This is a genomic window from Arthrobacter sp. UYCu712, from assembly GCF_040547005.1.
GTDB lineage: Bacteria > Actinomycetota > Actinomycetes > Actinomycetales > Micrococcaceae > Arthrobacter.
In genome coordinates this window covers 115344-173014 of sequence record NZ_JBEPOZ010000004.1, presented here as the reverse complement: position 1 = coordinate 173014, position 57671 = coordinate 115344, and the positions used below count along the sequence as shown (strand labels likewise).

Annotated in this window: 48 protein-coding genes (2 of these 48 cut by a window edge); 19 read left to right on the top strand and 29 right to left on the bottom strand. The window is 67.5% G+C overall.

What is annotated here, in order from left to right; all coding sequences use genetic code 11:
• The 13 genes from gap to ABIB51_RS06035 form a co-directional block, all read right to left on the bottom strand.
• Positions 1-666, bottom strand: the 5' portion of a protein-coding gene (gene gap / locus ABIB51_RS06095) for a type I glyceraldehyde-3-phosphate dehydrogenase (RefSeq protein WP_354186472.1). Its footprint begins 345 nt before the window's first position; 666 of the gene's 1011 nt are visible here — the first part of the coding sequence; the start codon lies at positions 664-666; its stop codon lies off the left edge, out of view.
• A gap of 266 nt (positions 667-932) precedes the next feature.
• Positions 933-1556: a superoxide dismutase gene (locus tag ABIB51_RS06090; RefSeq protein ID WP_354186470.1), complete on the bottom strand. Its 624-nt coding sequence runs from the start codon at positions 1554-1556 to the stop codon at positions 933-935.
• A 165-nt stretch (positions 1557-1721) separates the two neighbouring features.
• Positions 1722-2702: a DNA-binding protein WhiA gene (gene whiA, locus ABIB51_RS06085; RefSeq protein ID WP_354186468.1), complete on the bottom strand. Its 981-nt coding sequence runs from the start codon at positions 2700-2702 to the stop codon at positions 1722-1724.
• A gap of 10 nt (positions 2703-2712) precedes the next feature.
• Positions 2713-3732: a gluconeogenesis factor YvcK family protein gene (locus tag ABIB51_RS06080; RefSeq protein WP_354186466.1), complete on the bottom strand. Its 1020-nt coding sequence runs from the start codon at positions 3730-3732 to the stop codon at positions 2713-2715.
• Positions 3732-4655 carry an RNase adapter RapZ gene (rapZ, locus tag ABIB51_RS06075; RefSeq protein ID WP_354186464.1) on the bottom strand — a complete coding sequence of 308 codons (924 nt, stop codon included), beginning with the start codon at positions 4653-4655 and terminating at the stop codon, positions 3732-3734. The genes ABIB51_RS06080 and rapZ overlap by 1 nt, the downstream gene beginning before the upstream one ends.
• Before the next feature lie 114 nt (positions 4656-4769).
• Positions 4770-6779: an excinuclease ABC subunit UvrC gene (gene uvrC, locus ABIB51_RS06070; RefSeq protein WP_354186462.1), complete on the bottom strand. Its 2010-nt coding sequence runs from the start codon at positions 6777-6779 to the stop codon at positions 4770-4772.
• Between the two features lie 39 nt (positions 6780-6818).
• On the bottom strand, positions 6819-7487 hold the full coding sequence (locus ABIB51_RS06065) for a lysophospholipid acyltransferase family protein (protein WP_354186460.1): 669 nt from the start codon (positions 7485-7487) through the stop codon (positions 6819-6821).
• The gene (locus tag ABIB51_RS06060) at positions 7474-8268 is read right to left on the bottom strand and encodes an HAD hydrolase-like protein (protein WP_354186458.1); all 795 of its coding nucleotides are present in this window, start codon (positions 8266-8268) and stop codon (positions 7474-7476) included. The genes ABIB51_RS06065 and ABIB51_RS06060 overlap by 14 nt, the downstream gene beginning before the upstream one ends.
• Before the next feature lie 77 nt (positions 8269-8345).
• Positions 8346-11246: an excinuclease ABC subunit UvrA gene (uvrA, locus tag ABIB51_RS06055; RefSeq protein ID WP_354186693.1), complete on the bottom strand. Its 2901-nt coding sequence runs from the start codon at positions 11244-11246 to the stop codon at positions 8346-8348.
• 158 nt (positions 11247-11404) lie between these two features.
• Positions 11405-11797 (bottom strand): GntR family transcriptional regulator, encoded by a 393-nt coding sequence (locus ABIB51_RS06050; RefSeq protein WP_354186456.1) that lies wholly within the window; start codon positions 11795-11797, stop codon positions 11405-11407.
• Positions 11794-13599 (bottom strand): ABC transporter ATP-binding protein, encoded by a 1806-nt coding sequence (locus ABIB51_RS06045; RefSeq protein ID WP_502916081.1) that lies wholly within the window; start codon positions 13597-13599, stop codon positions 11794-11796. Before ABIB51_RS06045 ends, ABIB51_RS06050 begins: the two co-directional genes overlap by 4 nt.
• An 89-nt stretch (positions 13600-13688) precedes the next feature.
• Positions 13689-15410 carry an ABC transporter ATP-binding protein gene (locus tag ABIB51_RS06040; RefSeq protein ID WP_354186452.1) on the bottom strand — a complete coding sequence of 574 codons (1722 nt, stop codon included), beginning with the start codon at positions 15408-15410 and terminating at the stop codon, positions 13689-13691.
• Between the two features lie 173 nt (positions 15411-15583).
• On the bottom strand, positions 15584-16363 hold the full coding sequence (locus tag ABIB51_RS06035) for a trans-aconitate 2-methyltransferase (RefSeq protein WP_354186450.1): 780 nt from the start codon (positions 16361-16363) through the stop codon (positions 15584-15586).
• A 110-nt stretch (positions 16364-16473) separates the two neighbouring features.
• Here ABIB51_RS06035 and ABIB51_RS06030 point away from each other — a divergent pair, with 110 nt between their 5' ends.
• The 3 genes from ABIB51_RS06030 to ABIB51_RS06020 all read left to right on the top strand — a co-directional run bounded on the left by ABIB51_RS06030 (position 16474) and on the right by ABIB51_RS06020 (position 20924).
• A complete protein-coding gene (locus tag ABIB51_RS06030; RefSeq protein WP_354186448.1) occupies positions 16474-19020 on the top strand; it encodes a DEAD/DEAH box helicase in 2547 nt (848 codons plus the stop codon).
• Between the two features lie 19 nt (positions 19021-19039).
• A complete protein-coding gene (locus ABIB51_RS06025; protein WP_354186446.1) occupies positions 19040-19540 on the top strand; it encodes a GNAT family N-acetyltransferase in 501 nt (166 codons plus the stop codon).
• A 61-nt stretch (positions 19541-19601) separates the two neighbouring features.
• On the top strand, positions 19602-20924 hold the full coding sequence (locus ABIB51_RS06020) for an alpha/beta fold hydrolase (RefSeq protein WP_354186691.1): 1323 nt from the start codon (positions 19602-19604) through the stop codon (positions 20922-20924).
• Positions 20925-21027: 103 nt separating this feature from the next.
• Here ABIB51_RS06020 and ABIB51_RS06015 read toward each other — a convergent pair whose 3' ends face one another.
• The 3 genes from ABIB51_RS06015 to coaE all read right to left on the bottom strand — a co-directional run bounded on the left by ABIB51_RS06015 (position 21028) and on the right by coaE (position 25623).
• Positions 21028-22056 carry a TerC family protein gene (locus ABIB51_RS06015; RefSeq protein ID WP_354186444.1) on the bottom strand — a complete coding sequence of 343 codons (1029 nt, stop codon included), beginning with the start codon at positions 22054-22056 and terminating at the stop codon, positions 21028-21030.
• 179 nt (positions 22057-22235) lie between these two features.
• Positions 22236-24317 carry an excinuclease ABC subunit UvrB gene (gene uvrB / locus ABIB51_RS06010; RefSeq protein ID WP_354186442.1) on the bottom strand — a complete coding sequence of 694 codons (2082 nt, stop codon included), beginning with the start codon at positions 24315-24317 and terminating at the stop codon, positions 22236-22238.
• A gap of 40 nt (positions 24318-24357) precedes the next feature.
• Entirely contained in the window at positions 24358-25623 is a 1266-nt protein-coding gene (gene coaE, locus ABIB51_RS06005) for a dephospho-CoA kinase (protein ID WP_354186440.1), read from the bottom strand.
• A 22-nt stretch (positions 25624-25645) separates the two neighbouring features.
• On the opposite strand from coaE, the gene ABIB51_RS06000 reads away from it, so the two are divergent.
• On the top strand, positions 25646-26344 hold the full coding sequence (locus ABIB51_RS06000; RefSeq protein ID WP_354186438.1) for an IMPACT family protein: 699 nt from the start codon (positions 25646-25648) through the stop codon (positions 26342-26344).
• Positions 26328-26858 carry a GNAT family N-acetyltransferase gene (locus tag ABIB51_RS05995; RefSeq protein ID WP_354186436.1) on the top strand — a complete coding sequence of 177 codons (531 nt, stop codon included), beginning with the start codon at positions 26328-26330 and terminating at the stop codon, positions 26856-26858. The genes ABIB51_RS06000 and ABIB51_RS05995 overlap by 17 nt, the downstream gene beginning before the upstream one ends.
• Positions 26859-27192: 334 nt before the next feature.
• On the opposite strand, the gene ABIB51_RS05990 is transcribed toward ABIB51_RS05995, so the two are convergent.
• The 4 genes from ABIB51_RS05990 to polA form a co-directional block, all read right to left on the bottom strand.
• Complete coding sequence (locus ABIB51_RS05990) at positions 27193-27624, bottom strand: VOC family protein (RefSeq protein ID WP_354186434.1); 432 nt, start codon at positions 27622-27624, stop codon at positions 27193-27195.
• Positions 27625-27950: 326 nt separating this feature from the next.
• Complete coding sequence (gene rpsA, locus ABIB51_RS05985) at positions 27951-29432, bottom strand: 30S ribosomal protein S1 (RefSeq protein ID WP_354186432.1); 1482 nt, start codon at positions 29430-29432, stop codon at positions 27951-27953.
• Between the two features lie 230 nt (positions 29433-29662).
• The gene (locus tag ABIB51_RS05980) at positions 29663-30952 is read right to left on the bottom strand and encodes a GNAT family N-acetyltransferase (RefSeq protein ID WP_354186430.1); all 1290 of its coding nucleotides are present in this window, start codon (positions 30950-30952) and stop codon (positions 29663-29665) included.
• Positions 30953-31017: 65 nt separating this feature from the next.
• On the bottom strand, positions 31018-33678 hold the full coding sequence (polA, locus tag ABIB51_RS05975; protein ID WP_354186689.1) for a DNA polymerase I: 2661 nt from the start codon (positions 33676-33678) through the stop codon (positions 31018-31020).
• A 190-nt stretch (positions 33679-33868) separates the two neighbouring features.
• Here polA and ABIB51_RS05970 point away from each other — a divergent pair, with 190 nt between their 5' ends.
• Positions 33869-34333, top strand: a complete 465-nt coding sequence (locus ABIB51_RS05970; protein WP_354186428.1) for a hotdog fold thioesterase — start codon at positions 33869-33871, stop codon at positions 34331-34333.
• Between the two features lie 49 nt (positions 34334-34382).
• Here the strand turns inward: ABIB51_RS05970 and ABIB51_RS05965 are convergent, their stop codons facing one another.
• The 5 genes from ABIB51_RS05965 to ABIB51_RS05945 form a co-directional block, all read right to left on the bottom strand.
• Positions 34383-34946, bottom strand: coding sequence for a dihydrofolate reductase family protein (locus ABIB51_RS05965; RefSeq protein ID WP_354186426.1), 564 nt, complete (start codon positions 34944-34946; stop codon positions 34383-34385).
• Between the two features lie 87 nt (positions 34947-35033).
• Positions 35034-35255, bottom strand: coding sequence for a hypothetical protein (locus tag ABIB51_RS05960; RefSeq protein WP_354186424.1), 222 nt, complete (start codon positions 35253-35255; stop codon positions 35034-35036).
• Complete coding sequence (locus tag ABIB51_RS05955) at positions 35255-36466, bottom strand: inorganic phosphate transporter (protein ID WP_354186422.1); 1212 nt, start codon at positions 36464-36466, stop codon at positions 35255-35257. The genes ABIB51_RS05960 and ABIB51_RS05955 overlap by 1 nt, the downstream gene beginning before the upstream one ends.
• 200 nt (positions 36467-36666) lie before the next feature.
• On the bottom strand, positions 36667-37335 hold the full coding sequence (locus ABIB51_RS05950; RefSeq protein WP_354186420.1) for a hypothetical protein: 669 nt from the start codon (positions 37333-37335) through the stop codon (positions 36667-36669).
• 105 nt (positions 37336-37440) lie between these two features.
• Positions 37441-38313: a universal stress protein gene (locus tag ABIB51_RS05945; RefSeq protein ID WP_354186418.1), complete on the bottom strand. Its 873-nt coding sequence runs from the start codon at positions 38311-38313 to the stop codon at positions 37441-37443.
• Positions 38314-38625: 312 nt separating this feature from the next.
• Between ABIB51_RS05945 and ABIB51_RS05940 the strand changes: the two genes are divergently transcribed.
• A complete protein-coding gene (locus ABIB51_RS05940) occupies positions 38626-40362 on the top strand; it encodes a long-chain-fatty-acid--CoA ligase (RefSeq protein WP_354186416.1) in 1737 nt (578 codons plus the stop codon).
• A gap of 62 nt (positions 40363-40424) precedes the next feature.
• Here ABIB51_RS05940 and ABIB51_RS05935 read toward each other — a convergent pair whose 3' ends face one another.
• Positions 40425-40997, bottom strand: a complete 573-nt coding sequence (locus tag ABIB51_RS05935) for a glycosyltransferase family 2 protein (protein WP_354186414.1) — start codon at positions 40995-40997, stop codon at positions 40425-40427.
• 420 nt (positions 40998-41417) lie between these two features.
• Positions 41418-42410, bottom strand: coding sequence for a polysaccharide biosynthesis protein (locus tag ABIB51_RS05930; protein WP_354186412.1), 993 nt, complete (start codon positions 42408-42410; stop codon positions 41418-41420).
• 434 nt (positions 42411-42844) lie between these two features.
• Between ABIB51_RS05930 and ABIB51_RS05925 the strand changes: the two genes are divergently transcribed.
• Positions 42845-45202 carry an FdhF/YdeP family oxidoreductase gene (locus ABIB51_RS05925; protein WP_354186687.1) on the top strand — a complete coding sequence of 786 codons (2358 nt, stop codon included), beginning with the start codon at positions 42845-42847 and terminating at the stop codon, positions 45200-45202.
• Positions 45203-45344: 142 nt separating this feature from the next.
• Here ABIB51_RS05925 and ABIB51_RS05920 read toward each other — a convergent pair whose 3' ends face one another.
• Together ABIB51_RS05920 and ABIB51_RS05915 are read right to left on the bottom strand one after the other, a co-directional pair.
• Positions 45345-45662, bottom strand: coding sequence for a DUF6457 domain-containing protein (locus tag ABIB51_RS05920; RefSeq protein WP_354186410.1), 318 nt, complete (start codon positions 45660-45662; stop codon positions 45345-45347).
• A gap of 140 nt (positions 45663-45802) precedes the next feature.
• The gene (locus ABIB51_RS05915; protein ID WP_354186408.1) at positions 45803-46783 is read right to left on the bottom strand and encodes a LysR family transcriptional regulator; all 981 of its coding nucleotides are present in this window, start codon (positions 46781-46783) and stop codon (positions 45803-45805) included.
• A 119-nt stretch (positions 46784-46902) separates the two neighbouring features.
• Here ABIB51_RS05915 and ABIB51_RS05910 point away from each other — a divergent pair, with 119 nt between their 5' ends.
• The 11 genes in view from ABIB51_RS05910 to ABIB51_RS05860 are tightly spaced (at most 60 nt apart) and all read left to right on the top strand, a layout consistent with a single transcriptional unit that may run on beyond the window.
• A complete protein-coding gene (locus ABIB51_RS05910) occupies positions 46903-47781 on the top strand; it encodes an FAD binding domain-containing protein (protein ID WP_354186406.1) in 879 nt (292 codons plus the stop codon).
• 5 nt (positions 47782-47786) lie between these two features.
• The gene (locus ABIB51_RS05905) at positions 47787-48350 is read left to right on the top strand and encodes a (2Fe-2S)-binding protein (RefSeq protein WP_354186404.1); all 564 of its coding nucleotides are present in this window, start codon (positions 47787-47789) and stop codon (positions 48348-48350) included.
• Positions 48347-50740 carry an aerobic carbon-monoxide dehydrogenase large subunit gene (locus ABIB51_RS05900; protein ID WP_354186402.1) on the top strand — a complete coding sequence of 798 codons (2394 nt, stop codon included), beginning with the start codon at positions 48347-48349 and terminating at the stop codon, positions 50738-50740. The genes ABIB51_RS05905 and ABIB51_RS05900 overlap by 4 nt, the downstream gene beginning before the upstream one ends.
• A gap of 1 nt (position 50741) precedes the next feature.
• Complete coding sequence (locus ABIB51_RS05895; protein ID WP_354186400.1) at positions 50742-51668, top strand: XdhC family protein; 927 nt, start codon at positions 50742-50744, stop codon at positions 51666-51668.
• The gene (locus tag ABIB51_RS05890) at positions 51652-52299 is read left to right on the top strand and encodes a nucleotidyltransferase family protein (protein ID WP_354186398.1); all 648 of its coding nucleotides are present in this window, start codon (positions 51652-51654) and stop codon (positions 52297-52299) included. The genes ABIB51_RS05895 and ABIB51_RS05890 overlap by 17 nt, the downstream gene beginning before the upstream one ends.
• On the top strand, positions 52296-53219 hold the full coding sequence (locus ABIB51_RS05885; protein WP_354186396.1) for an AAA family ATPase: 924 nt from the start codon (positions 52296-52298) through the stop codon (positions 53217-53219). The genes ABIB51_RS05890 and ABIB51_RS05885 overlap by 4 nt, the downstream gene beginning before the upstream one ends.
• Positions 53212-54465, top strand: coding sequence for a vWA domain-containing protein (locus ABIB51_RS05880; protein ID WP_354186394.1), 1254 nt, complete (start codon positions 53212-53214; stop codon positions 54463-54465). The genes ABIB51_RS05885 and ABIB51_RS05880 overlap by 8 nt, the downstream gene beginning before the upstream one ends.
• Positions 54465-55295 carry an SRPBCC family protein gene (locus ABIB51_RS05875; RefSeq protein WP_354186392.1) on the top strand — a complete coding sequence of 277 codons (831 nt, stop codon included), beginning with the start codon at positions 54465-54467 and terminating at the stop codon, positions 55293-55295. Before ABIB51_RS05880 ends, ABIB51_RS05875 begins: the two co-directional genes overlap by 1 nt.
• A complete protein-coding gene (locus ABIB51_RS05870) occupies positions 55288-56415 on the top strand; it encodes an XdhC family protein (protein ID WP_354186390.1) in 1128 nt (375 codons plus the stop codon). Before ABIB51_RS05875 ends, ABIB51_RS05870 begins: the two co-directional genes overlap by 8 nt.
• 34 nt (positions 56416-56449) lie before the next feature.
• On the top strand, positions 56450-57118 hold the full coding sequence (locus ABIB51_RS05865) for a DUF5134 domain-containing protein (protein ID WP_354186388.1): 669 nt from the start codon (positions 56450-56452) through the stop codon (positions 57116-57118).
• A 60-nt stretch (positions 57119-57178) separates the two neighbouring features.
• On the top strand, positions 57179-57671 hold the 5' portion of the coding sequence (locus tag ABIB51_RS05860) for an L-threonylcarbamoyladenylate synthase (protein ID WP_354186386.1). Its footprint extends 128 nt past the window's final position; only the first 493 of its 621 coding nucleotides appear in the window; the start codon lies at positions 57179-57181; its stop codon lies off the right edge, out of view.

The window sequence follows — 57671 nt, the reverse complement described above, 5'->3', positions numbered from 1 at the left end:
CGGCAGGACCAGGCCGATCGCCTTGGCGGCACCCGTGGAGGTGGGGACCATGTTGATGGCGGCGGCGCGGGCCCGGCGGAGGTCCTTGTGCGGGCCGTCCTGCAGGTTCTGGTCGGCGGTGTAGGCGTGGATGGTGGTCATCAGGCCACGCTCGATGCCGAACGAGTCGTTGAGGACCTTGGCCAGCGGGCCGAGGCAGTTGGTGGTGCACGACGCGTTGGAGATGATGTGGTGCGTGGCGGGGTCGTAAAGGCCTTCGTTGACACCGATCACGATCGTGATGTCCTCGTCCGAGGCGGGAGCGGAAATCAGGACCTTCTTGGCGCCGGCGTCGATGTGCTTCTGCGCATCCGATGCCTTCGTGAAGAAGCCGGTCGACTCGATGACGATGTCGACGCCGAGCTCGCCCCAGGGCAGCTTCGCCGGATCGCGCTCGGCGAGGACCTTGATGATGTTGCCGTCGACGACGATGTTGCCGTCCTTGACCTCGACGGTCTCCTTGAGGCGCCCGCCGACAGAGTCGTACTTCAGCAGGTGGGCGAGGGCTTCCGGGCTGGTGAGGTCGTTGACGGCAACGATCTCCAGGTCTGCCCCCTGGGCCAGGGCGGCGCGGAAGTAGTTGCGGCCGATGCGGCCAAAGCCGTTGATACCAATACGGGTCGTCACGTTTTCAGTCTCCTTGGTGCTTTTGCAAGCACGACTAGTTGAGTCGGGCGTTCAAGCCAACTAACAGATCCCGCACGCCATTGGGCAGAGATGATTACCAGATCGGAGGGCGACCAGCCACATTGCTGAAGGCTAACCGCCTTCCGTGACCTATCTTACGTTTAACTGAGCCTGCCCCCGCAAGTGCGGGGGCAGACAGTCCACGATTCGGGCCGGACGGCGCGAAATGTGAGCTTTGTTACAAACAGATGTGCACTACATCACCGTTAGAGGGTAATGAGGCCCGTTGCGTTCTTGCGGGCTGCGTCGAAGCGCTTGGCGACGTCGGCCCAGTTGACGATGTTCCAGAACGCCTTGACGTAGTCGGCCTTCACGTTGACGTAGTCGAGGTAAAAGGCGTGCTCCCACATGTCCAGCATCAGCAGCGGGGTGGTGCCCAGCGCGACGTTGCCCTGCTGATCGTAAAGCTGCTCGATCACGAGGTTGCCGCCGATGGGCTCGTAGGCGAGGAAGCCCCAACCGGAGCCCTGCAGGCCCAGAGCCGCGGCGCTGAACTGGGCACGGAAGGCGTCAAAGGAGCCGAACGCGTCGTCGATGGCCGCCGCGAGCTCACCCTCGGGCTTGTCGCCGCCGTCCGGTGAGAGGTTGTTCCAGAACACGGAGTGGTTGATGTGGCCGCCGGTGTGGAAGGCGAGATCCTTGGACAGCCGGTTGATGTTGGCGAAGTCGCCCTTCTCGCGGGCCTCCGCGAGCTGGGCCAGGGCGTTGTTGGCGCCGGCCACGTAAGCGGCATGGTGCTTGCTGTGGTGCAGCTCCATGATCCTCGCGGAAATGTGGGGCTCCAGCGCGGCGTAGTCGTAGCTGAGTTCGGGCAGAACGTACTCGGTCACAAAATCCTCCAATGTCGTGGACGTGTTGTCCGGTTCGGTAACTCTCGGATTGTGCATCCGGATGACCTGGCACCCGGAAGTGTGTGCTGAATCCGGGATCCGGTGGGCATAACCTCCCATGTCGCTGAGGTATTTCCACCGTCTGGATCCGATTCTAGGGCCCGGCTATTCGTCCAGCATTTCCGGCGTCACATTTGCCTCCGTGCCGGGGATGCCGAGATCCTGGGCCCGCTTGTCCGCCATGGCCAGGAGCCTGCGGATCCTGCCGGCGATGGCGTCCTTCGTCATGACCGGGTCCGCGAGCCGGCCGAGTTCGTCCAGGCTGGCCTGCTTGTGGGCCACCCGCAGTTCGCCGGCGTACTTGAGATGCTCCGGGACGTCGTCGCCTAGGATCTCCAGGGCACGGTCCACGCGGGCGCCCGCCGCGACGGCAGCCTGGGCGGAGCGGCGCAGGTTGGCGTCATCGAAGTTGGCCAGCCGGTTGGCGGTGGCCCGGACTTCCTTCCGCATCCGGCGTTCCTCCCAGACCATGAGGGCGTCGTGTGCGCCCATCCGGGTGAGGAGGGCCGCGATCGTGTCGCCGTCGCGGATCACCACGCGGTCGACTCCCCTGACCTCGCGGGCCTTGGCCTGGATGCCGAGGCGGCGGGCCGCGCCGACGAGGGCCAGCGCCGATTCCGGCCCGGGGCAGGTGACCTCCATGGCGGAGGAGCGCCCGGGTTCGGTGAGGGAACCGTGGGCCAGGAAGGCGCCGCGCCAGACTGCCTCGGCGTCGGAGGCGGAACCGTTGACCACCACGGACGGGAGGCCGCGGACGGGCCGTCCACGGGCGTCCAAGAGGCCGGTCTGGCGGGCGAGGGCCTCGCCGTCGCGGACGACCCGCACCACGTAGCGGCTGCCGCGGCGCAGTCCCCCGCCGGAGACGACAATGATCTCGCTCTGGTGGCCGTAGACCTCGGCGATGGCGGCACGCAGCCGCCGTGCGGTCGAGGCAAGGTCAACCTCGGCCTCGATCACGATCCGGCCGGAGATGATGTGCAGTCCGCCGGCGAAGCGGAGCATGGCCGACACTTCAGCCTTGCGGACCGAGGACTTCTTGATGTCCAGCCGCGAGAGTTCTTCCTTGACTGATGCTGTCAGTGCCATGGCACGTTTCCTAACTGTTCCCGAAAATGTCGTTGTAAGCCGTTGCCAGACGCAGCGGGTCGTGGATCGGCCGGGGGCTCGACGCCCCCACTTTACCCAACACCACCTCGGCTCCGAGCATCCCGGCCGCCTGTTCGAACCCGCGGAGGTCCGGGATCGACTCCGGGTCGGCCAGGACGACGTCGATGGTGAACTCCGGCGCGTACTCCCGCAGCACACGCAGGTGGTCGGCGGCGGTCATCCCCAGGGTTTCCTTGGTGTCCGTGGCCAGGTTCATGGTCAGGCAGCGGCGGGCCGCGGTGTTGCAAAGCGCCTCCCGCATTTCCGGCAGCAGCAGGTGCGGCAGCACGGAGGTGTACCAGGATCCCGGGCCCAGGACCACCCAGTCGGCCAGTTCGATGGCGGTGAGGGCCTCGACGCAGGCCGGGGCGTCGCCGGGCAGCAGCCGGACACGTTCCAGGGAGCCGGCAACGGCGCATTTCGCCTGCCCGCTGAGGGTCTGCAGCACCGACGTGCCGTCCGGGGCGGTGACCCGGACCTGGCCCTCGATGGTGAGCGGAACGCTGGACATCGGCAGGACCTCGCCGCGGGCGCCCAGCAGGGCCCCGGCCCACTTGAGGCCGGCGACTGTATCGCCGAGGAGCTCCCAAAGAGTCACGATCAGCAGGTTGCCCATCGCGTGCTCGTCGAGGGACCCGCCGGGGCCTTTGCCGGGTGCGAAGCGGTGCTGCATCACATCGCGCCAGGTACGGCCCCAGTCGGTGTCGTCGCACAGCGCGGAGAGCGCCATCCGCAGGTCTCCGGGCGGGAGGACGCCGTACTCCTCGCGCAGCCGCCCCGAGGAGCCGCCGTCGTCCGCCACAGTGACGATGGCGGTCAATTCGGAGGTGAGCAGGCGCAGGGCCGACAGCGAGGCGGAGAGGCCATGCCCGCCGCCGAGGGCCACCACGGTGGGGCCCTTGTCCTGCTGGCTGGCGAAGGCGGCGCTGGCCGGAGGGATGAGCGGCAGGGGCCCCGTGAGCAGCGCCATTATTCCCGGCCCAGGTCCCGGTGTGTGGTGGTCACAGTGACGCGCGGATACTGCGCGAGCCGGCGGGAAAGCTCGACGGCGACGGCCACCGAGCGGTGCTTGCCGCCGGTGCAGCCGATGGCGATGGTGGCGTAATGCTTGTTCTCGCGCCGGTAGCCGTCCAGGACCGGTTCGAGGGCCAGAACGTAGCGCTCCACGAAGTTGCTGACGCCCTCGGCCCCGAGCACGTAATCGCTCACGTCCTTGTCCAGGCCGGTGTGCGGCCGCAGCGCCGGGACCCAGTGCGGGTTGGGGATGAAGCGGGCGTCCGCCACGAAGTTGGCATCCACCGGCAGGCCGTACTTGAAGCCGAAGCTCATGACGTTCAGGCGCAGGGCCACCGGTCCGGTGTCGCTGAACAGTTCCGTGATCGCCGTGGCCAGTCCATGCACGTTCAGCGCCGAGGTGTCGAGGACGATGTCGGCGGAGGTCCGGAGCTCGTGCAGCAGCTCGCGCTCGGCGGCGATGCCGTCGAGGATCCTGCCGCCGGCCTGCAGCGGGTGCGGCCGTCGGCCCTGTTCGAAGCGGCGGACCAGGACGCCGTCGTTCGCGTCGAGGAAGAGCACCCGGAAGGTGACGCCGCTGGCTTCGAGGGACCGGAGAGCGGCGCGGATGTCGGCAAACAGTTCCTTGCTGCGGACATCCATGACGACGGCGAGTTTGGAGATGGAGCGGGGCGCATGGGACACCAGCTCGGCCAGGGTCCCGAGCATCTGCGGCGGAAGGTTCTCCACGACGTACCAGCCATGGTCCTCGAGCGCGTCCGAAGCCGTGCTCCGGCCGGCTCCAGACATGCCGGTCACCACGAGCAGTTCCGCCTCAACGGGTTTGACTGGCGTCATGCCGTCCGTCTCGTTGCCGGATCCTGCCGTCGACTCTGCCATCTGTGAAGCCCCGTTCTGCTGTGCTGTTGTGCCGTGTAGCGGCCGCGGTGAGTTTTAGGCCACCGAACGGGCCGCTTCCCAAGTCCTTACCCTAGCTAAGTTTGCCGGAGCTAGCTAAGTTTCCAGGATTTCGCCGGTTGTCATGTTGATGGCGGGGACGGCAGGCACGCCGGCCCCGTCCTCCGGGTTGAAGTGCCGCACGATCGCCTCGGCCAGGGAAGGCCCGATCCCCTTGGCGACGGTGAGTTCATCCGCCGTCGCCGCCCTGATGCTCTTGACCGAACCGAACTGCGCCAGGAGGGCCTTGCGTTTGGAATCACCCAGTCCGGGGACGCCGTCGAGGGCCGACACCGTCATGGCCTTGCCGCGCTTCTGCCGGTGGAAGGAAATCGCGAAGCGGTGCGCCTCGTCGCGGACGCGCTGCAGGAGGTACAGCCCCGCCGAGGCCCGCGGCAGGATCACCGGGAAGTCGCTGTCCGGCAGCCAGACCTCTTCAAGCCGCTTGGCGAGACCGACGACGTACACGTCCTCGATGCCGAGTTCGGCGAGGGCCCGGGCCGCGGCGTTGACCTGGGGCTTGCCGCCGTCGACCACCACGAGGTTCGGCGGGTAGGCGAATTTGCTCCGTGGCGCCGGCGTCGTCGTGTCGGCCAGCGATACCGCCACAGCAGCCTCAAGGGCAGCCTGGTGGCCCGGCTTGCGGGCCGCCTCGGCCTGCTCGGCCTTCTCCTGCAGGTAGTGCCGGAAACGGCGGGTCAGCACGTCATGCATCGCGGCGGTGTCGTCATTCGCGGCAGCGCCGGTCACGGAGAACTTCCGGTATTCGGACTTCTTCGGCAGCCCGTCCTCGACCACCACCATGGAACCGACCACGTTGGTGCCCTGGACATGCGAGATGTCGAAGCATTCGATCCTCATCAGCGCGACGGGCAGTTCGAGTGCCTCCTGCAGCTCCTGGAGCGCCTGCGACCGCACGGTCAGGTCACCGGCCCGGCGGGACTTGTGCAGCTTCAGCGCATGCTCGGCGTTGTCCCGGACGGTGGACATCAGTGCGGCCTTGTCGCCGCGCTGCGGGACCCGGATGTCAACCCGCGCGCCGCGCAGTCCGCCCAGCCATTCGGCGAGTTCGGCGGCGTTGCTGGGTTCGGCCGGGACCAGGACCTCGCGGGGCAGCCGGCCCTGGCTTTCGGCTTCCTCGCCGTAGACCTGCTGGAGCAGGTGCTCGACCAGGTCAGGGGTAGTGGAGTCCTCGACTTTTTCCACGACCCAGCCGCGCTGGCCGCGGATCCGGCCGCCGCGCACGTGGAAGACCTGCACGGCTGCCTCGAGCTCGTCCTCGTGCAGGGCGAAGACGTCGGCGTCGGTGCCTTCGGCCAGGACCACCGCGTTGCGCTCGAAGACCTTCTTGAGCGCGACGATGTCGTCCCGGATGCGGGCCGCCCGCTCGTAGTCGAGTTCGGCGACGGCGGCGGCCATTTCCTTTTCCAGCCTCGTGACGAAGGGCTTCGCTTCGCCGCCCATAAAGTTGCAGAAGTCCTCGGCGAGGGCCCGGTGGTCCTCCTCCGAGATGCGCCCGACGCACGGGGCCGAGCACTTGTCGATGTAGCCCAGCAGACAGGGCCGGCCGCTGGCCTGGGCCCGCTTCAGGACGCCGGCGCTGCAGCTGCGGACCGGGAAGACCCGCAGGAGGGTGTCCATGGTGTCCCGGATGGCGCCGGCGGTGTACGGGCCGAAGTAGCGGGTGCCCTTCTTGCGTTCGCCGCGCAGCACCTGGACGCGCGGGAATTTTTCCGCCACCGTGACGGCAAGGTACGGGTAGCTCTTGTCGTCCCGGAACATGACGTTGAAGCGAGGTTTGAATTCCTTGATCCAGGTGTATTCCAGCTGGAGGGATTCGAGCTCGCTCCCGACGACGGTCCACTCGACGCTGCTGGCCGTGTGGACCATGGCGTAGGTCTTGGGCAGCAGTCCGGCCGGGTTGGCGAAATAGGAATTCAGCCGTGACCGGAGGTTCTTGGCCTTGCCGACGTATATGACCCGGCCGTGCGGGTCGCGGAAGCGGTACACGCCCGGATTGGTCGGAATCTCACCCGTCTGGGGTCGGTAACTCGCTGGATCTGCCACGGTTCAAGTCTACTGAGGAGCCAGGGGTGCCGAGGACGGCTACTCGGCGACCTTGCTCTGGTTGTAGCCCGTCGCGCGTTCCTGGCCGCTGAGTTCCGCAATCGCGTCCATGATCCGGTCGGTGACCTGGCGGCGTGCCGGCAGGGAGTGGTCCGGCCCGGTCTTTTCGAAGTGCAGCGGCGCGCCGACCTTCATCGTGAAATGCTGCGGCTTGACGGACTTGCTGTCCGCCGGCTGCAGGTGCTCGGTGCCGATCAGGCCCACCGGGATCACCGGGGCGCCCGTGGTGAGGGCGAGCCAGCCGACGCCGGTGCGGCCGCGGTAGAGGAGCCTGTCACGGGACCGGGTCCCTTCGGGGTAAATCCCGATGCCCTTGCCCTCGCCGAGGATCTCCAGGAGCGTCTTGAGCGCCTGCACGCTGGCGGCCTGCTCGCCCCGCTCGACCGGGATCGAGCCGACGGCTTCGAAGAAAGACTTCATGACCTTGCCCTTGACGCCGCCGGTGGTGAAATACTCAGCCTTCGCGAAGAACGCGACGGGGCGCGGCATAAGCGCCTGGACAATCACGCTGTCCAGAAAGGACAGGTGGTTTGGCGCCACGATGAACGGACCCTCAGAGGGCACGTTTTCAAGGCCGATGACGGTGGGCCGGCAGGTGGTGGTGACCAGTCCCCGCGTGGTCCAGCGGATTGCATCAAACATTGCCATCGGTGTGCACCTCGTCCAGGGCTTCAGTCGTAGGGGCGGCGGTGGCGGATATCGCACCCGGACCCGTGGCCCGGGCAGCGTCCCGCCGGATGATCGTCTGATGCAGGGCCGTGGCGGTCTGCACGATCTCGACGGCGCCCGCCTCGTGGAGTTCGCCGTCGGGCGCAAAGCCCCAGCCTACGCCGATGCACTCCAGGCCGTTGGCCGCCGCCCCGGCGACGTCCTGGGCGCGGTCCCCCACCATGACGGCGCGCCGCGCGCCGAGGCCGGGGTCAGTGTCCAGATCGGCCAGGGCCGCGGCGACGATCCCGGCTTTCCCTGACGGTGCGCCGGTCCCGACAGCTGCTCCGGCGGCGGCGGTTTCATCGGCGGCGGAACCGCGGATGGTGTGGAACAGTCCCGCGATGCCGTGGTGTTCCAGCACGGTCCGTGCCAGCCCTTCCGGCTTCTGCGTCGCGACGGCGATGGGACGCCCGGCAGCCACGAAGGAATCCAGTAGCTCGCGGACCCCCGGGTAGAGCCGGCTTTGGGCGATGCCGGTGGCGAGGTAGTGCGCCCGGTAGATCCGGATGGCCTCGGCCAGCTGCGCGGCCGGGACCCCGGCGATCTCCGTGAGGGAATGGCTCAGCTTGGGACCGATCATCGCGTCCATCCGGGCCTTGCCGGGAACGGTGAGTCCGAGGTCGGTGAGGGCCGCTGCGATTCCGTCCGTTATTCCCCCGGCCGGATCGACAAGAGTGCCGTCCAGGTCAAAGATCACGGGCACTTTTGTATGAGTCACCGGCTTAGTTTCTCACGAGAGCCGGAATGCCAGAAACTCCCATACCCGTCAGGGAATACTTCTATCCCCTGACGGGCTCAGGCCAGGATGTCGGCCAGGAAGGCAGCGGTGTGGCTCTCCGTGGACTTGGCGACCTGTTCCGGGGTTCCGGAGGCGACGATGCGCCCGCCGCCGGACCCGCCGTCCGGGCCCAGGTCGACGATCCAGTCGGCGCTCTTGATGACATCGAGGTTGTGCTCGATCGTGATGACCGTGTTGCCCTTGTCCACGAGGCCCTGGAGCACCAAGAGCAGCTTCCGGATGTCCTCGAAGTGCAGGCCCGTGGTGGGCTCGTCCAGCACGTAGACGCTGCGCCCGTTGGAGCGCTTCTGCAGTTCCGCCGCGAGCTTCACCCGCTGGGCCTCGCCGCCGGAGAGCGTGGTGGCGGGCTGGCCCAGCCGGACGTAGCCGAGTCCGACGTCGACGAGCGTGCTGAGGTGCCGGGCGATCGGTGAGAAGGCCGCGAAGAACTCGGCACCTTCCTCGATGGGCATGTTCAGGACATCGGCGATCGTTTTGCCTTTGTAGTGGACTTCCAGGGTTTCGCGGTTGTACCGGGCGCCGTGGCACACCTCGCAGGGCACGTAGACGTCAGGCAGGAAGTTCATTTCGATCTTCAGGGTGCCGTCACCGGAGCACGCCTCGCAGCGGCCGCCTTTGACGTTGAAGGAGAACCGGCCCGGCAGGTAGCCGCGGACCTTGGCCTCGGTGGTCTCAGCGAAGAGTTTGCGGATGTTGTCAAAGACACCCGTGTAGGTGGCCGGGTTGGACCGCGGAGTGCGCCCGATGGGGCTCTGGTCGACGTGGACCACCTTGTCGAGGTGCTCGAGGCCCTGGATCGACTTGTGCCGACCGGCCACCTGTTTGGCGCCGTTGAGCTTGTTCGCCAGGACCTTGTAGAGGATCTCGTTAACCAGGGTGGACTTGCCGGAGCCGCTGACGCCGGTCACTGCGGTGAACAGTCCCAGCGGGAAGGTGGCATCGACATTCAGGAGATTGTGCTCCTTGGCTCCGACGACCTTGAGCTCACGCTTCTTGTCGTATTTGCGCCGTTTCTTGGGAATATCGATCCGCTTCCGGCCGGAGAGGTAATCACCGGTGAGCGATTCCTTGTTCTCGAGCAGCTCCTTGTAGGACCCGGAGTGCACCACCATGCCGCCGTGTTCGCCGGCCCCGGGTCCGATGTCCACCACCCAGTCGGCTACCTGGATGGTGTCCTCGTCGTGTTCCACCACGATCAGGGTGTTGCCGAGGTCCCGCAGCCGGGTGAGCGTCTCGATCAGGCGGCGGTTGTCCCGCTGGTGCAGGCCGATGGACGGCTCGTCCAGGACGTAGAGCACACCCACGAGGCCGGAGCCGATCTGGGTGGCGAGCCGGATGCGCTGGGCCTCGCCGCCGGACAGTGTGCCGGAGGGACGCTCCAGGTTAAGGTACTCCAGGCCGACGTCGAGCAGGAAGGTCAGGCGGGCCTGGATCTCGATGAGGACCTGGTGGGCGATCTGGGCTTCCCGGCCGGTGAGCACGAGCTTGTCCAGGAAGCGGGCGCAGTCGCGCATCGGCATCGCGGCGACCTCGGCGATCGACTTGCCGTTGATCAGGACCGAGAGCGACGCAGGGTTCAGGCGTGCGCCGTTGCAGGCCGGGCACGGGATCTGCCGCATGTACTCCTCGTAGCGGTCCCGGGCCGAGTCCGAGTCTGTTTCAAGGTGTTTGCGGTGGACGTACTGGATGACGCCCTCGAAGCCGGTGCTGTACTTGCGTTCCCGGCCGAAGCGGTTGCGGTACTGCACCACTACTTTGTGGTCCTTGCCGTGCAGCACGGTCTGGCGGGTGTCCTCGGAGAGCTTTTCCCACGGGGTCGTCATCGAGAAACCGAGTTCTTTGGCGAGTCCGTCGAGCAACCGGTTCCAGTACTCCGTCGTCGCCGTGCCGAGCGACCACGGCGCGATGGCCCCTTCCGAGAGTGAGAGTTCCCCGTTCGGAATGATGAGTTCCTCATCAACCTCCAGCTTCGTGCCGATGCCGCTGCAGGCGGAGCAGGCACCGAAGGGGTTGTTGAACGAGAAGGAGCGCGGTTCGATCTCGTCGATCGCGAGGGGGTGCTCGTTGGGGCAGGCGAGGTGCTCGGAGAACGCCCTGACCCGCTCCGCGTCGTCCGCGTCGAGGTCGACGAACTCGGCGAGGATCCGGCCCTCGGCCAGCCCGAGGGCGGTTTCGACCGAGTCGGTGAGGCGCTGGTTGATGCCTTCCTTGACCACGAGCCGGTCCACGACCACTTCAATCGTGTGTTTGAACTGCTTGCCGAGCTTGGGCGGATCACTCAGCTGGATGAGCTTGTCATCGACCCGGGCGCGTGAGTAGCCCTTGGCGGTCAGTTCCTTGAACAGTTCGACGAATTCGCCCTTGCGGCCACGGACCACGGGCGCCAGGACCTGGAAGCGTGTGCCTTCCGGCAGTTCCAGAAGCTGGTCGACGATCTGCTGCGGGGTCTGCTTCGTGACCGGCTCCCCGCAGACGGGACAGTGCGGGCGGCCCACCCGGGCCCACAGCAGGCGCATGTAGTCGTAGATCTCGGTGATGGTGCCGACGGTGGAGCGGGGGTTCTTGCTGGTGGACTTCTGGTCGATCGACACCGCCGGCGAGAGGCCTTCGATGAAGTCGACGTCGGGCTTGTCCACCTGGCCCAGGAACTGCCGGGCGTAGGCGGAAAGCGATTCGACGTAGCGCCGCTGGCCCTCGGCGAAGATCGTGTCGAAGGCGAGGGAGGACTTACCCGAGCCGGACAGCCCCGTGAACACGATCATGGAGTCGCGCGGCAGGTCCAGGTCAACGTTGCGCAGGTTGTGCTCGCGGGCGCCCTTGACGACGAGGCGGGACATGTCCGGCCGCTTCACCGCAGGGCGGGTATCGATCGCGTGGCCCGGTTTTGCGGCGCCCATCGGAACGTTGTCCATCGGAACGGAGGTCTGGTCATCAACGGCTGGATCTTCAGCTACGGCTTTAGGCACGCTACCAATGCTAATCGAAAACTTCTTCGAATATCTATTCCCGACTGTGTCACCTGCCGGGGAATCCGGTCCCGTGTGTTAGCGGGACATCAGTCACGGTCGTACGCGGCCGCAAGCAGGTGCACGGCCTCGGCAAAGCTGGCGCCCTGGGCCTTGGCTGCCGCCGCGAAGTCCGCCGCGGCGGCGGACAGCGAGTTCCAGGCTTCGTCCCGGGCGCACACAACCGTCCCGTTCCGGCCGCGGGTCGCGACGACCCCGGCGGCCTCGAGTTCCTTGTAGGCGCGCGCCACCGTGTGCGGGGCAACGCCGAGTTCGGCGGCGAGGCTGCGGACTGCCGGGAGCCGGGTGCCCGCGGCCAGCGTGCCGTCGTCGGCCCGTTCGATGATGTTGAGCCGGAGCTGTTCAAACAACGGGACCGAGCTGGCCTGGTTGGGCTTCCAGGCGCCGGGGAACCGGTCCGCCAGCTTCTCCGTGGGGCTCACAGTTCCGGCTCCTTGAGGCCGAGTACTTGTTCGCTGCCCGCGAACTGGGCGTTGTACAAATCCCAGTACAGCCCGCTCCTGCCCAACAGCTCCTGATGGGTCCCGTGTTCAACAATCCGTCCGTGGTCCATGACGAGAATTAGATCAGCGTCCCGGACGGTGGACAAGCGGTGGGCAATCACGAAGCTGGTGCGGCCCTGCCGGAGGCGCTGCATCGCCTGGCGGATCTGCACCTCGGTGCGGCTGTCCACCGAGCTCGTCGCCTCGTCCAGGACCAGGATGCTGCGGCCCGCCAGTTGCGCCCTCGCGATCGAGATGAGCTGCCGCTGTCCCCGGCTGAGCGAGCCGCCGCCGTCGCCGAGCATGGTGCCGTAGCCGTCCGGCAGCGAACGGACGAACTGGTCGACGTGGCTGGCCTGCGCCGCGGCAGCGATCTCCGCATCGCCGGCGCCGGGCCGGCCGTACTCGATGTTCTCCCGGATGCTGCCCGTGAAAAGCCAGACGTCCTGAAGGACGGTGCCGAGGCCGGACCGCAGCTCGTCCCGGGGCATCTGCGCGATGTCGGCGCCGTCGACGGTGATCCGTCCGGAGTCCAGTTCATAGAACCGCATCAGCAGGTTCACCACGGTTGTTTTGCCGGCGCCGGTGTGGCCCACAATCGCCACGGTCTGCCCCGGCTCCACGGCAAAGGAGAGGTCGTGGATCACGGGAACCCCGGGGCTGTAGCCGAAGCTGACGTGTTCGAAGGAGATCCGGCCCTCGGCCGCAGTCGTCGTCCCGCCGGGCGGCTGCTTGCCCGGGCGTCGGCCGTTGGCTGTGGGTCCGGTGTTCGCCGGATCCCCCGCCGTGGCCAGGGCCCCCGCTGTGTCCGGCTGCTCGGCAGAAATTTCCGGGGCGTCCAGCAGCGCAAAGACCCGCTCGGCCGAGGCGAGGCAGGACTGCATAAGGGTGAGCATTCCGCCGATCTGGCCCATCGGCTGGCTGAAAAGCCGGCTGAACTGGATGAAGGCCTGGATGCCGCCGATTGTCATGGCGCCCGCCGTGACCTGGAGCGCCCCGACGACGGCAACGGCGACGTAACTAAGGTTCGAGACGAAGACCATGAGGGGCTGCACCACCCCTGACACATACTGGGCGCGGGCGCTGGCCCGGCTGAGTTTGCCGTTGCCCTCCCGGAAGCGGGCGGCCGCTTCCTCCTGCCGGCCGAAGGCCTTGATGACCTCATGGCCGGTGAAGAACTCCTCAAGCTGCGCGTGCAGCTCGCCCGTGCTCCCCCACTGCTCGGTGAAATGCGCTTGCGACTTCCGGGCTACGAGCACGGTGATGAGGGCCGAGATCGGCACGGACACCAGGGCAATCAGCGCCAGGACAGGTGAGATCCACAGCATCATGGCCAGCGCCCCGGAGAGCATCAGCACGGACATGATGAGCTGGTTCAGCAGCTGGTTCAGGGCCTGCGAGATGTTGTCCACATCGTTGGTGGCCCGGCTCAGGACGTCGCCCCGATGCTGTTCGTCGAAGTGGCCGAGCGGCAGCACATGCAGTTTCTCCTCGACGGAGGCGCGGAGACCGAACCCGAGCCGCTGCACGGCCGTGGCGGCCAGGGCGCCCTGGATCCAGCTGAAGACCGAGGCCCCCAGATACATGAGGGAGACGGCCGCGAGCAGCGCCGCCAGCTTGTCCTCGTCGAAAGTACCTCCGACGACGCCGTCGACCACGACGTCGGTGGCGTCGCCGAGGACTTTGGGCGCGGCCACGTTGAGAACCACGAAGGCGCAAGTGGCCGCGATGACCCCGGCCATCCGCCATTTTGACGGCCGGAGCAATCCGAGCAGCCTGCCGATGGCGCGCCGGCGGGACCGGGCAGCGCCCACCAGAGCGTGCGACCCGGTCACGGGTTCTCCTCCAGCACCAGCTGAGAGGCTGCGATCTCCTGGTAGCTTGGCGAGGTTTCCATCAGCTCCTGGTGGGTGCCCTGCGCCACGAGCCGGCCGTCCTCCAGCACCAGGATCAGGCCAGCGTCGACGATGGTGGACACCCGCTCCGCCACCACCAGCACGGTGGCGGAGCGAAGGAGCGGCTCCATGGCCTCACGCAGCCGGTAGTCGGTGCCGTAGTCGAGCGCCGAGAAACTGTCGTCGAACACGTAGACGGGGGCGGCCCGGAGCAGCGCGCGGGCTATGCAGAGCCGCTGCCGCTGGCCGCCGGAAAAATTGGTCCCGCCCTGGCTCACCGGCGACTGCAGCCCCGCCGGCAGTTCGGCGACGAAATCTTCGGCCTGCGCCGTGGTGAGCGCTTCCCAGAGTTCCGCGTCCGTGGCTTCCGGCGAACCCATCCGCAGGTTGTCCGCCACCGTCCCGGAAAAAAGATATGACTGCTGCGGCACGACGGCGATGAGACCGCGGAGCGTCGCCAGCGGCAGCGAACGGACATCGAGCCCGCCGATCGCGATCTGCCCTGCCGTGGCGTCCAGGAACCGCGGCAGGAGGTTCAGGAGGGTGGTCTTGCCGCTGCCGGTGGCGCCGATGACCACGGTGGTGGTGCCGGGCACCGCCGTGAAGCTGATGCCCTCCAGCACAGGAGCCTCGGCACCCGGATAGGCAAACGCGACACCGCGGAACTCCACGGTGTTCCCCGCCGGGCCGGTGCCGTCCGCCGGGCCGGTGCCGTCTGCGATGGCCGGTTCGGTGCCGAGGACCGCCTGGATGCGTTCCGCGCAGGCCGACGCGCGGGGGGCGGTCATGAACACGTACATGGCCATCATGATCGCGATCAGGATCTGCAGGATGTAGGCGATGAAGGCCGTCAGCGCTCCCAGCTTCATCTCGCCGGACTGGATCCGGTGCCCGCCGAACCAGACAACGCCGACCGAGGACAGGTTGACCACAAGCATGATCATCGGCATCATCCCGGCGATGAGCAGCGCCGACTGCAGGTTGTTCCGGGTGAGGTCCTTGTTCGCGCCGTCGAACCGCCGGATCTCGTGCCTCTGCCGGACAAAGCCGCGGATGACGCTGGCGCCGATGATCTGCTCCCGCAGCACCCTGCTGATCCGGTCGATGAGCCCCTGGCCCTCCCGGTACAGCGGAACGAGGCGGCGGACAATCAGGACCATGATGATGGCGAGTACGGGCACCACGGCGACCACAATGCCGGACAGGGCCAGGTCCTGGTGCATGGCCAGGACGATGCCGCCGAGGAAGATGGCCGGTGCCGCCACCAGCATGGTGAACACCAGGACGGCGAGGTTCTGGATCTGCGTCACATCATTGGTGGCCCGCGTCACCAGGCTGGCGGCGCCGAACGCGGCGACCTCCTGGGAGGAGAGTGACTGGACCTTGTCGAAGAGCTCCTCGCGCACCTGGCGGCCCACCTCCATGGCCACCACGGCGCCCAGGTAGCCGGCGAGAATGGCCGTTAGCACCTGGACGGCGGCGATCACAGCCATCCAGCCGCCCAGGTCGAGGATCACCCGGGTATTCCCGCCGACAATCCCTTCGTCAATGATGGCGGCGTTCAACGTGGGCAGGAGCAGGTTGGCCGTGGTCTGCACGAGCTGCAGGAGGACGATGGCCACCACCGTCCCCCTATGGGCGGATAGCTGCCGCCGCATCAGGCCTATTAGCACCTAACCTCCGTCATGGATTGAGGGCTCGGATCCGGGATCAGCTGGGGCGCCCCCGCGCCGCTTCGTCATTGTAAGCCCCATCACAGCCTGCTTGTGGTCACACGCTCCGGGCCGCAGAACGGCCGCCGGGCGTGCCGGCGGGCGTGCCGGCGGGCCGCTCAGTCCCGTTTGCGGGCCACGGCGAAGATCCGGCGGAACGGGAAGAGAGTTCCGTGCGGCCCGGACGGGTAGGCCTCGGCCAGCCGGGCGGAATATTCGGCCTCGAACTCGTGCGCCTCGGCGTCGGACAGGGCGGCCAGCACGGGACGGAGCCCGGTGCCGCGGACCCACTCCAGGACCGGGTTTTCGCCCGGCAGGAGCTGCTGGTAGGTCGTTTCCCAGGCGTCGGCGTCGCAACCGGCGTCGAGCATGATGTTGAGGTATTCGGCGGCCTCCCCGACGACGTCGTGGTGCCGGAGCACACCGGCGAGCCGGCCTGCCCAGGCCGGGGACTCAGCCAGTTGACGCATGTGCGTGTGGGACGGCGAGTTGAAGTTGCCGGGGACCTGCAGGGCAAACCAGGCCCCGGGCTTGAGGGCGGCGAGCCAGCCCGGCAGCATCTCACGGTGGCCGGGGACCCATTGCAGGGCGGCGTTGGTGACCACGACGCCGGTCTCCCCGGAGGGCCGCCAGGCGGCGATGTCGGCCAGGTCGAAGGACAGGTTGGGGGTGTTCCCGGCGTGGGCGCCGGCTTTCGCCAGCATTTCCGGGGAGGAATCCAGGCCCACCACCTGCGCGGCGGGCCAGCGTTCCGCGAGCGTCGCCGTGAGGTTGCCGGGGCCGCAGCCGAGGTCCACCACCAACCGGGGATCCTCCGCGTGGACCCGGGCTGTCAGGTCAAAGTAGGGCCTGTCCCGGTGGTCTCCGAACTGCACGTATTTGGTGGGGTCCCACTGCATGATTTTCCTCCGGTCACCGGCGACAATCCGACTCTCGAAGCCTAACCCCGGCCGCGGGTGCGTCAAGGAAGGCGCACCCGCCAGGACCCGGCCCACTAAGCTGGAGCGTGATGAAACTCGTTGATCAGCTCCCCGCCCCGGCCGCCCGAATCCCAGGCAGGACCGGGATGGACCCGGACGAGCTGTACACGCGCTTCGTCGAGTGGACGGAGAGCCGGGGACTGGCGCTGTACACCGCCCAGGACGAGGCCATCATGGAACTGGCCTCCGGCTCCAACGTGATCCTCGCGACCCCCACGGGGTCCGGTAAATCCCTCGTTGCGATCGCCGCGCATTTCCAGGCCATGGCGAGGGGACAGCGCAGCTACTACACAGCGCCGATCAAGGCCCTCGTGTCCGAAAAGTTCTTTGCCTTGTGCGAGATCTTCGGGGCCGAAAACGTCGGCATGATCACGGGTGACTCCGGGGTCAACCAGGACGCCCCGATTATCTGCTGCACCGCGGAAATCCTGGCCAACACTGCCCTGCGGGAAGGCGCGGCCGCGGAACTGGGCTCCGTCATCATGGACGAGTTCCACTTCTACTCCGACCCGCAGCGCGGCTGGGCGTGGCAGGTTCCCCTCCTGGAACTCCCCCAGGCCCAGTACCTGCTGATGTCCGCGACGCTCGGCGACATGAGCCGCTTCGAGGCGGGCATCAGCGAGCTGACAGGCCGTCCGACGACGACCGTGAGTTCCGTCGAGCGCCCCATCCCGCTGCACTACTACTACGAGCAGACGCCGGTCCACGAGACCCTCGAAGAGCTGCTCGCCACGAAGCAGGTGCCCGTCTACGTGGTGCACTTCAGCCAGGTGGAAGCCATCGACCGGGCGCAGAACCTCATGAGCATCAACGTCTGCACCCGCGAGGAAAAGGACAAGATCGCCGAGCTGATTGCCGGCTTCCGGTTCGCGGCCGGGTTCGGGAAAACCCTCAACCGGCTGGTCCGGCACGGGATCGGCGTGCACCACGCCGGCATGCTGCCGAAGTACCGCCGCCTCGTCGAGCAGCTGGCCCAGGCCGGCCTGCTCAAGGTCATCTGCGGCACGGATACCCTCGGCGTCGGCATCAACGTGCCCATCCGCACGGTGCTGCTCACCGCACTCAGCAAGTACGACGGCGTCCGCACCCGGCTGTTGAACTCCCGCGAGTTCCACCAGATCGCCGGCCGGGCCGGCCGGGCCGGCTACGACACGGCCGGGACCGTCGTCGTGCAGGCCCCCGAACACGTCACCGAAAACGTCAAGGCGATGGCTAAGGCCACGGCCAAGTTCGGCGATGACCAGAAGAAGCTGCGCCAGGTGGTCAAGAAGAAGCCGCCCGAGGGTTTCGTGTCCTGGGGCGAGCCCACCTACAAGCGGCTCGTGGAGTCCGTTCCGGACCCGCTGACCTCCAGCTTCACCGTGACGCACGCGATGCTGATGAACCTGATGGAACGTCCGGGCGACCCGTTCAAGGCTGCCCGCCGGCTGCTCACGGAAAACCATGAGCCGCGGTCCTCCCAGCTGCAGCTTATGAAGAAGGCCCTGGGCATTTACCGGGAACTGCTGGCGGCCGGCGTCGTGGAGCGGATTCCGCCGGAGCAGCAGGGGCCGGACGGCCGCACCGTCAGGCTGACGGTCCACCTGCAGCCCAACTTCGCCTTGAACCAGCCGCTGTCCCCCTTCGCCCTCGCGGCGCTTGAGCTCCTGGACCCGGAATCGCCGTCGTACGCCCTGGACGTCGTGTCGGTGATCGAGTCCACCCTGGAGAAGCCGCGGCAGATTCTCTCGGCGCAGCAGAAGAAGGCCCGCGGCGAGGCGATCGCCGCGATGAAGGCCGACGGCATCGATTACGACCAGCGCATGGCCATGCTCGAGGAAGTCACCTACCCGCAGCCGCTGGCCGAAATCCTCGGCCAGGCGTTCGACGTCTACCGCAAAGCGGCGCCGTGGATCGGCGACTTCGAGCTGGCGCCCAAATCCGTGGTCCGGGACATGTACGAACGCGCCATGAACTTCGGCGAGTTCGTCCAGTTTTACGGGCTGGCCCGCTCCGAAGGCATTGTGCTGCGCTACCTAGCGGACGGGTTTAAGGCGCTCCGCCAGACCGTGCCGCAGGACGCGCTCCGCGAGGACCTCGAGGACCTCATCGCCTGGCTGGGCGAACTCGTCCGGCAGGTGGACTCGAGCCTGCTCGACGAATGGGAGGAGCTCACCTCCGGCGCCGCACCGACGCCGCATGACGCTCCCCCGCCCCCGCCGCCGTCGCTGACGTCCAACATCCGGGCGTTCCGCGTGATGGTCCGCAATGAGATGTTCCGCCGTGTGGAGCTGTTCGCGGACGAGGCGGCCTCCGCCCTGGGCGAGCTCGACGGCGGGTCCGGCTGGGACGCCGAACGCTGGGAAGACGCCCTGGACGACTACTTCGACGAACACGACGACATCGGCACCGGCCCCGACGCGCGCGGCCCGGGACTGCTGATCATCACCGAGGAAACCGGCACGTGGAAGGTCCGCCAGATCTTCGAGGACCCGGCCGGCAACCAGGACTGGGGTATCTCGGCCGAGGTGGACCTCGCGGCCTCCGACGAAACCGGAACCGCCGTCGTCCGGGTGACCGACGTCAACCGGCTGTAGGCGCTAGTAAACTCGGACAATGAGCGTAATCCGGCCCGCGACGGCGAACGATGTCCCCGCAATCCTCCAGATGATCCACGACCTGGCCATCTATGAAAAAGAGCCGGATGCCGTCCGGAACACCCCGGAGATGCTCGCCGGCGCGCTGTTCGGCGAGAACCCGAGGGTTTTTGCCACGATGGCCGAGAACGGGGCCGGCGACGTGCAGGGCTTCGCGCTGTGGTTCCTGAACTACTCCACGTGGGAAGGCGTCCACGGCATCTACCTCGAGGACCTGTACGTCACGCCCGAGGCCCGCGGCGCCGGCCACGGCAAGGCGCTGCTGCAGCATCTGGCCGCGACCGCCGTCGAACGTGGCTACGCGCGCGTCGAGTGGAGCGTCCTGGACTGGAACGAGCCCTCGATCAATTTCTACAGGAACCTCGGCGCAGCCCCGATGGAGGGATGGTCCACCTTCCGGCTCACCGGCGGCGCGCTGGAAGCCTTCGGTACCGCTCGCCAGGCCCACGCCCGTGGCTGACCGCGGCGTGGCTGACCGGCCGATTACCGGGCTTGCTGCGGCCAACGTCCTCGAGGCGCGGATGTCCGCCGTCACCGTCCCGCACACTGTCAAGGCACGGCACGAGTACCGCGGCATGCGCACCGCGGAGCACTACTTTGACGTTCCCCTGGACCACTTCGGCGGCGCGGGCGGCGAGACCATCACCGTGTTCGCCCGCGAGTACGTCTCTGCAGAACACAGCGAACGGGAGGCAGCCGAGCTGCCCTGGCTGCTGTACCTGCAGGGCGGCCCCGGCGGGCGCGGCAACCGGTTCGCGACACTCGGCGGCTGGAGCAAGGCCGCCGCCAAGGACTTCCGCATCCTCATGCTGGACCAGCGCGGCACGGGGCTGTCCTCCGGCATCGACCGGAACACGCTGCCGCTGCGCGGTATCGACGCCGACCAGGCGGCGTACCTGACGCATTTCCGGGCCGACTCCATCGTGGCGGACGCGGAAGCCATCCGGCACGCCCTGGGCTCGGCACCGTGGACCATCTACGGTCAGAGTTACGGCGGATTCTGCGCCCTGAGCTACCTCTCCTTCGTCCCCGAGGGCCTGCGCGAAGTCCTGATCACGGGCGGGCTGGCCGCGCTGAAGGGGACTGCGGACCGAGTGTACCAGGCCACGTTCAACCGGGTCGCCGCCCGCAACGCCAAATACTTCAACTGGTACCCCGAGGACCGCGCGGCGGTCACCCGGGTCGCCGGCCACCTCCGCTCGACGGAGGAACTCCTGCCCGACGGCGAACGACTGACCGTGGAGCGTTTCCAGATGGTGGGCTCGTTCCTGGGCGGCAACACCCGGGTGGATGCGCTCCACCACCTGCTGGAGGACGCTTTCGTCAGCACACCCGGCGGCGACCGGCTCTCGGATGCCTTCCTCGAACAGGTCGCCGGGCTCGTGTCCCGGGCCGGCAACCCGCTGTACGCCCTGATGCACGAATCCATCTACGGTCAGGGCGAGGCTACCGACTGGGCGGCCTGGCGCGTGCTGCAGGACTTCCCGGAGTTTTCGCCGGACGCGCCGGAACCGCTGCTCACCGGCGAGATGGTCTACCCCTGGTACTTCGAACAGGATCCGGCGCTGCGGCCGCTGCGGAATGTGGCGCAACTGCTGGCGGAAAAGTCCGACTGGGCGCCGCTCTACGATCCGGACCGGCTGGCGCTCAACAGCGTCCCGGTGGCCGCGGCCGTCTACAGCGACGACATCTACGTGGACCGGGAGTTGTCGCTGGAGACGGCGGCCGCGGTGCGCGGCCTGCAGGTCTGGGAGTCCGCGGACTTCCACCACGACGGCATCGCCGACGACGGCGAAGGGATCTTTGCCCGGCTGTTGGGCATGACCCGCTCCGTGCGCTACTGAGCCCAACACGGAAACGGCACGGCGCCGGTCCCTGGGGGATCCGGCGCCGTACCGTTTTGCTGCTGCAGTGATTTTCGTGGTCCGGCCTGGCCGGACCAGGGACTTACTCGACGTCGCTCAGGCTCTTGCGGGAGTCCTCTTCGAGGCGGGAGTCCAGCTTGGCCTGCGAGGCCTTGGAGCTGATCAGGCTGGCGATGACCGCCACGACGATCGTGCCGATGATCACCGCGAGGGACACGTAGGTGGGGATCTCGGGGGCCCACTCGATGTGCTGGCCGCCGTTGATGAACGGCAGTTCGTTCACGTGCATGGCGTGGAGGACCAGCTTGACGCCGATGAACGCCAGGATCACGGACAGTGCGTGCTTGAGGTAGATGAGACGGTTCATCAGGCCGCCGAGCAGGAAGTACAGCTGGCGCAGTCCCATCAGGGCGAAGATGTTCGCGGTGAAGACAATGAAGGCGCTCTGGGTGAGGCCGAAGATGGCCGGGATGGAGTCAACGGCGAACAGCAGGTCCGTCATGCCGATCGTGATGAAGACGATCAGCATCGGCGTGAAGACCTTCTTCCCGTCCACTACGGTGCGCAGTTTGCCCTCGTCGAACTTCTCGGACATCGGGATGACCTTGCGGATCCGGGCGATCAGCGGATTTTCCTTGTCTTCCTCGTCCTCACCCTCGTCCTGGGCCTGCTTCCAGGCGGTCCAGAGCAGGAAAGCACCGAAGATGTAGAAGACCCAGCTGAACTGTTCGATCACGATGGCACCGAGCAAGATGAAGATGCCGCGCAGGATGAGCGCGATGATGATGCCCACCATCAGCACTTCCTGCTGGTACTTACGCGGTACCGAGAAGCGGGCCATGATGATGATGAACACGAACAGGTTGTCGATGCTGAGGCTGTATTCCGTCACCCAGCCGGCGATGAACTGCCCGCCGTACTCGGGGCCGGTGAAGGCGAACATGGCGCCGGCGAAGACCAGAGCGAGTGCCACGTAGAAAGCCACCCACAGCCCGGCCTCCTTCATGGAGGGTTCGTGCGGGCGCTTCAGGACCAGGAGCAGGTCGATGGCGAGGATGATGCCGAGGACGACAAAGGAGCCGACCTCAAACCAGACGGGAAGTTCGGGCACGAAGATACCTTTCGCAGGGTACAGCTGAGCGGTGTAAGTCTCTCCGACCGCCCTGGGCGACCGGTACTAGGTACCTGGTGCTGCCTGGCTCTGCCCGCTACGCCCGGCAAGGCGTCTGTGCCGTGCGTGTTGACGATCGTAGCGCTTGGGATACTCCCCTACGTCCTACCAACTTTACCCTAGGCGTGACCTGCGGATTGCATCTGCCGCAGTTCCTTCTTGAGGTCCCCCACCTCGTCGCGGAGCCGGGCCGCGAGCTCGAACTGCAGTTCCCCGGCGGCGGCGTGCATCTGCTCGGTAAGCTGCTCGATCAGGCCCACGAGGTCCTCGGCCGGCGCGGCGGCGAGCCCGTCCGCCCGGACCTTCGCAGCGCCCTTGCCCTTGCCGCGGGCCTTGCCCGCGGCGGCCAGCAGCTCGCGGGTGTCCGCGTCCTCCTTGGCGATCTGGTCTGTGATGTCGGCGATCTTCTTCCGCAGCGGCTGCGGGTCGATGCCGTTATCGGTGTTGTACTGGACCTGGATCTCGCGGCGCCGGTTGGTCTCATCGATGGCCTTGGCCATCGAGTCGGTGATGCGGTCCGCGTACATGTGGACCTCGCCGGAGACGTTGCGGGCGGCGCGGCCGATGGTCTGGATCAGGGAGGTAGCCGAGCGCAGGAAGCCTTCCTTGTCCGCGTCCAGGATGCTGACGAGGGACACCTCGGGCAGGTCGAGGCCTTCACGGAGCAGGTTGATGCCCACCAGCACGTCGAAGACGCCCATCCGGAGTTCCCGGAGCAGTTCCACCCGGCGGAGCGTGTCGACGTCGGAGTGCAGGTATTCGACCTTCACCCCGTGCCCCAGCAGATAGTCCGTGAGGTCCTCGGCCATCCGCTTGGTCAGGGTGGTGACCAGGACGCGCTCGTTCTTCGCGGTCCGGGTCCGGATCTCGCCCAGAAGGTCATCGATCTGGCCCTTGGTGGGCTTGACGATCACCTCGGGGTCGATCAGGCCGGTGGGACGGATGATCTGCTGGACGTAGCCGTCGGACTTGCCGAGCTCGTACTTGCCCGGGGTCGCGGACAGGTAGACGGTCTGGCCCACACGGTCCTGGAACTCGTCCCACTTGAGCGGGCGGTTGTCCATCGCCGAGGGCAGCCTGAAGCCGTGGTCCACGAGGTTCCGCTTGCGGGACATGTCGCCCTCGTACATGGCGCCGATCTGCGGCACAGTGACGTGGGATTCATCGATCACCAGGAGGAAGTCGTCCGGGAAGTAGTCGATGAGACAGTGCGGCGCGGTCCCGCGGGCGCGTCCGTCGATGTGCGAGGAGTAGTTCTCGATGCCGTTGCAGAACCCCATCTGCTGCATCATTTCCAGGTCGTAGGTGGTGCGCATCCGGAGCCGCTGCGCCTCGACCAGCTTGTTCTGGCTTTCCAGCACCGAGAGGCGCTCGGCAAGTTCGTCTTCGATTCTCTTGATCGCCCGGCCCATGCGTTCCGGACCGGCCACATAGTGTGAGGCCGGGAAGACGTACATTTCGTCCTCGTCCCGGAGCACCTCGCCGGTCAACGGGTGCAGGGTGTGGATGTTCTCGATCTCGTCCCCGAAGAACTCGATCCGGATCGCCAGCTCCTCGTACATCGGGATGATTTCCACGGTGTCGCCGCGCACCCGGAACGTGCCGCGGTGGAAGTCCATGTCATTGCGGGCGTACTGCATGGAGACGAACTTCCGGAGCAGGTCATCGCGGTTCATCTCCGCCCCCTTGCGCAGGGTCACCATGCCGGCGATGTACTCTTCCGGGGTGCCGAGGCCGTAGATGCAGGAGACGGTAGCCACCACAATCACGTCGCGGCGGGTCAGCAGCGCGTTGGTGGCGGAGTGCCGGAGCCGCTCGACTTCCTCGTTGACGGAGGAGTCCTTCTCGATGAAGGTGTCCGTCTGCGCCACGTAGGCCTCGGGCTGGTAGTAGTCGTAGTAGGAGACGAAGTACTCGACCGCGTTGTTCGGGAGCAGCTCACGGAATTCGTTGGCCAGCTGCGCGGCGAGGGTCTTGTTCTGCACCATCACCAGAGTGGGGCGCTGGACCTGCTCGATCAGCCAGGCCGTCGTCGCGCTCTTGCCGGTACCGGTGGCGCCGAGCAGCACCACGTCCTTTTCGCCGTTCCTGATGCGCTCGGTCAGGTCGGCGATTGCGGCCGGCTGGTCACCCGCCGGCTGGAACTCGCTGATGACTTCGAAGGGCGCCACGACACGGTTGATCTCCTGGGCAAGACTCATGTACCTAATCTACCGCCGGGCACCGACAAGAACTCCTGTTTCAGCTTTGGGCGGTACCGGCGGCCGGATCCTGCGCGCTGCCGTCCGCGGGATCGGCACCATAGGTCGGCGGCCGCCAGCCTGTGCGCTGCGCCCACTCCTCCATGCGGGGTGCCGCGTAGTCGGTGAACCAGGCCTCCTTGTCGGCCGCGTAGCCCGCCGTCGACTTGTCCACGCCATGCCGCCGCGCCACCCGCCGCTTTTCGGCCAGGTAGTCGGCGCGGGCGGCCGCGTCGTCCCGCAGCCAGTCCCGGAAGCACAGCGCATAGCGCCAGCCCGGCGACCCGGCGGGGCGGACATGGAGGTTCACGGCCCGGCCGGGATCCGCGTTGCCGTGCAAGCGCTTGTCCCACGCGGCGGGGTCCGGCTGCGAGGGCTTGGGGTTGTCGGCGATGGCCCCCGGCCATCGCGGGAACCCGGCCTGGGCCAGCACGGGTTCGAGGCGGTCCGCCGTCGCCAGGTCCGCAACGGTGAGCTGGAGGTCCAGGACGTCTTTCGCGTCGAGGCCCGGGACTGCCGTGGAGCCGATGTGGTCGACGGACAGGACGTCCTGCGGCGCCGCCGCGCGCAGGCGGGCAATGAGCCGGGCAGCCTGGGCCGGCCAGCCGGGATCGGCCGGGCTGAGCACCGGCCCGCCGCTGCGCGGGGCCAGGCGGTGCTTGGCCAGGTTCTCCGCGAAGGGTGCCAGCCGGTGCTGCCAGAGCCGGTCCACCGCGTCCCTGAGTTCGTCCTTGGCGCCGGAGTTATCCAGGACGACGTCGGCCGCGGCGAGCCGATCCTCACGCGTGGCCTGGGCGGACATCCTGGACCCGGCGTCCTCGGCGGTCATTTTCCGGTGTTCGACCATCCGCTGGATGCGGACGGCGTCCGGGGCGTCCACCACCAGCACCAGGTGGAAGTTTGCGCCCTGCCCCGTTTCGACGAGGAGCGGGATGTCCTGGACCACGACGGCGCCGCGCGGGGCGGCTGCCACCAGCGCAGCGGCACGTTCCCGGACCAAGGGATGGATGATGCCGTTCAGCACGGCGAGGCGTTCCGGGTTGCCGAACACGAGGGCGCCCAACCGGGCGCGGTCCAGACCGCCGTCGGGGGTCAGGACCGCGGCGCTGAAGGCATCGACGACGCGCGCCAGCCCGGGAGTCCCCGGCTCCACCACCTCCCGCGCCAGGGCGTCGGCGTCGACCAGCACCGCGCCGAGTTCGCGCAGGCGCGAAGCGACCACTGACTTCCCTGAGGCGATACCGCCCGTCAACCCGATCTTCAGCATCCCTCCAGACTAAACTGATCGGGTGGCAGATGATGCGGTGACCCCGGAGAGCAGGGCCACCGCGTACACCTCTCTTGCCGGACCGGAGTTCCGCCACGAGATCGAAATCAAGCGGTCCCGGTTCATCACCGTGCTGCACCGCACCGGCGACGAGGACAGCGCCCGTTCCGTGCTCGCCGGGCTGCGCCGGGAATTCCACGACGCCCGGCACCATTGCTCCGCCTTCGTGCTCGGTCCCGACCGTGCCGTGCAGCGCTCCAACGACGACGGCGAGCCCTCAGGGACCGCGGGCATACCGATGCTCGAAGCACTGCTCAAACGCGAGACCGTCCCCGGGGTCACCGACCTCAGCGACACGACCGCCGTCGTCGTCCGCTACTTCGGCGGGATCCTGCTCGGGGCGGGCGGGCTGGTCAGGGCGTATTCCGAGTCCGTCTCCGCCGCCTTGGGCCGGGCCCCTTTGGTGCGTCGGCGCCGGCTGCGGATATGCGCTGTCACTGTGCCGCACACGGCCGCGGGCCGGCTGGAAAACGACCTGCGCGCCGCAGGCTTTGTCATGGCGGAAACCAGTTACGAGGCGCAGACTACAATTCTGAGACTTGCCCTGCCGGATGATCCGGCGGGGCTGGCGGACGCCGGTGAGCGGCTCGCCGCGCTCACGGCCGGAAGTGCCTTGCTGCTGCCTGGAGAAACGGAGTGGATCGATGTCCCCATCAGCTGAGCAGGCCCCGGCCGCGGACGTCGGTCTCGTGGACGTCAACGAGGAAGTGCTGGAGCAACTCCTTACCGTCGCGATCCAGGACGCCGACGCCGACGAAGTGACGCCGCCGTTGGGGAGCGCTGTCGGCTGGAACTCGGAACGGATCAGCTGGTTCCGCGAATACCATCATGATGCCTCGTCCGGCCTGGACGGGCCGGCGCAGCAGAAGAGCTGGGCCATCAGCTACCGCGGGCAGCTCGCCGGCTCCATCCGGCTCCGGCGGACCGGGCCGGGCGTGCTGGAGACCGGGATCTGGCTGGCACGGAGCCTCCGCGGGCGGGGAATCGGCGCTGAGGCACTCCGGCTGGTGAAGGCGCAGGCGGTGCTCTCCGGAGCCACGGCCCTGGAGGCGGACACCACCGCCGGCAATGCGGGAGCCCTGGCCCTCCTGCGCTCGGCGGGCTCCGAATTCGTGTCCGGCGCGGACTCCGGCGACGCCGCGGTGCCGGTCCGGGCCCGGATCCCGCTGCGCTGAACCGGCGTCCGCGGCCCGCCGCGCACTCCGCGTGCCCAGGTCCCCGCGTCCCCATCCCCACGGGACATGCCCCATCTTCCCCGCGGCCATTGGACATATACCCAGCATGCACATTCCATAGGCCCAGGATTGGACATGTCCCCGGAACCAGAAACCTGGACTGAGCCAAATCCTCCCGGACCCCAACCCTACGACGGGACATGCGCCACGCTCCCCGCAGCCACAGGACATATACCCACCATGCCCATTCCCCAGGCCCAGTAATGGACATGTCTCCCTGGACCGCGAGCAAAGACTGGACATGTCCCCCTGAGCTACGGCTGGCGGGCTCCTGCTACGCGGCGATCTCCCAGATGTGGCCGGCGGGGTCTCGGAAGCTGGCTGTGCGGATCCCCCATGGCCGGTCAATCGGGCCGTTCAGCAGCTCGACTCCGCGGCCGGCCAGCTCGGCGCACGTGGCGTCGACGTCGTCCACTTCGATGGTGAACTGCATCCGCGCCCCGGCTGCGGGTTGGGCCACGGCCGCCGGGTGAATCAGCTCCGGCGCCTCGCTGGCCTTGAGCAGGTTGATCATGGTGTTCTCGAACCTGAACACGGTGGAAGCGTCGTCCTCGAATGCCACCGGCAAGCCGAACACTTCCTGGTAGAACCGTCGGGTGGCAGCCAGGTCCTCGACGAACAGGGTGATAGCGGAAATACCCCTCGGCCATGCGCCGGCTCCATCCGGTTCCGCTGCCGTTTGCGCCGGCTTTGATGCTTCAGTCATGAGTTGTCCCCTCCAGTGAACCCTGCCTTACAACCTGCATAGTGTGGACTCGGGCGTCGACCTGCGTCAAGGACCTGCCTGCCGCGTCCGGGGACCGCGGCACATGCCCTGTCCCCGGGCTCAGGGACGGGCATCGTCCCGATATGTCCCGTGACCGGCGCTAAGACTGGGCATGTCCCCCCGGAGCCGCGGCCAACGCGCCGCGGCCAACGCGCCGCGGCTTAAACGAAAGGTGGCCGCCCCTAAGGGACGGCCACCTTCACGGTGCTACTTCAAGCTACCAACTGCCTGATCTCCGGAGCGTACTCCCGGAGAGCCAAGGGCAATTAGTTGCCGGTCAGCTTCTCGCGGAGCGCTGCAAGAGCCTCGTCGGAAGCGAGCGTGCCGCCACCGGTGTTGGACTCGGCTGCAGCCGGTTCGGAGGAGTAGCTGGTGGTGCCGGAATCGCTCTCGCCGGACGTTGCAGCTGCAGCGTCGTCGGCAGCGTGCTGGGCAACCTGCTTCTTGTGTGCTTCCCAGCGGGTCTGGGCGTCAGCGTACTGCTGCTCCCAGGCGGCGCGCTGCGTCTCGTAGCCTTCAAGCCACTCGTTGGACTCCGGATCGAAGCCCTCCGGGTACTTGTAGTTGCCCTCTTCGTCGTACTCAGCGGCCATGCCGTAGAGAGCCGGATCGAATTCGGTGCTCTCGGCGTCAACGCCCTCGTTAGCCTGCTTGAGGGAGAGGGAGATGCGGCGACGCTCGAGGTCGATGTCGATGACCTTGACGAACAGCTCGTCACCAACGGAGACAACCTGCTCAGCCAGCTCAACGTGGCGGACTGCGAGCTCGGAGATGTGGACCAGGCCTTCGATGCCGTCTTCAACGCGAACGAACGCGCCGAACGGAACCAGCTTGGTGACCTTACCCGGAACAACCTGCCCGAGGGCGTGGGTGCGGGCGAAGGTCTGCCACGGATCTTCCTGCGTAGCCTTGAGCGACAGGGAAACACGCTCGCGGTCCAGGTCGACCTCAAGAACCTCGACGGTGACTTCCTGGCCAACTTCGACAACCTCGGACGGGTGGTCGATGTGCTTCCAGGACAGCTCGGAAACGTGGACCAGGCCGTCTACGCCGCCCAGGTCCACGAAGGCACCGAAGTTGACGATGGAGGAAACGACGCCGGGACGGACCTGGCCCTTTTCCAGCTTGTTGAGGAACGTGGAACGGACCTCGGACTGGGTCTGCTCGAGCCAGGCACGGCGGGACAGCACAACGTTGTTGCGGTTCTTGTCCAGCTCGATGATTTTGGCTTCGATCTGCTGACCGATGTACGGAGCAAGGTCGCGCACACGGCGCATCTCGACGAGGGATGCGGGCAGGAAGCCGCGCAGGCCGATGTCGAGGATAAGACCACCCTTGACAACCTCGATGACGGTACCGGTGACGACACCGTCTTCTTCCTTGACCTTCTCGATGTCGCCCCAGGCACGCTCGTACTGAGCGCGCTTCTTGGAGAGGATCAGGCGGCCTTCTTTGTCTTCCTTGGTGAGCACCAGGGCTTCGACGAGATCGCCAACGGAGACAACGTCTCCGGGATCAACGTCGTGCTTGATGGAAAGCTCGCGGGAGGGAATGACACCTTCGGTCTTGTAACCGATGTCGAGCAGAACTTCGTCGCGGTCGACCTTGACGACGGTACCTTCGACGAGGTCTCCGTCGTTGAAGTACTTGATGGTGGCGTCGACTGCTGCGAGGAAGTCCTCAGCGGTACCGATGTCGTTAATGGCGACTACGGGGGTACCGGGCTTCTCGGTGGAGGTGATGGTCATGTAGTAGGGGCTCCGTTGTGGATAGTTAGTCGGTCAGGCAAACCGCTGCGCCCGCATTATGGAATGCAGGCGAAGCACACGGCTTCTCAACTGCGATCAGCCGGGTCATCCTGATTTGTGGCTTGTAGATGCGCGCACGTAGTACGCGCCCGTTTAGTCTAGTCGTTTCCGCCAACGCCGGTCAAAGCGCAACGGGTACCCAGCGGGTCCCGCCGGCGGCCGTTTTCCGGCTAGAAGTGGGTCAGGCAGTGCGGTGGGCGCTCGACGGCGAACATGAGCCGCGCCATCAGCGCCGCCCCCGGCGCCTTTTCGGTGATGCGCCCGGCTGCCCTGAGTGTCACCGGGCAGACAGCGCCGAGAAAGATGGAGCCAAGTTCGGCGACGTCGAGGACCAGCTCGGGCACCGTCCCTGCGGGGGCCTCCGCGACAGTGGCCTTGCCGTCTCGCACGTCCAGGGTGAACGTTCCGTCCGCGAAACCGAGGCTGTCGGTGATGCCCAGCACCAGGCTGCCGTCGCCCGAGTAGCGCCTCGCGCCAAGGGTTTGGACGGTGTCCAGGATCCGGAGCCAGAGCATGTCGGCGTTTTCGCCGGACTCGATGCAGCGCGGGTCCTCAAGGGCCCACGTGAGCGGATCGTCTACGGGTGCTTCGGCCCATGTGACCCGTTGGATCAGGTCGATGCTGCCGAGGAACTGCCACAGCTCCAGATACGCGTCGTCGGTAGCCGCCACGAGGTCGACGACCTCCATGGCGTGCGGCTTGGTGTCCCACCCGGAAAACTTGTAGGCGACATAGCCGTCCACAACTCCGGCGGCGTCGTAGCGCAGGACGCACCTGATCGAGTCGTCCTCCGCGCCGTTCCGGCCCAGGGTGCCCGAGCTGCGCTGCCGGTACGCATCCTGGCGCACAATGGATCCCGGCGTTGCCCGGTGGACCCGCTCGAACACTTCGGGGGCCAGGTCCAGCAGTACTTTCCGGTCGGCGACCTCCACAGTGCCCGTCGGGACGTGCCGGACCCGGAACCGGGGCCCGGTGTCCACCTTGATGCTGCGCTCGAACGTGGCGACGCCGAAGCCGAACCGCCCGTAGATGGAGGCCTCCGACGCCGTCAAGGCAGCGAGGGCGACGCCGTCGGCCTTCGTCGCGGCGAGGTCTTCGGTCATCATGCGGCGCAGCAGCCCCTGCCGCCGGTGCGTGCCCCGGACGGTCACGGCAGTCACGAGCTGCGCTTCTAGCTGGCGGCCGTAGCCGATGTTCAGATCCTTGCGCAGGGTCCCGAAGGTTGCCACGGGGACGTCCGCGGCCATGGAGTGGGGCGCCACGGTACCGGTCTGGTAGACCCCCGTCATTTCCCGGTTGTCCACGCGGTACATGGCCATGACCTTGTCCACGAATTCGTCCTTGGGCCGCTCGTCGTAGAACCCGACGCCGACGCCGCGCAGCCAGTCCGTCCCCGACGTGTAGCCGGGTCCGCCCTTTTCGACCGCGCGGAACCGACGGACTTCGTACTTTTCTGCCACGTGTTTCTCCCCTGTGAAAGACCTGCTGCGAATCGTGCGGCCCCGGCGGCCCGGAGCCGAAGAACCTAGTGCCCCGCCTCGTACCAGCTGGAGCCGACGCCGATCTGGACGTCCAGCGGGACGGTCAGCTCGGCAGCCGCCCCCATCTGCTCCGTCACGAGCTTCTCCACGGCTTCGCGCTCCCCTGCCGCGACTTCCAAAACGAGTTCGTCATGGACCTGCAGCAGCATCCGCGATTTCAGGCCCTGCCCGGCCAGCGCGGCGGAGACGCCCAGCATGGCCCGTTTGATGATATCGGCGGCCGAGCCCTGGATCGGGGAGTTCAACGCGATGCGCTCCGCGTTCTCGCGCAGCTGGCGGTCTGTGCTGGTGAGGTCCGGGAGGTACCGGCGGCGGCCCTCGATGGTGGCGGTGTACCCGTCGATCCGGGCCTGGTCCACCACACCGCGGAGGTAGTCGCGGACGGCGCCGAACCGGTCGAAGTAGTCCTTCATGAGGGTCCGGGCCTCGTCGACGGAAATCTCGAGCTGCTTGGAGAGCCCGAATGAGGTCAGGCCGTAGGCCAAGCCGTAGGACATGGCCTTGACCTTGGAACGCATCGCACTGGTCACCTGGTCGGTGGGCACATGGAAGATGTTGGAACCCACGAACCGGTGCAGGTCCTCGCCGTCCTGGTACGCCTGGATCAGGCCGGCGTCGCCCGAGAGGTGGGCCATGATGCGCATTTCGATCTGCGAGTAATCCGCGGACAGCAAGCAGTCATAGCCTTCACTGACCACAAAGATGCCGCGGACCCGCCGGCCTTCCTCGCTGCGGATGGGGATGTTCTGCAGGTTGGGGTTGTTGGAGGAGATCCGGCCCGTGGCCGCGACGTTCTGCGCGTACGTGGTGTGGATCCGGCCGTCGTCGGTGACGGACTTCTTGAGCGACTCCAGCATCTGGCGCAGCTTCGACGACTCGCGGTGCGCCATCAGCTGGACCAGGAATTCGTGCCCGGTCTTTTCCAGCAGGTTCTTGAGCGACGCGGCGTCAGTGGTGTAGCCGGACTTGATCTTCTTCGTCTTCGGCAGGCCCAGTTCCTCGAACAGCACCGTCTGGAGCTGCTTCGGCGAACCCAGGTTCACTTCGTGGCCGATCGCGGCGAAGGCAAGCTCCTGGGCGTTGTCGATCACCTTGGCGAGATCCGCCAGCTGCTCGTCCATCCGCGGCATGTCGATGGCGATGCCCGCGAGTTCCATGTCGGCCAGGACCCGGCTGACTGGCAGCTCCAGGGTGGTCAGCAGGTCCTGGGCTTTGCGTTCCGTCAGTTCCGTTTCGAAGTAGCGGCTCAGGGCCTGGACGACGGCGGCCACCTGGACCAGGGCGCCGGCGGCGGCGGCGTCATCGCCGTCGAACGCCAGTTCAAGCTGGCCGGCCTTGGCGGCCTCGGTCGAGACGCTGATGTTGAGGTGGTGCTGGGCCAGTTCGGCGAGTTCGTAGCTGCGGCGGTCCGGCTGGATCAGGTACCCGGAGATCGAGGTGTCGTCCACCACGCCTTCCAGGTCCAGGCCGCGGTTGGAGAGTGCTTTGAGGGCCGCCTTGTAGCCATGCATGACCTTGGGCGCGTCCGCATCCCCGAGCCAGCCGGCCAGGACGTTCTCGGCGGCGGCATCCTGGCCGGCGAGGTCGATGTAAGCGGCGGCGTCGTCCCGGACGATCGCCAGGGCTGCGGCATCCTCGCCGATCCTGCCCGGCACGAGGTCGACGGCAACGGCGGATCGCTGGCCGGCCCCCGACTCGAGGAAAGCGGCCAGTTCGGCAGCGTCCGAGGGGGTCACGAAGTCCGGGGTTTCGAGGCTTTCCCGCTCGGTTTCCGGTACCTCATTACCGTAAAGGGCAAAGAGCCGGGTGCGGATGGTCTTGAATTCGAGGGTGTCGAAGAGTTCCTCGATGGCGGCCTGGTCCGGACGCGGCTCCGCAAGTTCGTCCAGCGTCACCGCGAGGTCGAGGTCGGTGTGGAGCCTGTTCAGGCGCCGGTTGCGCAAGACGCCCTCAACGTTTTCGCGGAGGGCGTCCCCCACCTTCCCGCCGATCGTGTCGAGGTTCTCGAGAACCCCTTCCAGCCCGCCGTAGAGGTTGATCCACTTGGCTGCCGTCTTGGGGCCCACGCCAGGAACGCCGGGGAGGTTGTCCGCGGACTCCCCCACCAGTGCCGCAAGGTCCGAATACTGGGCGGGGCTGACGAAGTACTTTGCTTGGATGGCCTCGGCATCCAGGCGGGGGATGTCGCTGACTCCCTTTTTGGGGTACAACACGAACACGTTGTCGGTGATGAGCTGGAAGGCATCACGGTCACCGGACACCAGGAGCACCTCGAAACCGGCATGGTCCCCCATGGTGGCGAGGGTGGCCAGGATGTCGTCGGCTTCATAGCCGGGCATCTTAATAGTCTTGATGCCCCAAGCGCCCATGACCTTGTCGATGAGGTCGATCTGGCCGCTCATCTCCCGGGGAGTCTCGTTGCGGCCACCCTTGTAGTCGCTGTATTCGGCCTTGCGGTGCGTGGTGTCATCCGAGACGTCGAAGGCCACGGCAATGTGGGTGGGCTTCTGTTCCTTGACGAGGTTGATCAGCATGGACGTGAATCCGTGCACGGCGTTGGTGTGCTGCCCCGTGGCGGTGGAGAACTTGTCCGCCGGCAGGGCGAAGAACGCCCGGAATGCCATGGAGTGACCGTCAAGGACCATCAGCCGGGGCTGGCCGGTGACCGGAATCACGGGGGCCTCGGTGGCGGAAACCGGCCCCGCGGACCCGCTGGCTTTCCGGGCGGGCTTGGCCGCAGCCAGGGATTCGGACTCAGGAACCTGCAGGATGTCTGCTGCGGATGGGGCTAGGGCCGGTTTGGTAGTTTCGCTCACAGGTGCCAGCCTAGTTCCCATGATGGACAATTTCACGTCCGGCCCCTTCGCGGCCGAACTGGCCGCTGCCGGAGTGCCCGAGGAAATGCATGAATGGCTCGGACAATACGGCGTGGGCACACTGGTGGTCAAGATGGGTATCCACTTCCTGGAGATGAGCCCGGAACGCACGGTGGCCACGATGCCGGTGGAGGGGAACACCCAGGTGGCGGGCATCCTGCACGGCGGGGCGCATGTGGTCCTCGCCGAAACCCTGGGTTCCTTCGCCGCCGGAATGCACGCGGGCCCGGGGCGCCAGGCCCTGGGCATCGAGGTCGGAGCGACGCACCACCGGGCGATCTCGGCAGGCACCGTGACGGGCACGTGCACGGCGATCCACCTCGGCCGGACCCTGACCACGCATGAGATTGTCATGACGGACGAGCAAGGCCGCCGGCTCTCCACCGCCCGGATCACCAACCTCATCCGCGACACGGCACAGTAACGGGCCGGGGCAGGCATCGGCCTGCCTTCGGCGTGGCCGCTGCCGCCTGTCAGGGCCGCCGGTCAGGGCCGCCCGCCCCGAAGCGGTAGCGCAGCTCCACGATTCCCCGTCCCATGGTGTTGGCGGAAATCAAATCCAGCGGAGGGGTCGGGCCGGCCATCGGAAGGACGGCCTTGCCGCTGCCGAGCACCACCGGGATGATCGAGATGATGAGTTCGTCCAGCGCCCCGGCGTCCGCGAACTGGGCGGCCAGCACACCGCCGCCCACGATCCAGACGTTCCGTCCGCCCGCCGACTCTTTGAGGTCCCCGACGAACTCCCCTACGGGGCCGCGGACGAAGGTGACGTCTTTGCCTGTGGGGGCTGCGAGCTCGTGGTGGGTGAACACCCAGCACGGCGTGGACGGGTATGGCCAGTTGCCGGGTTCGTGTTCCATCAGCCAGGCGTAGGTTTCGCCGCCCATCACGATGCAGCCGACGTCCGCCATGAACGCGTCGTAGCTTTCCTGGCCGCCCGTGAAGCCGTCGAACTGCAACAACCAGTCCAGGTTGTCATCGGCGGTGGCAATGAACCCGTCCAGGGACGAGGCGACGAAATACTGGAAGCTCGGCATGGCCCCAGCCTAGCCATTCGGGCGCGGGGTTCCCAGAGCCGGCGGACCCGGGTCGCGGCCGCCCGAAGAGGGCCGCCGTGCCGCTGGTTACTTGCTGAAGTAGGGAATGATCAGATACAGCCCGAAGATTACGGCGGCGCCGCTCAGGGCGAAACAGACGTAGGCGAGCGGCCGGATCCATACCGGCTTTTTTTCGCGGACGTCACCGGCTATGGCGGTGAGACGTACTCCCAGGGAGTACAGGACCACGAGGGTTACTGCTGCGATGAGCGTTGCGCCCGCAACCTGAACCAGTTCAAGCCACTTCATTACAGCCCGCCCTTCGGCTTGTCGTTTGCGCGACTGACGGCAATCGCCTTCTTCTTGCGGAAGCGGACAGCCTGGCCCGCTTCCTCGACCTCGACGGCGTTGTGGTGGCCCACATGGGATTTCCTCGAGTGCACGAACATGTACACCACGGCGGAGGTGCCTGCGACGGCGGCGATGACCACACCGACCACACCGGTCTTCACCAGCATGGCGGTGAGTGCCCCGACGATTCCGGCGGCCGGGAGGGTGAAGAGCCAGCCAAGGGCAATCTTCCCCGCTGTTCCCCAGCGGACGGAGGTGCCGCGGCGGCCCAGGCCCGATCCGATGACGGAGCCGGAGGCCACCTGCGTGGTGGAGAGGGCGAAGCCCAGATGCGAGGAGGCAAGGATGGCGGAGGCCGTGCTGCTTTCGGCCGCGAAGCCCTGGGCGGGCTTGACGTCGGTGAGCCCGGACCCCATGGTCCGGATGATCCGCCAGCCGCCGGCGTACGTGCCGACCGCGATGGCGAGTGCGCAGGCGGTGATGACCCAGAACTGCGGTCCGGAGCCGGCCTGCTGGGTGCCGGCGGAGATCAGGACAAGGGTGATGATGCCCATGGTCTTCTGTGCGTCGTTGGTGCCGTGGGCGAGGGCAACGAGGCTGGAGGTGAAGATCTGGCCGGTGCGGAAGCCGCCGCGCTTCTGGGTGAGCTTGCTGCCGGTTTCCGGGTCATGCCGGGAGGTCAGGGCGTACGCCAGCCTCGTGCACAGGTAGGCCACGCCGCCGGCGATGATCGGGGCAAAGATTGCGGGAAGAATGACCTTCTGCATCAGGCTCTCGAAGTTCACCGAGTGGATGCCGATACCTGCAATGGCGGCGCCGATCAGGCCACCGAAGAGCGCGTGCGAGGAACTCGACGGCAGGCCCTTGAGCCAAGTGACCATGTTCCAGAGGATGGCGCCCATCAGGCCCGCGAAGATGATCTCCGGAGTGATCTGGATGCCGTCCGAGCCTTCCTTGATGATGCCGCCGGACACGGTCTTGGCCACTTCGGTGGAAAGGAATGCGCCCACCAGGTTCAACACCGCCGCGAGGGCGACTGCCGTTTTGGGTTTGATGGCACCGGTTGCGATGGGCGTGGCCATCGCATTGGCGGTGTCATGAAATCCGTTGGTGAAGTCGAAGAAAAGCGCCAGCGTTATTACCAGCGCCACCATTACGGTGATTTCCACCTGTTGCCCAATCTGCAGAGTCCTCGGTCAGCAGCTTCATGTCCAGTTGCCCCGCGACGTTCTTCCAGGCTTGACCGGGAAGAAACGCGGCGTAGGGCAAAAGCATCCTGAAACCCTATAGATCGTACGTGGGAATGGCAGCAGGGCAAAACAAGCGCCGGAGATGCAGAACGCCCTGCGCCCCGTCGGAGTCCGGCCGGCTAGGGCCTCGGCCCGGCGTCGAGCATCCCAGCAAACTTTTCCTCCAGTGCCGCCAGGGTGGCATCGGGCAGCACGATCAAACCGTCCAGTTGCCGGCGTGCACGTCTGTATGCAATCTGCCTCTCGGCGGGCGTGGCGGCGTCGTCAGAGGCGATCCGCAGCAGCTTCCGGGCCGTCGCCAGCCTCTCGCGTTCGGGGCCGCTGAAGTTGCTGTCCTTGACCCGCCGGGCCTCGCGTTCCGCCACGTCGAAGGCCAGTTCGAAGCTGCGCACGGACGCGCGGAACTCCCCCAGCCGGGCCGCCGTCGTGATGTCCGCCGGCGCGGCCGGCCGCAGCCCGTCCGCCTCCCGTTTGGCCCGCAGGAACGCCACGGTGAGCGGCTCGCGGACATCCGTCATCATGGGAAAGTCTATGAGTTTTCCCACATCCAGCTCGTAGTCCAGCCAGCGCCGGTTCACCGCATCATGGGCTGACATCAGCGCCTGGACTTCCGTCTGGCTGGCCTGTTCCGCCTGCACCGCCCGGTTGCGCAGCTGGTACAGCTCCACCTTGCGGCGGTGCCGGCGTTCGCTGGCTTTGGACCAGGAACGCGCCCAGCCGCCCATGAGCCCGCTCAGCGGGAAGATGAGCCACCAGAAGTGACCGACAAACTCGAAAAAGGGCTCCACGGAAATATCCTCCCATCCGTCGGGAACAGCGGAAAGCCCCCAGGGCGGAGGAGGAGGCTTTCCTGTGGCCGGACCGTTCCGTGGGCCCGGATTCCGCGCCCTGCGTCAGTCCTCGTGCTTGACCTTGTGTACCGCGGTGACAACGGTGGGGCACGGCACGTTCTGCAGGACCGCGTGGGCGGTGGAGCCGAGCACCAGTCGGGAGAAGCCGCCGCGCCCGCGGCTGCCAATGACCAGCAGGCGCGCTCCGGCGGCGTGGTCGACCAGGGCCTTCGCCGGCTCCGTGTTCGGTTCGAGGCGCCGGTGGATCACAAGGTCCGGGTACTTGTCGCGCAGTCCCGCCACTGACTCGGCGAGGACAATGCTGTTCTCCTCGAGAATGGTCTCCGCCAGGCCGCTGGAAGGGAGCTGCCGTTCCAGCCAGCGGACAGGGGTCCGGAACGCGAGCACCACAGTCAGCTCGTCATTGCCCCGGTCGGCCTCGGCCGCAGCGAACCGGACAGCCTGGGTGGCCTCCTCGGAGCCGTCGACGCCGACGACGACGCCCTGGCCGCCTGCTCCCTTCTTGAGCGGGATGACGGCAACCGGGCTGTCGGAGGCGGAGACGATCTGCAGGGCACGGTCCGTCAGGGGACCACCGTCCATCCAGTGCTTGTCATGCTCGCCCACCACCACCATGGAGGCGTCTTTGGATACCTCCCGCAGTGCCGAGCCGACGCTGCCATGGCGGAGCTGGATCTCCGTGTGAATGCCGGGGGCCAGGGTGCCGGCGCTGGCCTGCGCCTTTTGCAGCAGTTCCATCCCTGATTCCCGAATGAGCTCGTGGTACTGGAAATCCGGGGACATCCAGCGGTCGTCCACGGTGTGGATGGCCAGTACCGGGAGCTTGTGCCGGGCCGCCCGCTGAACAGCCCACGCCAGTGCGGCTTCGCTTCCGGCAGACCCGTTGATCCCGACGACGATTGGCTTGTCCATCATGATCCTGCTCTTCTCCGTGCCGTGATTGCCGCCGCACCGCATGGCAGACGGCAGCACCCGGCAGTCCGCTGATATCTGAGTGTGCGCCAGCTGCAAATGCGGGGTTAGGGCCATAAGCCCTGCAATAGGCGCCGGTGCGACGCCGGCGCCAAACGCCTCGCCGATGCGTGCGCCCGGCGGCTGGAAGCCGGTGGGCGCGGTCTCGAATTGGGCATCCCGGGGCGGCCCCGGCCGCGACACCGGTAGGATTTTTTGGGCAGGCCTAACGGCTCGCGGACCGTACCCGGCGCATTTCAGTGGCAAGGACAGACGATGAAGAAGAAATCCAAACCGCCGGCGTTCAGTCCGGACCGGCCCTGGACGGAGCACTACGGGCCGGGGGTCCCGGCGGACCTCAAACTTCCCGCAGGCTCCCTCGTGGACCTCATGGATTCCTCTGTCCGGCGCTACGGATCCAAGACGGCACTGGAGTTCTTCGGGGCGTCCATGAGCTACAAGGAGTTGGGAACGCTGATCAGCCAGGCCGCCGCCGGCCTCAAGAAACGCGGCGTCAAGGCAGGCGACCGGGTGGCCCTCGTCCTGCCGAACTGCCCGCAGCACATCATCGCCTTCCATGCCGTGCTGCGGCTGGGCGCGATCGTCGTCGAACACAATCCCCTGTACACGGACCGGGAGCTGCGCCACCAGTTCGAAGACCACGGCGCCACGGTGGCCATCGTCTGGGACAAGGCGGTGCAGCGGGTGAGCCGGATGCCGGCCGACGTCGGGCTCCGGATTATCATCTCGGTTGAACTGATCCCGGCGATGCCGCTGTTGCAGCGGTTGGCCCTGCGGCTCCCGGTGCCCGCGGCACGGAAGGCCCGCGCAGCCCTGGCCGCCGGGAAGGACAGTTCCGCGGACAAGCGGGGCGCCATCCCGGTCCTGCCCTGGCGGGACCTCCTTGGGGCCGGCGAGTTGAAAAAGAAGCATCCACGTCCCGCGCCCCAGGACCTGGCGGTCCTCCAGTACACGAGCGGCACCACGGGCCTGCCCAAGGGGGCCATGCTGACTCACGCCAATCTGCAGGCCAACGCAGCCCAGGGCCGGGCCTGGGTGCCGGGACTGCGGGACGGCCAGGAGACCGTGTACGCGGTGCTGCCCATGTTCCACGCCTACGGGCTGACACTCTGCATGACGTTTGCGCTGAGCATCGGCGCAAAACTGGTGTTGTTCCCGAAGTTCGACGTCGGACTGGTGCTGAAGGCGCTCAGGAAATCGCCGGCGACCTTCCTGCCGGCGGTCCCGCCGATCTATGACCGCATCGCCGCGGCGGCGGCGGAACGCGGCATCCGGCTGGACAGCATCCGTTTCTCCATTTCCGGGGCCATGAATCTCCCGACGGCGACGGTAGAGACCTGGGAAAAGGCCACCGGCGGCTATCTGATCGAGGGCTACGGCCTGACAGAGACCTCCCCCATTGCGCTGGGCAACCCCTTCGGTCCCAGCCGGAAGCCGGGCACCGTGGGGGTGCCGTTCCCGCTGACCGATATCCGCGTGGTGGATCCGAAGAACGTCGCGATCGACCGTGCCCCGGGCGAGGAGGGCGAACTGCTCATCCGAGGGCCCCAGGTGTTCGCCGGCTACTGGAACCGGCCCGAAGAAACCGAGGACGCGCTGTTGGAGGGCGGCTGGTTCCGCACGGGCGACATCGTCTCCGTAGATAAGGACTACTTCGTGACCATCCGGGACCGGATCAAAGAACTGATCATCACGGGAGGGTTCAATGTCTCGCCCAGTGAGGTCGAAGATGTCCTTGCCGAATTCCCGGGGCTCGCGGACGTTTCCGTGGTCGGGCTGCCACGGCCCGGCGGCGGCGAAGACGTGGTGGCCGCCGTCGTCCCGGTTCCGGGCAGCACACTCGATCCGGAAGCCCTGCTGGCCTTCGCGCGGCAGCACCTGGCGGCGTACAAGGTGCCGCGGCGCGTCGTGGTGCTCGACGAACTGCCCCGCTCGCTGATCGGGAAGGTCCTGCGCCGGGAAATCCGGGACACGCTGGTGGCCGGCCGGTAGCGTTCATCCGGCCGGCCGTATTCCTTTCGACACTGTACCCACGACCCTGCGCGCAGCCGGACTCAGGCCTCAGCCGGTGCCGTCATCCGTGACTGGCCGGCCGCTGCCGGACCGTACCGCGGGCGGCGGAAACGGATCAGGCCGAAGTTCTTTTCCGGGATGGACATCGCGAAATACCATCCGGCCCCGAGCGGCAGCAGAATAAGGCTCGTGACCAGCGGGTAGAACGGCAGCCGCAGCAGCCACCTGTTGCGGTGCTTCCAATGAACGGCATACACCATGCCGAAGTACATCACCCCGGCCGCGAGCAGAGACCATCCGGGTTGCAGGATCGCAGCCCACCGCAGGAAGAAGAAGGCGAAGAGGAAGACGGTGCCATAGATCCAAAAGTACGGGTGCCACCGTCCGAACCGGATATTCACAACGTACAACCGGAATTCGCCGCCGGCCCAGGCGAGTCGTTGCCGCCACCATGAGGAAAAGGTGGACGGCACCGTCATCCGGTACCCGAGGCGCAGAAGGTAGCGCAGGCCCATCGCCAACCGGTACTCATGGCGCTGCAGCTGAACCAGTCCCCCTCCGGCGCTCTGCGGGACCAACTCGATCGAGGCGGTGTTATCCCCTCGCTGCGACAATTCGTTGACCAGTCCCCGAGGGGTCTGACAGAGGTCGTATCGGCATCCAGCCACACCACGTAATCCGCGGCCACTATCTGTTCCAGGGCGTCCCGAATGATGCGGTCACGGACGGTCCCGCCGGTCCGCCGTCGACCTTTCGGCGGAGGCGCCGAATAGTCGCTGACGAATATCCTGAAGCCGTGCGCGGCCGCGATGCCCTTGAGTGCGCTGTGGAACTGAGCGGTCTCACCGGAGGTGGTGCAAAAGATTACCCGCCGGCCATACTGGCGGAGGTAGTCCAAATTGGTGAGGGAGCGGGTGTCGCCATAGATCGGTACCAGCACTTCGAACTGCGCGTTCGTGCCCGCGACACCGGTCCCTCCGGGCGTACCGGGCCGGATGTTGCGGAAGCGGCTGCTGCGCGCGGCCGCCAGCGCGTCAATTGAGACTGCCAGCGCCGGCAGCAACAGGAAGGCCAGGAAAACTCCGGTCCAGTCCATCGTTCACCTTTCGGTCGGTATTGACGTTGGTATTGAATTCAAGGGCTGCCCGGACCAGATCCGGGTGGGCGCCGTGCGCCACGAGCCGGCGGAGCGTGTCCAGCGTCTCCTCAATCGGGTAGCGGCCGACTTCGGCTTTGCGGATCCGCGGATGGGCGGATGGGCGGATGGGATTGTACGTTTCCCGGAGATCGAAAAGCTCTTCACTCAACTTCTCGCCCGGACGGAGTCCCGTGTACTCAATCACCGGCGGCCGGCACTCGGTCAGTTCGACGTATCGGCGGACGAGAGCCTCGATCCGTACGGGCGCGCCCATGTCCAGAACGTACGTTTCGCCTTGCTCCGCGAGGCATGCCGCTTCAATGACGAGGCCCGCGGCCTCCGGGATGGTCATGAAATAGCGGGAATCGTCCGAGTGCGTAATGCGGATCTTGTCGCCGTTCTCGATCTGCGTGATCAGCGTCGGAAGGAACGACCCGCGGCTGCCGAGCACATTGCCGAAACGGACGCTGGCCACTTTCGTCGCGGTGGTCCGCGCATATTTGTCCGCCACGTGTTCGGCCAGCCGCTTGGACCAGCCCAGGGCGGAGATCGGGTTTGCCGCCTTGTCCGTGCTGATGTTGACCACCCGGTCCACGCCTGCGGCTATCGCCGCCCGCATGACCGACTCAGTTCCGAAGACGTTCGTTTTGACCGCCGCTTCGGGCGCCCGTTCCAGGAGCGGCAGGTGTTTGTGCGCCGCCGCATGGAACACGATGTCCGGCCGCACGTCCATCATGATGCGGCGCATCAACTGCTCATCCCTGACATCGGCCAGGCGGTAGGAATCGTTGTCCAGCAACGCCACACCCTCCTCGCTCATCTGGAGGTTGTAGAGAGCAAATTCGTCGTTGTCTACGTAGTAGGCCTTCCTGGCCCCGAGGAACCGCATCTGCCGACAGCCCGCCTGTTCAGAGGGGCTGACCCAGAAAGATGCAGCGGAACCGGAGGGGAGAATCCCACGGTCCACGCTGCAGTGTTTTGTGTTGCGAGACCTTCTGCGTCTCAGTCCACAGGGCCGGGGACCGCTCCACACGGGTAGCGGCTACGCGGGGTTCTACCGGCTTTTCCGGCCGGGTACCTGCCGCGCATCGTTGCCGTACCTGCTTCATCCGGCCGGGCCGCGTCCGGGAACGCGGTCCGGACACCCTGAGGTACCGCAGGGGCGTCTGGCGCCGGGCGGCAGTGACACTGGCCGCTGCCGCAGTATTCCTTGCGGCACTCCGTACCAGCTGGTAGGCCTATAGGAGACCGGAATGTAGGGTGCGTAGTGGCAGATGAGCGCACCATCCCACACCCATGGTGTTTGCAGAAGGGAAGTTCGACGTGACCCGCAAGAATCCTCCTGTCGAGGAAACCGATGAAAGTGACCTCCAGGTTGGAGACGGCCCGAAGGACTGGGCCGCCGGCATTCCGGGCGTCCTGCATTCGATGAAACCCGCGATCCAACAGATGGGCTTGAACCGCACGCGCAAGACCGTGCTGGCAATGAACCAGAAGGACGGCTTCGACTGTCCCAGCTGCGCCTGGCCGGACCCGCATCACCGCAAGGCCTTCGAATTCTGTGAGAACGGGGCGAAGGCGGTCACTTGGGAGGCGACCCCGGTGCTCGTCCCCGCGGGCTTCTGGGCGGAGCATCCGGTGAGTGAACTGCGCGGCCGCTCCGAATACTGGCTGGGCATGCAGGGCCGGCTGACCGAACCCGTCTACAAGCCCGCCGGCGAGGACCACTACAAGCCGGTCAGCTGGGACGAGGCAATCAGGATCATCGCGGACAAGCTCCACAGCCTGGACTCCCCCGACGAAGCAGCCTTCTACACGAGCGGGCGGACCTCGAACGAGGCCGCGTTCCTGTATCAGTTGCTCGTCCGCGGCTACGGCACCAACAACCTGCCGGACTGCTCCAATATGTGCCACGAGTCCTCGGGCTGGGCCATGGGCCAGACCATCGGCATCGGGAAGGCCACCGTCTCCTTTGACGACTACGCCAAAGCGGACCTCATCATCGTCATGGGCCAGAACCCCGGCACCAACCACCCGCGTATGCTCACCGAGCTCGAGGCGTGCAAGGAAAATGGCGGCGAGATCGTCGCCGTCAATCCCCTGCCGGAGGCCGGTTTGCGCCGGTACAAGAACCCGCAGAAGGTCAAGGGCATCGTCGGCCGCGGGACCGAAATTGCGGACCAGTTCCTGCACATCCGGATCGGCGGGGACATGGCCCTGCTGCAGGCGCTGTCCAAGCGCGTGCTCGACGCCGAAGACCGGAACCCGGGGACCGTGCTGGACCAGGCGTTCCTGACCGAACACTGCGAGGGCCTGGCCGAACTCAAGGAGCACCTCAGCCGGCTGGACGAGCAGGCCGTGCTGGAAGCGACAGGGCTCCGCATCGAGGAAATCGATGAGCTGGCCGCCCGCTACCTGAAGGCCGAGAAGGTCATCATCACCTGGGCCATGGGCATCACGCAGCAGAAAAAGGGCGTGGCGACCATCAAAGAGATCATCAACCTGCTTCTGCTGCGCGGCAATATGGGCAAGCCCGGAGCGGGCGCCTCCCCCATCCGCGGACACAGCAATGTCCAGGGCGACCGCACCATGGGCATCTGGGAGCAGATGCCGCAGTCCTTCATGGACGCCCTCGCCGAGGAATTCGGCTTCGAGCCGCCGCGTGAACACGGTGTGGACGCGGTAGAGACCATCAACCAGATGGGCGACGGCGGGATCAAGGTCTTCGTCGCGCTCGGCGGCAATTTCGTCGGCGCCATCTCCGACACCAATGCCGCGGAGTCGGCCATGCAGAACACCGAGCTGTCGGTCCAGATCTCCACCAAACTCAACCGGTCCCATGCGGTGACTGGTGCGGCAGCCCTGATCCTGCCGACAATGGGCCGCACCGAGATCGACATCCAGGAATCCGGGCCGCAGTTTGTGTCGGTCGAGGACACTGTCTGCGCGGTACACGCCTCCCACGGCAGCGTTGAACCGGTCTCGCACCAGCTCCTGTCCGAGCCCGCCATCGTCAGCCGCCTCGGCAAGGCCGTTGTCGGCAACAGGATCAAGGCCGACTGGGACGGCTTCGAAAAGAACTACGACCTCATCCGGGGCCATATCTCCCGGGTCGTGGGCGGCTGCGAGGACTACAACGAACGGATCCGGCAAGACGGCGGCTTTGTTCTGGCGAACGGGCCGCGGGATTCCCGGACGTTCCCGACGCCGACCGGCAAGGCCGTGCTGACAGTCAACGAGCTCGAGCACGTGGAAAAGCCGGAAGGCACGCTGATTCTGCAGAGCATGCGCTCCCACGACCAGTTCAACACCACCATCTACGGCCACAACGACCGCTACCGGGGCATCAAGAAGGGCCGCCACGTGGTCTTCGTCAACCCGGAAGACATCGCCGAACTGGGCCTGGCGGACGGGCTGTTCGTGGACATCCATGGCGAATACAAGGACGGCATGGAACGGGTGCTCCGCAAGTTCCGGGTGGTGTCCTACCCGACCGCCCGGGGCTGCGCGGCCGCCTACTACCCCGAGGCCAACGTGCTGGTGCCGCTGAACCATACTGCGGAAGGCAGCAACACTCCGGTCTCTAAGGCAGTGATTGTCCGGCTCGAACCCAGCCTGGACCAGAGGCCCGACGGTGCAGCGAGCGCGGGCGCGGGAGCGGTGGCCCCGGCGTCGCGCTGACCCCCCGGGGCCGGCTGACACTCCACGGGACATGCCCAGCCCTGGCCGCAAACACTGGACATAATGCCAACATGCCCACCCCTAGAAGCGAAGGGTGGGCATGTCCCCCGCTGGTGCCCTGAACCCGGAAAGCTGAAAGCCGCTATTGCGCCCTCTTGGCCCAGCCCTCTTCGTCCGGGCCGCCGGACTCGCCGTGCTCGCACAGTTCGAGGACCTTGTTCGAAGCCGCGTGGACAGCCTCCTGCGTGCTCTTCCGGCCGTTGGTGGACGCGGTGCCCGCTGCGTATCCGACGATGAACGCGCTGATGGCGTCCGCATGCGGTCCGACGGCCTTCGCCGATTCGTCTGCGACCTGGGCGATCTTCTCGTGGTCGACTTCCAGATCCAGGATCTGCAGTGCCTGAATCAGGCGGGCGCTCCAGTGCCGCAGCGAGCTGTCTTCATCCCGGGACAGGGTCATCGGTACTCCTCTTCGTAAGGTGCGTGGGCTGATCATCTACCCCTCAAGGGGTAGCACCGACTACTGCCGTGTGCAACGCGACACAGCGGCCCGGTCCACCGTTTCCGTGCCTGTTCCGCCCGGTCCACCGTTTCCGCGCCTCAACTCCACAAGGCGACGTGGAATTTCGGCCCCCGGCGCTCCAGTCCGCGCGAGCCGCCCGGGGCGACCATCGCGGCGGTCGCATCCGCCGTGCTGACAAAGCGCTGCAATGTCTGCGCCATCGTTGTGGTCCGCCGGTGGTCGAGCGTACTGGCCCACCAGAGGCCTGGGACCGGGGTCCCGACGACGGGAAGGCGGACCAGGGTGCCGGCCTGGATTTCGGCGCGGACGATGTGGCCGAGCGCCAGCATGATGCCCTCCCCCGCCCTCACGGCCGCCAGGGCGTCCGTCTCGCTGCTCAGCCGGATGATCTCCGGCATCACGCCCACGGAGGACAGCCAGCGCCCCTCCTCGGTGGTTTCCTGGATGCCGGCCGGACCGGCAAACCAGGGCCGGCCCAGCAGCTGCGCCGGGGAGACCGGCCCGTGCAGCTGCCCCAGCGGGTGGCCCGGCGCTGCGACGACGGCGCGCTGGTAGCGCAGGAACGGGACAGCTTCGATGCGGAGTCCGGTCACGGCGGTCCGGGACGGCGCCGTCGGCCGGGCGCCCAGGGCGATGTCGTAGGCGCGCTCCTGCAGGAGCGAGCCGAGCTCCTCCGCGGACTCCACCACGACGTCCACCGCGGCGCCGGGGACCCGCTTCGTGAAAAGGTCCAACAGCCGGCCCGCGGCATGTTCGGCGAAGGGGGCGGTGGCGACGATCTTGAGCTGGCCGGCGTCGTTCTTGGCGTTGGAGACCTCCCAGCGGGCCTGGTCCGCAAGCCCGACGATGTCCTGGGCGTAGTCTGCCAGGGCCCTGCCTCCCGGCGTCAAGGCAATCCCTCCGCCGGCGCGGACGAACAACGGGTCCCCGAGGTCCTGCCGGAGCGCGGCCAGGGCCGAGGAAACGGCCGGCTCGCTCACGCCGAGGTCCTCCGCGGCAGCGTGGAGGGAGCCCAGCCTGGCGACCAGGGCGAATGTCCGGAGCTGTCCCAACGTCATCGACACTGCTTCATAACCTTTCACTTATGACGATATTGACACTCCGTATCAGGCGGGGCAACACTTTCCTCAGTCCGTGCTGAGCAGCGTTGCCAGCCCCCGGGAATGAGGTAGCGACAATGCAGATTCCGGCTCCATTCGACTATGTTCGGGCTACTTCGGTGGACCATGCGCTTGAACTCCTCGCCCACCACGGGCCCGAGTCACGGGTGGTCGCCGGGGGCCACAGCCTCCTGCCGATGATGAAGCTCCGACTGTCCCGGCCGGAGTGGCTGATCGACATCAACGACCTCTACGAGCTCGACTTCATCCTGCGCGACGGTGACACGCTCCGGGTCGGGGCCCTGACCCGCCACACCACACTGCTGGAGTCCGACGAGATCGCCGGGATCTTTCCGATCGTCCGCGACGCCGAATCCGTCATTGCGGATCCGGTGGTGCGCAACCGCGGCACCATCGGCGGCTCGCTCTGCCAGGCCGACCCGGCCGAGGACTTGTCCACCGTGTGCGACGTCCTGGGCGCCGAAGCGGTCATCCGCGGTCCGGCCGGCGAGCGCAGCGTGTCGATGGCCGACTTCCACCGCGGCCCGTACGGGACGGCGGTGGGCCAGGACGAGCTGCTGTGCGAGCTCCGCTTCCGCATCCGCCCCCGGTCAGGCAGCGCCTACGAGAAAGTTGAACGCCGGGTGGGAGACTGGGCCGTCGGGGCCGCCGGAGCCTCAGTCACGCTCGCGGCGGACGGCACCATCGCCGACGCCGCCGTCGGACTCACCGCTCTCGGGCTGGACCACATCGTCGCTGCGGCTTCCGCGGCCCTGCGCGGCCAGCGCCCCTCGGAGGAGCTGTTCGTCGAGGCCGGACGGCTTGCGGCGGCTGCCTCCGATCCGGTCGATGACCAGCGCGGCCCGGTCGACTACAAACGGCATCTCGCCGACGAACTCACTCGGCGCGTACTGCGGCTTGCCTGCACCCGTGCCGCCCAGACCCAGGAAGGCTGAAGCGGATGCAGATCAGCATGACGGTGAACGGCAACGAAGTCACTAGCGACATTGAACCCCGGGTGCTCCTCGTGCACTACATCCGTGAGGTCCTCGGCCTGACCGGCACCCACTGGGGCTGCGACACCAGCAACTGCGGGACGTGCGTGGTTCTGATGGACGGGCAGCCGGTGAAATCCTGCACCGTCCTGGCCGCCATGGCGGCCGGGCACGATATCCGCACCGTCGAGGGGCTCTCCAGCGGCGCGACCCTGGATCCCGTCCAGCAGGGGTTCATGGAGGAGCACGGGCTGCAATGCGGGTTCTGCACGCCCGGCATGATGCTCACCGCCCGCGCCCTGCTGGACAAGAACCCGCACCCGGACGACACCGAGATCCGGCGGGCCATTTCGGGCCAGATCTGCCGGTGCACCGGCTACGCCACCATCGTGCGCTCCGTGCAGTGGGCCGCGGCCCACCCGGCCGGCGGGGACGCGGACGCCGCCACCGCCGATGAAGTTCTCGACGGTACGGACACGGCGGTCCCGGACATTGCCACGGATCTAGAGGACACAGAGGTGAAGGCATGACCGTCATCCACGAGCGGCCCGGCAACCCGGCAGCCGGCGATGAGGACCGCCCCATCGGCTATGGCCGCATCCAGCGCAAGGAAGACCCCCGCTTCGTCCGAGGCAAGGGCCGCTACCTGGATGACATCGTCCTGCCGGGCATGCTGCACGGCGCCATCCTGCGGGCCCCCGTGGCGCACGCGCGGCTGGTGTCCATCGACACCACCAACGCCCTCGCGCATCCGAAGGTCCTGGCAGTCATCACCGGCAAGGACCTGCTCGGCCTCAAGCTGGCCTGGGCCCCCACCCTCTCCGCCGACGTCCAGGCCGTGTTGGTGACCGACAAGGTCCGCTTCCAGGGCCAGGAAGTCGCGTTCGTCGTGGCCGAGGACCGCTACGCCGCGCGCGATGCGCTGGAACTCATCGAGGTCGACTACGACGTCCTCCCGCCCGTGATTGACGCCCGCAAGGCCCTGGATCCGGACGCACCCGTGATCCGGGACGACATCGAGGGCCGGACGGACAACCGCATCTTCGACTGGAACATGGGCGACAAGGCTGAAACCGAGGCCGTCTTCGCCTCCGCCGACGTCGTTGTCTCCCAGGAGGTCGTGTACCCGCGGGTGCACCCCGCGCCGATGGAAACCTGCGGCGCCGTCGCGGACTTCGACGCCGTCAGCGGCAAGCTGACCCTCTACGAGACCACCCAGGCCCCGCACGCCCACCGCACCCTGTTCGCGATCGTCGCCGGTATCCCGGAGCACAAGATCCGGATCGTCTCCCCCGACATCGGCGGCGGCTTCGGCAACAAGGTCGGGATCTATCCGGGCTACATCCTCGCCGTGGTCGGCTCGATTGTGACGGGGCGGCCGGTGAAGTGGGTGGAGGACCGTTCGGAGAACCTGATGTCCACGTCCTTCGCCCGCGACTACATCATGCAGGGCGAGATCGCGGCCACCAGGGACGGGAAGATCCTCGCGTTGCGGACCAATGTGCTCGCGGATCACGGCGCGTTCAACGCCACCGCGCAACCCTCCAAGAACCCGGCCGGTTTCTTCTCCATCTTCACCGGCAGCTACGACCTCCAGGCCGCCTACTGCAGTGTCACCGGCGTCTACACAAACAAGGCGCCGGGCGGCGTCGCCTACGCGTGTTCGTTCCGGGTCACGGAGGCGGTCTACCTGGTCGAACGGATGGTGGATGTCCTGGCCCGCAAGCTGGAGATGGATCCGGCTGAACTGCGGCTAAAGAATTTCATCAAGCCTGAACAGTTCCCGTATGCCAACAAGACCGGCTGGGTCTATGACTCCGGAAACTACGAACCCGCCATGCGGCTGTCCATGCAGATGGCCGGCTACGAGGACCTCCGGCGGGAACAGGCGGAGAAACGCGAGCGCGGCGAGCTGATGGGGATCGGAGTCTCCTTCTTCACGGAAACGGTGGGCGCCGGGCCCCGCAAGCACTTCGACATCGTGGGCCTCGGCATGGCGGACGGCGCGGAGCTGCGCGTCCACCCCACCGGCAAGGCCGTGGTCCGGATCTCGGTGCAGAGCCAGGGGCAGGGTCACGAGACGACGTTCGCGCAGATCGTCGCCGAGGAACTCGGCATCCCGCCGGAAGACATCGATGTGGTCCACGGCGACACGGACCAGACACCGTTCGGGCTGGGCACCTACGGCAGCCGCTCGACGCCGGTCAGTGGCGGCGCCGTCGCCCTCGTGGCCCGGAAGGTGCGCGAGAAGGCGAAGCTCATCGCGGCCGCCATGCTGGAGACACGGGCCGACGACCTCGAATGGGAGAAGGGGCGCTGGTTCGTGAAGGGAGATCCCAGCGCGGGGAAGACCATCGCCGAAATTGCCATGGGCGCGCACGGCACCGTGGCCTTGCCGGAGGGGGTGGACGGCAACCTCGATGCCGAGGTCACGTACGATCCCCCGAACCTGACGTTCCCCTTTGGCGCCTACATCTGCGTCGTCGACGTCGATCCCGGCACCGGACACGTCAAGGTGCGCCGCTTCATCGCGGTGGACGACTGCGGCACCCGGATCAACCCGATGATCATCGAGGGCCAGGTGCACGGCGGCCTGACCGACGGCGTCGGAATGGCCCTGATGGAAATCATCGAGTTCGACGCCGACGGCAACTGCCTGGGCGGGTCCTTCATGGACTACCTGATCCCCACCGCGATGGAGGTGCCGGACTGGGAAACCGGCTTCACCGTCACGCCGTCGCCGCACCACCCCATCGGCGCGAAAGGCATCGGCGAGTCCGCCACGGTCGGCTCACCGCCGGCGATCGTTAACGCCATCGTCGATGCCCTGGCACCCTATGGCGTGGTCCACATGGACATGCCGTGCACCCCGGCCCGGGTCTGGGCCGCCATGCAGGGCCGGGCAAGGCCGCCGATCTGACATGACGCCGATAGCGGATTCCCTTGCGGCCACGGCGAATGACCTGGCCTCCCGCCGTGAGCCGTTCGTGCAAGCCACGGTGGTCCGCGCGCAGCGGCCCACCAGTGCCCATGCCGGGGATACGGCCCTCGTGCTGCCCAGCGGAGAGATCCGGGGCTTTGTCGGCGGAAACTGCGTGGAGTCCTCGGTCCGGGAGTACAGCCTCCAGGTCCTGGCCTCCGAGGAGCCGCTCTTGCTGCGGGTGGTCCAGGGCGAACCGTCCCGCAGCGCGGAGGAGGGCGCCGTCGAGGTCTCCAACCCCTGCCTCAGCGGCGGCGCCATCGAGATCTTCCTGCAGCCAAGGATCCCGGCGCCCCGGGTCCTGGTGGTCGGCACGACGCCGGTGGCCCAGGCCCTGGAGACACTCGGCGCCGCCGTGGGCCTGGCTGTGGAACTCACCGACGGGGAATCCGCCCGGCCGCGCGCCGACGATGCGGCGCTGATAGTCGCTTCGCACGGCAAAGCCGAGGAAGTCGCGCTAGAGGCGGCCCTGCGCGCGGGAGTGCTGTACGTCGCACTGGTGGCCAGCGGGACGCGCGGCGCCGCGGTGCTGGAATCCCTCGACGTCGACCCGGGGCAGCGCTCGCGGGTCTTCACCCCGGCCGGCCTGCAGCTTGGCGCCCGCACGCCCGGCGAGATCGCGCTGTCGATCCTGGCACAGCTCATCCAGGAGCGGGCGAAGCCCCGGCACGGCGGGGACCCGGCCCTGGCCACGCCACCGGCGGCTGATGCTCCGGCGACGGCGATCGACCCGGTCTGCGGCATGACGGTCGCTGCCGTGGAATCCTCGCTGCACGTCGAGCACAACGGTGTCACCGTGTACTTCTGTTCGCCGGGCTGCCGGGCGGCCTTCCGCAAAGATCCGGAGCGTTATGCCCGCACTCCCTGAGCCCCCGCCCGCCCCTGCTATGACCGCGGGGGTCATCCTGGCGGCCGGAGCGTCCCGGCGGCTGGGCCGGCCCAAGCAGCTGTTGCCGTACGGCGGCGGCGTGCTGCTGGACGCCGTGCTGGCCACGGCCCGGGAGTGCGGGTTCGACCAGACCGTCGTGGCGTTGGGAGGCTCGGCGGCGGAGGTGCAGCGCACCGTCGACACCGCAGGCGCCGAGGTCGTGCTCAACCCGGACTTCGGGGCGGGCTGTTCCTCGTCGATTGCCGCCGCCATGGCCGGACTCCATCCGGAGACCGACGCCGTGGTCCTCCTGCTCGGGGACCAGCCGGGTGTCCGCGCCGCCACCGTCCGGGCAGTGCTGGCGGCACTGGGCGGGCAGCCGGCAGAGACCCCGCGGCGCGCGGGCATCGCGGTGTGCCACTACGACGACGGGATCGGCCACCCTCTGGCGTTCGCGAGGCGCTTCTTCCCGGAGCTTTCGGCCCTGCATGGAGACAAGGCGGTCTGGAAGCTGCTGGAGCAGCGGGCCGACGACGTCGTCGAGGTCGCCATGCCCGGCGCCGTCCCGCTGGACGTCGACACGGAAGAGGACTACCGCCGGATCCTGGCGGAGCTGGAAGGTCCGCGGTGAACACCGCGGCCCGCACCGGGGCGGAGGAGGACGTGCGGCGCAGGGTGCCCGATGTCCCCGCGCTCATGCGGGCGCTCGACCGCACTGACTACCTGGCCGACGTCGGGCTGGCCACGGCGCTGTTCCTCGCGGTCCGGCTGCCGCAGCCCATCCTGCTGGAGGGTGAGGCCGGGGTGGGCAAGACGGAGGCGGCGAAGGCGCTGGCCGGGCTGCTGGACACCCCGTTGTACCGGCTGCAGTGCTACGAGGGGATCGACGCCGGCGAAGCCCTCTATGAGTGGAACCACCAGCGGCAGCTCCTCGGGATTCGGCTGGCCGAAGTCCGGGACGCCGCCGTCACCGAAGCTGACCTCTTCAGCCCGGAGTACCTGCTGCGGCGTCCGCTGCTGCAGGCAATCGAGCACCCCGGGCCGCGGCCCGCGGTGCTTCTGCTGGACGAGATCGACCGCGCCGACGCCGAGTTCGAGGCCTTCACCTTTGAACTGCTGGCCGAGGCCGCCGTCACCATCCCGGAGCTCGGGACCATCCGGGCTACGCATCCGCCGATCGTGATCCTGACTTCCAACCGGACCAGGGACCTGCACGACGCCCTCACCCGCCGCTGCCTGTACCACTGGATCGACTACCCGGGACCGGGACGGATCGCGGAAATCGTCCGCCGCCGGGTACCGGCCAGCAGCGGCCCCCTGGCGCTGCAGGCCGCGGCGGCGGTCACGAAGCTGCGCACCCTGGACCTCGCCAAACCGCCGGGGATCTCGGAGGCGATCGACTGGGTTTCCGCGCTCGCCGTTCTCGGCATCGAACGCATTGACGCCGCGACCGCGGAACAGACCTGGGGCTCCATCGTCAAGAACCGTGACGACCTGGAGCTGGTCGGGGCGCGCGGGGCGGACTGGCTCGTGGACGGCACCGATGGCTGAGTCCCCGGCCCTCCCCATGGTGGAGGCAGCCGCCCTGTCCGCCGCCTTCATCACCGCCCTCCGCCGGGCAGGGCTCCCGTGTTCCCCGGACCGCGCGGTGCGGCTGGCTGAATCGCTCAAGCTGATCCCGCCGGGCGACGTCGAGAGCCTTTACTGGACATCCCGGGTGGTGCTCGTATCCACGCGTGCGCAGCTCCCGGTGTTCGACGCCGTCTTCACCGCCGTCTTCCGGCGCGGCTTCGACCCCGCCGCGCCACTTACAACAGCAAGGGACGCACAGCCCGCACCGCCGACGGGCGGCACCGAACAACCCCTTACCCGGCCCTCTCCCGCCGACGGGCGGGCTGCCCGGCCCGCGCCGGACAGTCCGCAACACCCTCCCGGCGTTGCCACGGAAGGCAGTAACCGGACCGGCGGGCACGAGCCTGCCGGCCGGGAGGCTGTACTGGCCATGGCCTCCACCGAGGAACACCTGCACGGAATGTCGTTCGCGGAACTCTCCGCCGGGGAGGTCCAGGACATCAGGAAACTGGCATCCCGGTTGCTCCTGTCCACCCCGACGCGGCTGAGCCGCCGCACCCGCAAGTCCGCCCGCACCAGCGCCCGGCTGGATGTCCGCGCCACGGTCCGGGCCACCCGGCGCTCCGGCTCCGAAACCAGCCGGCTGCTTTTTGCCCGACGCCGGGAGCAACGGCGCAAGCTGGTGCTGCTCTGCGACGTCTCCGGCTCGATGGAGCCGTTCGCGCGGATCTTCGTCCCGTTGCTGCAGGGCGCAGTGTCCACGGCCGGTGCCGAAGCCTTTGTGTTCTCGACCCGCCTCACCCGGCTGACCCGGCAGCTCGCGCTGCGCGATCCTGACGAGGCGCTGGCCCGGGCCGCCGCGACGGCCCCCGATTGGGCCGGGGGCACCCGGATCGCCGACAGCCTCCGCCGCTTCGTCGACGAACACGGCCGCCGCGGCCTGGCCCGCGGCGCCGTCGTGGTGATCTTCTCGGACGGCTGGGCCCAGGAGGACCCCGTCCAGGTCGCCGTCCAGATGGCCCGGCTGCGGAGGCTCGCGAACCGGATCGTGTGGGTCAACCCGCGCAAAGCGGCCCCGGGGTACCGGCCGCTGGCGGGCGGAATGGCAGCTGCCCTGCCGTACTGCGACGCCTTCGTCAGCGGACACAGCTACACGGCCTTGACAGAGTTGGCGGCCGCAATCCGCGGCGACGGCCGGACACCACCCGGAGGAAGGACAGGCTAATGCAGATCGACGGCACGTTCTCGGTAGTCGCACCGATAGACAAGGTGTGGGACACCCTGATGGACTTCGAGCGGGTGGCCGGATGCCTGCCCGGCGCCAGGATCCTGAACAAACTCTCGGACGACGCCTACCAGGTCGGCATGGCGGTCAAACTGGGCCCGGTGACCATGCAGTACAAAGGCCTGCTGACCGTCGTCGAGCGCGATGCGGCCGGGCACCGCGCGGTGCTCGGCGGAAAGGCGCAGGAGACGCGCGGGCAGGGCACCGCCGAAGCCTCGGTGACCCTGACCCTCTCCGGCGAGCCACGCGGCACCACCCGCGGCACAGTCAGCGCCGACCTCGCGCTCTCCGGCAAGGCGGCCGCGATGGGCAAGGGCGTGATCGGCAGCGTTACCGAACAGATGATGGCCCTCTTCGCCAGGAATCTGCAGGCGATGCTTACCGCGCCGGAGACGCCCGCCCCGGCCGGAGAGCGGGCCGCCGGAGCCCCGGCCGGAGGGCCGGCCGCCGTCGGGGTTCCGGAACCGGTGCCCGCAGCCGACGCCGTGGCGGCAAGGGTTGACGGGACGGCCGCTCCGGCGCCCTCCGCGGAACTTCCCGGCCTTCCCCCGGGCACCCTTCCGCCGGCCCCCGCAGCGGCCGGCGCGCCGGCAGGCGGCAGCCTGGACGCGTTCACCCTCGCGAAAGGCTTCGCTGCGGACCAGCTCTCCCGCCCCGGCAGCACCCTTGCGTTGCTCGCCGTCGTTGCGTGCATCGCCTATTGGGCCGGCCGGCGGTCGGCGTTCCGGATGATCCGGCTGTACGGGGGGCTGAACTCGGCCCGTGCGTGACGTCTTAGCAGCCATGATGCCTGGCTGGCAGAAGGGACAGAATGCCGGCCTGGCCACGGTCGTGAGCACGTTCAAGTCCGCACCGCGCCTCCCGGGGGCGTCCATGCTGGTCACCGCCGCGGGGGAAGCGGTCGGCTCCGTCTCGGGTGGCTGCGTCGAGGGTGCCGTGTACGAGCTCGCCACCCAGGTCAAGGAGGATGGAACGCCGGTCCTGGTGCGCTACGGCGTCAGCGACGACGACGCCTACGCCGTCGGCCTGACCTGCGGCGGGATCATCGACATCTTTGTCGAACCGGTGTCGCGGCAGAGCTTCGCCGAACTCGACACGGTGCGGCTGGACATCGCCGAGCAACGGCGGGTGGGCGTCGCCACGGTGATCGAGCACCCGGACATCGGCCGGCTGGGCCGGCACCTCGTTGTCCGTCCGCATGGCTTTGGCGGTGACCTCGGTTCCGAACGGGCCAACCACGCCGTCGGCGATGACACCCAGGGCCTGCTGGCCGCCGGCCGCTCGGGCATCCTGACCTACGGCCTCGACGGCGAACGGCTGGACACCGGCATGCGGGTGTTCTTCGCAAGCTACGCCCCGCCGCCGCGGATGCTGGTCTTCGGAGCGATCGACTTCGCCGCTGCCCTTGCCCGGCTGGGAGCGTTCCTGGGCTACCGTGTCACCGTGTGCGATGCCCGGGCTGTCTTCGCCACCCCCGCCCGCTTCCCCGACGCGGCAGAAGTGGTCAACGCCTGGCCGCACCGCTACCTGGCCGAGCAGCTTGAGCACGGGCTGGTGGACGAAAGGACCGTTATCTGCGTCCTCACGCATGACCCGAAGTTCGACATCCCGCTGCTGGACGTCGCCCTGCGCGCCCGCCCGGTCGCTTTCATCGGGGCCATGGGGTCCCGGCGGACCCACGCGGACCGGATCGGCCGGCTACGCGCGGCGGGACTCGACGACGCCGCGATGTCCCGGCTGCACAGCCCGGTCGGACTGGATCTCGGTGCCCGGACACCCGAGGAGACTGCCGTGTCGATTGCTGCCGAGATCATCGCGAAGCAGTGGAGCGGCAGCGGGGAGCCGCTGCACCGGCTCGATGAGCGGATCCACCACGACGAGCAGCACTGACCGGAAGGCGGGCGGGCAATGGTGAGGGGCGGACATGATTGCGAACGATGCCCTGCGCTGGGCGCTGACGGCACTGCTGCTGGCGGCGGCCGTGTACTCGGCGTTGCGCTCCGCACGGTATCGGGTATGGCCCGGGCGGATCGACTACGGGCTGCATGCCCTGATGATGACCGCCATAGTGGTCATGCTGGTTCCCGGTGTCCAGCGGCCGGTGCTGCAACAATTGCTGCTCTTCGTCTTTGCCGCCTGGTGGTTTGTCCTCCGGGCCAGATCCCTGCGCCCGGAGCCCCGGTCCGCGCCGGTCGGCGGTCCGCGGGGTGGTGCCGCCGGCCGCGGCAGGCTGCTCTATAACGCGCTGGCCATGGCGGCCATGGCGTCCATGCTGGCCGCCATGGACTTCCGCGTCGCCCAAGGGTGGGCGGCTGCTCCGGCCGCGGCCGGCGGACTGTCCCCGGCTGCGCACCACGTCCCGGCGGCCGCCTCCGGGCTGCAGCCGGCGGGCACGGGGCCGGGCTGGTCGAGCCGGCCGGCATTGTTCCTCGCCATCGCCTTCGGGGCCGCAGCCGTGCTCTGGGCTGCCCTCCTGTTCCGGCGGATCCGACGGCGGCCGGCCAGCGGCGACGGCGACGGCGACGGCGACGTGTGCCTCGACCTCGTCGGCGCCGCGTCGATGGCCGTCATGTTCGCGGCCGTCGCGGCCTGACGAAAGGGAACCGGGCCGCGCCGGCGCCATCCGGGCCGCCGTCGCGAGTAAGCTCGTGCCATGGCGAGATACTTCGATGTTCACCCCGAGAACCCCCAGGCCCGCTCCATTCAGCAGGCGGTCGAGATCGTGCGTTCCGGCGGCCTGATCGCCTATCCGACCGACTCCTGCTACGCCCTCGGCGCGCAGCTGGGGAACAAGGATGCCCTGGACCGGATCCGGACCATTCGTCAGCTGAACGACAAGCACCACTTCACCCTGGTCTGCAAGGACTTCGCGCAGCTGGGCCAGTTGGTGCAGATCGACAATGACGTGTTCCGCACTATCAAGGCGGTCACGCCGGGCAGCTATACCTTCATCCTGCCCGCCACGAAAGAGGTTCCGCGGCGGCTGTTGCACCCGAAGAAGAAGACCGTGGGTGTGCGTATCCCGGATAACCGGGTGGTCCAGGCCTTGCTGTCCGAGCTCGGCGAACCCCTGCTGTCCAGCACGCTGCTGCTGCCGGACGAGGAAGATCCGCTCACCCAGGGCTGGGAAATCAAGGAACGGCTGG

Bases quoted from the DNA above. Each gene is read 5' to 3' on its own strand.
- ABIB51_RS05880 (WP_354186394.1), top strand. From the start codon at position 53,212: ATGGCTGAGTCCCCGGCCCTCCCCATGGTGGAGGCAGCCGCCCTGTCC.
- rapZ (WP_354186464.1), bottom strand. From the start codon at position 4,655: ATGGCAGAGTCGACGGCAGGATCCGGCAACGAGACGGACGGCATGACG.
- ABIB51_RS06020 (WP_354186691.1), top strand. From the start codon at position 19,602: ATGTCCGCCGTCACCGTCCCGCACACTGTCAAGGCACGGCACGAGTAC.
- ABIB51_RS05940 (WP_354186416.1), top strand. From the start codon at position 38,626: ATGAAGAAGAAATCCAAACCGCCGGCGTTCAGTCCGGACCGGCCCTGG.
- ABIB51_RS05945 (WP_354186418.1), bottom strand. From the start codon at position 38,313: ATGATGGACAAGCCAATCGTCGTCGGGATCAACGGGTCTGCCGGAAGC.
- rpsA (WP_354186432.1), bottom strand. From the start codon at position 29,432: ATGACCATCACCTCCACCGAGAAGCCCGGTACCCCCGTAGTCGCCATT.
- ABIB51_RS05910 (WP_354186406.1), top strand. From the start codon at position 46,903: ATGCAGATTCCGGCTCCATTCGACTATGTTCGGGCTACTTCGGTGGAC.
- ABIB51_RS06040 (WP_354186452.1), bottom strand. From the start codon at position 15,410: ATGCGGCGGCAGCTATCCGCCCATAGGGGGACGGTGGTGGCCATCGTC.
- ABIB51_RS05905 (WP_354186404.1), top strand. From the start codon at position 47,787: ATGCAGATCAGCATGACGGTGAACGGCAACGAAGTCACTAGCGACATT.
- coaE (WP_354186440.1), bottom strand. From the start codon at position 25,623: ATGCTGAAGATCGGGTTGACGGGCGGTATCGCCTCAGGGAAGTCAGTG.
- ABIB51_RS06080 (WP_354186466.1), bottom strand. From the start codon at position 3,732: ATGGCGCTGCTCACGGGGCCCCTGCCGCTCATCCCTCCGGCCAGCGCC.
- whiA (WP_354186468.1), bottom strand. From the start codon at position 2,702: ATGGCACTGACAGCATCAGTCAAGGAAGAACTCTCGCGGCTGGACATC.
- ABIB51_RS05965 (WP_354186426.1), bottom strand. From the start codon at position 34,946: ATGCCGAGCTTCCAGTATTTCGTCGCCTCGTCCCTGGACGGGTTCATT.
- ABIB51_RS05995 (WP_354186436.1), top strand. From the start codon at position 26,328: ATGTCCCCATCAGCTGAGCAGGCCCCGGCCGCGGACGTCGGTCTCGTG.
- ABIB51_RS06065 (WP_354186460.1), bottom strand. From the start codon at position 7,487: ATGGCAATGTTTGATGCAATCCGCTGGACCACGCGGGGACTGGTCACC.
- ABIB51_RS06035 (WP_354186450.1), bottom strand. From the start codon at position 16,363: ATGCAGTGGGACCCCACCAAATACGTGCAGTTCGGAGACCACCGGGAC.
- ABIB51_RS05915 (WP_354186408.1), bottom strand. From the start codon at position 46,783: ATGACGTTGGGACAGCTCCGGACATTCGCCCTGGTCGCCAGGCTGGGC.
- uvrB (WP_354186442.1), bottom strand. From the start codon at position 24,317: ATGAGTCTTGCCCAGGAGATCAACCGTGTCGTGGCGCCCTTCGAAGTC.
- ABIB51_RS05930 (WP_354186412.1), bottom strand. From the start codon at position 42,410: ATGCGGTTCCTCGGGGCCAGGAAGGCCTACTACGTAGACAACGACGAA.
- ABIB51_RS05875 (WP_354186392.1), top strand. From the start codon at position 54,465: ATGCAGATCGACGGCACGTTCTCGGTAGTCGCACCGATAGACAAGGTG.
- ABIB51_RS05960 (WP_354186424.1), bottom strand. From the start codon at position 35,255: ATGAAGTGGCTTGAACTGGTTCAGGTTGCGGGCGCAACGCTCATCGCA.
- polA (WP_354186689.1), bottom strand. From the start codon at position 33,678: ATGGTCCTTGACGGTCACTCCATGGCATTCCGGGCGTTCTTCGCCCTG.
- ABIB51_RS05865 (WP_354186388.1), top strand. From the start codon at position 56,450: ATGATTGCGAACGATGCCCTGCGCTGGGCGCTGACGGCACTGCTGCTG.
- ABIB51_RS05990 (WP_354186434.1), bottom strand. From the start codon at position 27,624: ATGACTGAAGCATCAAAGCCGGCGCAAACGGCAGCGGAACCGGATGGA.
- ABIB51_RS05895 (WP_354186400.1), top strand. From the start codon at position 50,742: ATGACGCCGATAGCGGATTCCCTTGCGGCCACGGCGAATGACCTGGCC.
- ABIB51_RS05900 (WP_354186402.1), top strand. From the start codon at position 48,347: ATGACCGTCATCCACGAGCGGCCCGGCAACCCGGCAGCCGGCGATGAG.
- uvrA (WP_354186693.1), bottom strand. From the start codon at position 11,246: ATGGGCGCCGCAAAACCGGGCCACGCGATCGATACCCGCCCTGCGGTG.
- ABIB51_RS06030 (WP_354186448.1), top strand. From the start codon at position 16,474: ATGAAACTCGTTGATCAGCTCCCCGCCCCGGCCGCCCGAATCCCAGGC.
- ABIB51_RS06045 (WP_502916081.1), bottom strand. From the start codon at position 13,599: ATGGCCGGGGTCATCGCGGCCACTTGCGCCTTCGTGGTTCTCAACGTG.
- ABIB51_RS05970 (WP_354186428.1), top strand. From the start codon at position 33,869: ATGATGGACAATTTCACGTCCGGCCCCTTCGCGGCCGAACTGGCCGCT.
- ABIB51_RS06025 (WP_354186446.1), top strand. From the start codon at position 19,040: ATGAGCGTAATCCGGCCCGCGACGGCGAACGATGTCCCCGCAATCCTC.
- ABIB51_RS05890 (WP_354186398.1), top strand. From the start codon at position 51,652: ATGCCCGCACTCCCTGAGCCCCCGCCCGCCCCTGCTATGACCGCGGGG.
- ABIB51_RS05920 (WP_354186410.1), bottom strand. From the start codon at position 45,662: ATGACCCTGTCCCGGGATGAAGACAGCTCGCTGCGGCACTGGAGCGCC.